The sequence below is a fragment of the Bacillus sp. GW821-FHT01G09 genome, from assembly GCF_059422205.1.
The window spans coordinates 169,016-226,686 of sequence record NZ_JBWKWL010000002.1; the positions used below are offsets into that span (position 1 = coordinate 169,016).

Below are 57,671 nucleotides of genomic sequence, written 5' to 3' on the forward strand. Positions count from 1 at the left end.
AAAAATCAGACTGCGACATCAGTTTATGCTGTTTCGCGTACGTCCAAACTGCCGGAAGAAGCCAGTAAGAAAGGATGTAGGCCAGACATCCGTAGGCGATGATATAAAAGGCTGGACCGCCTTTTCCGTAGGCCCAGCCGCTGCCGCCGAGAAACGTAAAAGTAGTATAAATTTCGCCTGCCATCAAAAGGAAGACGAAAACAGTTCCGAAGCCGCGCCCTCCGACCGTCCACTGCTCCAGGTTCATGTCTTTTCCTTTTTGGGCGCGTATACCGAGAAAAATACTCAAGAGCAGGACACCGAAAATGATGATGAGAGCTGTGTTCATTCTGCTTCCTCCTTTTTATTTTCCTTGTCGAGGACATACACAATCGCCATCAGCGCAGAGGTCAAAAGAGCCCACATCACAATATAGGCAAGAATAAACGGCATGCCGAGCACATAGGGGGTCACCTTATTTGCAAAAGGGATGCCGAGTAAGATTCCGATAAAGGGCAAAGCGGCAAGAACGTGAATCAGTTTCATAGAATCCTCCTTCTATTTAGGATTGGGGTGTACAAGCCCAAGCGTAATGAAAATGATGTCGCAGATATGGCAGAACATGTCATTTTTTGGCGTGAAAGGCTGTGGTTCGAATTATAAATAAATTTATTTTGTTTGTATAGTGTGAATTGTCTGAAATTAATGCTCTGAATCGCCCGAAGAGGGAACGGGCAGTATGATTCAAAAGGCTCAGAGTCTGTTTGGGGCAAATAGATAGTATGTTAATAATTCGCTGACCTGCTCACGGATTCGCGGATTAAAATAGCGGTGGTTTTCTTCATAACCGTCGATGACAAATGTATAGAGCGTAAAGGCTTCATCGCGTTCCGTCTCGCGGATTGCAATTTTTCTTTTCCTCAATTCTTTTCTGACCTCCATCAAATCCTTTTGTGCTATTTTTAATGATTCGCTGATAAGCTGTTTATAAGGATGCTTCAATTTTAATGTGCTTTCTTCAATTCCGGCGAGATCACGGTTAAAAATCGTAATGGCCATGGGCAAAAAGAGAGCCCGTTCAATTAAATCGTATATTTCCTCCTGCAGATTTGGCATGTTGACTCCTTCTTTCTAAGGGAACGTTTGTTCTATTTGTATTCTATATCGGCTGGTGAAATGTTTCAAGACAGAAAAAATCACCAAAACTTTTTAGTTTTCTGCTGATAATGTGTAGAATAAGGATAGACAAACCCGGTAAGGAGTATAAATGTTGGAGCATTTTTTATCCTATTTGACACAAGAACATTTAACTGAATTATTTCAAAGCTATAGGGCTTTCGGTCCTCTCATTGCTGTGCTGCTGCCTTTAATTGAAGCATTTCTCCCGTTTTTGCCGCTGATCGTGTTTGTGGTGGCGAATACGAACTCGTTTGGCTTGTGGGAAGGATTCATCCTGTCCTGGGCGGGATCAACTGCTGGTTCCATTCTCGTCTTTTTGATTGTCCGTCAATACGGACAGAGAAAATTGCTTGGATTTATCCGCAGTCATCCGTCTGTCAGAAAGCTGATGTTATGGGTGGAAAGACACGGCTTCGGTCCCATGTTTCTTCTGCTTTGTTTTCCATTTACACCGTCAGCCGCGGTGAATGTTGTTGCTGGTTTGTCAAGGATCGGAACGCGGCCGTTTATTTTGGCGGCAGCCTCGGGGAAGCTTGTCATGATTTTTATGATCAGCTTCATCGGATATGATCTGCACGCGCTGATTACACAGCCGATTCGAACGGTCATCGCCGTATTGGTGATCACTGTCTTATGGTATGTCGGCAAAAAGGTGGAGCGGTATCTGCATGTAAGAGCCAGTCAGCGTGAGCATGATGGAGGGAGACAGTAACATGAAAAAACGGTTTTGGTTTCTTGCCGGTGTAGTGTCCGTTGTTCTCGCCATTCAGGTTAAAAATGCTGTCTTTATTGATTACAAGGTAGAAGGCGTCAGTATGAACCCGACCTTCCAGGAAGGAAACGAATTGTTGGTCAATAAATTTTCGCATCGATTTAAAACCATCCATCGTTTTGACATCGTCCTTTTTAAAGGCCCTGATCATAAAGTGCTGATTAAACGGGTAATCGGCTTGCCCGGTGAAACGATCAAATATAAAGATGATCAGCTGTATGTGAACGGAAAGCAGGTTGCTGAGCCATTTTTGAAGCATTTGAAATCTGTTTCTGCCGGCAGCCATGTAACGGGTGATTTTTCTTTGAAAGATGTGACGGGAACAAGCAAGGTGCCGAAAGGAAAATATTTTGTCGTTGGAGATAATCGCATATACAGCTTCGACAGCCGGCACTTTGGTCCAATAAGAGAAAAAAATATTGTCGGTGTGATTTCTGATGCCGAATAAAAAGACGCTAACTGAAGAGGCGTCTTTTTGTATGCCGTTTGGAAAAATGTGTTGAAAAAAAATTTGTAAGGAGCTATAATCAAAATTGTTACGCACGTAACAAAAATTATATACTGTTTTGATTGAAAGTCCATTTTTATTGGGTTTTGTTCGTTTTGTATGAAACAAAAGGAGTGATGAGTGATGATGAAATACGAAGCAGTGATTATAGGAGGAGGACCGGTTGGATTTATGCTGGCTTCTGAGCTTGCGATGGCCGGAGTGGGAACATGTGTGATTGAACGGCTTGAAAAACCTGTTCCGCATTCCAAGGCGTTGACGCTGCATCCCCGAACGCTGGAGCTCCTTGAGATGAGAGGGATTTTAGAGCGGTTTGTATCCAAGGGAAGCAAGATACCTTCCGGACATTTTTCAATGCTGGATACCCGTCTGGATTTTTCAGGCTTGGATACGAGCTGTCCTTACACGCTTTTGCTCCCGCAGTCAAAAACAGAAAAGCTGCTTGAAGATCATGCACGAAGCCTGGGAACAGAGGTGTTTCGGGGTGCAGAGGCGCTGGCGGTTACGCAAAACGGGGAAGCGGTCCAAACGATTTTTAAGGATCGGGATGGCAGTGTACGGACGATCACAAGCAAGTTTGCCGTTGGGGCAGATGGCGCCGGGAGTACCGTCCGGAAACAGGCAAAAATTGAGTTTCCGGGAACAGACAGCACTGTCACCGCTGCGCTTGGGGATGTGGCGCTCCTTTCTCCGCCGCCGTCAGGCGTGCTGTCCCTTTGCACAAAAGAGGGCGGTGTTATGATTGTTCCGTTATCTCCAGACCGATACCGTGTCGTTGTGATCAGTCCTTATCGCACACAAATGCCGAAAGATGTGCCTGTGACTGAGGAAGAGCTGAAAGCTGATCTCCTGCGAATTTGCGGAACTGACTTTGGTTTAAGCGACCCTTCGTGGATGTCGCGGTTCGGGAACGCCGCGCGTCAAGCGAAACGGTATCGGGACGGCAGAATCTTTCTTGCGGGTGATGCCGCGCATATTCATTTTCCGGCGGGCGGACAAGGACTGAATGTCGGCCTTCAGGATGCAATGAACCTCGGGTGGAAACTGGCGGCGGCCATCAAAGGCTCTGCGCCTTCATGGCTTTTGGACAGCTACCATGACGAGCGGCATCCGGCAGCTGAAGGGCTCCTGAGAAACACGGAGGCACAGACAAAGCTGATCGATTTCACTCAAGCAGGCCTCCATTTGCGAAGCATGATGTCGGAGCTGCTGGCCTTCCCTGATGTGAATCGATATGTAGCAGGGCAAATTTCTGCACTCGATGTCAGATATGAAGCTGATCGTACCATGCCGCCGAATCGTTTGAACGGGGCACGGCTCCCTGACATGAAGCTGATTCTTTCCGACGGCAGTTCGGAATGGCTGTACAGCTTTCTCCAAAACGGGTCATTCGTTTTGCTGTCATTGAGGCAGGAAGCTGATGAGCATATCGAAGTGAAAGGCTTACGTACGGTAACCGCCTCGCTTGCAGAACCGAATGAAAAGTTGCGGGATGTGCATACCATATTGGTTCGTCCCGATGGACATGTAGCCTGGGCGGTGGATGCATCAGCGCCCGATTGTGCCGAGGTGATTCAAAAAGGGATCAGCCGCTGGTTTTCCGTCACCAGCCGAATATAATTCAATTCGATTGTTTCATCTGTAACAAAACGGTATGATAGAAGAAACAATCGAATGAAAAAGGATGGAAGACTCGATGAACACAGATCATACGAAACGCAATCTTTTTGAATTGTATGCGGAGCTCATACATCAGCAGGAGAAATGGGAGGGGCTTATTAAAGCCTTTTTATCTGACGAATTGAGGAAGCTGGATGTAGAGCACGGGAGTAAATCTCAATTGACGATGACAGAAATTCATGTTCTATCCTGTGTCGGGGACAATGAACCAATTAATGTCACGTCGATAGCAGAAAAAATGAATACGACAAAAGCGACTGTATCTCGCATCAGCACAAAATTGCTCGGCGCAGGCTTCCTTCACAGAACACAGCTCAGCGATAATAAAAAGGAGGTCTACTTCCGATTGTCGCCTGCTGGAAAAAAGCTGCACAGTTTGCACAAATATTATCATCAGAAGGCTGAACAGCGTTTTCTGTCATTTTTTGACCGCTATACTGAGGAAGAGATTCTTTTTGCGGAACGGCTGTTTCGGGATCTGGTGACAAAATGGTATCCGTCGTCAGAAGAAATTGAAGGGGGGCTTCCTAGCATTTTTAAATAAAAAACACGCACTGAGGTGCGTGTTTTTCACGTTTCTTCTTTCTTTTTCAAGATTGTAACGTAAATCAGATTTCCTCCGACTAAAATCATAAGCGGCAGTCCAGGGGAGCCGGATGTCACCAAATTATAAATCAGCCAGATTCCTAAACATATTCCATAATATAAGTGCATTGCCTTCTCGGGATTGTCGCGCAGCAAACTTCCTTTAATAATCTTTTTCATCATATCGCCCCTATTAATTTTAGGATTTCCCTTTAGTTTACATGCATCTTCGGTTCATCTCAAAATTTGCTCTTTGGCTTTTGATGCTCTCAAAATATTTCGAGGGAATTTTAGAATTATTTTTTTACAGATATGTTTTCTGATAGCTCTGCCCACTTCTATCATCTACTATCTCCCTTGCTAAAACACTGTTTTCTCCATATAAACAAGGAAAGACCTTCTGTTGCAAGCCACCTATTTAGTCCTTTTATTTCCTCTTGGGAGGAATGTCTCACTTTCTATTTCGGCTAATACTCCCATAGAATCAACAAATGTAATACTTGTTTCATTTTCACGCATAAGAATTTTCGTACCCCCACTTAATAGACCCTGTCATTTCTCAGCTAAGTCTGTTGTTAACTTGCCAATATTTTCTGCAGAGATGCCGTACCATCCAACAATTCGTTATGAATCAACCTATTCTGAAATTGGTCAGAGATCTCTAGAATACCCAAGTAACTTGTGATTTTACTTTCTAATAATTGGAACCACTGATCTTTTTCACTCAATGTATCTTCTATATATATAAATTTGTACATGTATTTACCTCAATTCATTCATTTGTTTTATTTTTATTTGAAAAGTAAAAAGAGGACATTAAGTCCTCTTCTTATTTACGATATGTCTATTAGTATCTTTCATTTACACGTGTTTTTGATGCTTTGTTTTCAAGTGAAATAGGGTCTTCTGTTTTAGTTCTCCTAATCTTTACAGAAATACCTACTAGAATGACCGCCATAGTTGTAAATATTCCCATGGTTAATAAGATCGTATCCTGATTTAAACTCCATCCAATTAAGAAAGAGATGATCGCTCCTCCGAAACTTGCCGAGGCAATAAATAAACTTGTAACTTCGTCAACGTATTTCTGAATAATGATTGATGCTAGTGTTAAAGCAATGGGAAATATCCCCGCTATACTTAGGCCAATCAAAAATGTACCACCCAATTGAAGTATTGGGTTACTTATATAAGAGAAAGCAATCAACAAAACAATTAAACAACTACAGCTAAAAAGGAGGTATTTGGAAAAATCAAGCCTTCTGCTTACTAAACCAATCAATATTCTTCCTATGATGATCCCTACCCAGAAAAAGGAGACACTTATAAGACTAATTTGTTCATTGTCTTGGTTTATCATGATTGAAGGTAAAAAGTTGGCAAAATTTGTTTCAATTCCAGCATATAGGAAAGCAAAAAATACAAAAAAGCCTAATTGCTTTGATTTTTTTCTATCTCCTATAAAGTATTGAAATGCTCCTCCATCTGGAAAGGTCACTTGTTGGTTAGCATTCTTAGCGTACTTTCGGTTCTTGGACAAGAAAATTAACCACCCTACGAATAGGACGAATAAAAAGGTGAATATACAGTAATACGGTAAAAACCAGTTATTGATATCTATGAAGGAATTAATTAATAATGGGAAAGATAAAGCGCCTAATCCAAAGAGAACTTCCAGCTTACTCATTTTTTCTGCATTACTTTCGAAATTAGCAATAACAAATGAACCAACTGTCGTTTCTAATGTGCCTGCTCCATATCCTAAGAGAAAAGCCATTACAATAATATAATACCAATCCTTAGTTAGAAAAAAGATGCTTAACGCTGCAAGCATTATTGTCAAAGCTAAAGTAAGTGTCCTAAAATGACTGTATTTCTTAATCATTAACGGTGCGATTAATACTCCGCTTAGAAATCCGGTAAACTGAAAGAAGATTATGACCGAAATATCATCTGTTGTCTTGTTAAAAGCCTCTAATAGAAATGGTGTCAAACTCCCTGTTGATATATGGATAATACCTACTGTAAAAAAGAAAGCATATCCAAATAAATATGTCCCTCTTAACATTCATTACACCCCTATATGAAAAAGCAGGAAAATAAATTCCTGCTTTTTTAGTAACTTCTCTCTTTGAAATACTAGTTGACTGCTGAAACAGACATTGGTTGAGAGTTGCTGTCTTTCTCAAAGAACATTTCTAATACTTCCTGAGATCTAAAACCATCACTAAAAGAAGGGATCTCAACCCAATCATTCTGAGTTGATGCAATCCAATTGATTAACTCGCTTCTAAAAGAATCAGCCCATCCATAAAACTCGTTTGGCGGATCGTTTAATAGGCTTTGCGGTACTGGGCAGTCTACCACGTTCAAGCCATCTATGAGCTTGTAAACGTGAGGATTACCTGTGTGGTATTTAAACTCTTTTTTGTGTCCAACTACCTCAATGCTAAAACCACAGTCTTCAGGTACAGAACACTTTGATGTGATGATATTTACAAATACCTTGTTCTTCAGCTGGCCATAAATTTCTGCATAGTCATCTACAAGTACCTGTTTATCCTCTTTTGTTTTTACATTTGTGTTCATTTTTGCCCTTACTGATTCTGTGATGAAATCACTCTCAAACAAATACCATACCATGTCAATAAGGTGAATACCCAGATCCCCCAATGATCCACTCGTCTTCTTACTGTTAGCGTCATCTCTCCAAGTAAACTTCTTACGCCTAAGTGCACTATTTTTCTTGAAGTGTACTTTTATGGACAGTATGTTACCTAGTTCATTATTGATAATTAAGCTTTTTAAGATATTTACGTAAGATAAATATCTATAATTAAATCCCATACTGGCTCTTACGCTCAACCTTTCAGCAGTATCTTTCATTATGCTTGCTTCTTCAAGAGAAATAGCCATAGGCTTTTCACACAAAACATGCTTATGTTTTCCTAATGCTTGCAAAGCATGTTCTTTATGGCAAAAGTTTGGTGATGCTACAATTAAACCTTCTGAGGCATCAATTAGTTCATCTACGTTTTCAAATGACTTCCCGCCGAAAGTTTTCACAAAGCTTTCTGCATTTTGTTGATTTATGTCATATACCCCTACTAACTCTGCATTTTTTATTGTAGATAAAGCAGTTGCATGCGCTCTTGCAATACCACCTGCACCTATGATGCCGATCTTCTTCATTTTTATTTCCTCCTCATGATCCAATTAATTTTTTTAAGGTATTAGTAATTCCTTTTGAGTACTCACTATCAGTTATAAGGTGGTGCAAGTTTTTGGCTTCCTGTGTTGCATTTTTGAGCAGATATCCATTCCCTACTGTCTGTAACATACGAACATCATTTCCACTATCCCCAAATGCGATAGCTCTTTCGGTATTTAGGTTGTATTTCTCTAACATAAACGTTACAATTTCATTCTTTCCTGTCCCTGTGGGGATAAAATCTACATCATAGCTGTCTTCTGGATCGCCTGCTAAGGGATTACACCGATTGATATTTACTGAAACGCCGTATTCCTCGCAGATTTTTTCAATTGCTAATAGGTTTTTCTTGTCGTTTATTTCATCTTGTTCCTGATAGTAGAAGTTATGCTTATACCGTGACTTTCCTAATTGAGTTTGAGGATTCAAAAGAATGTTATGATTTTCATGTAGCTGTTGCACAAGTTTTTCAACCTTTTCTTTACTAAACCCTTCATTTATGCGACTGTTCCACTTATTATCTTGCTGTCCGAAGTTATGCTCAGAAAAGTACGTAATTTCAGTTCCAAGATCACTAGCTATAAAATGCGGAAAATATCTAAATTTTCCTCGTCCCATTTTATCGAGAATAGATTCTATACTGCTTCCAGTAACCCATCCGATTATTAGCTCCCCATCTTTACTTTTTTGTTCTAGATAGTCTTCGAGTTCATAGATGTCTTGTTGCTTTTGTTCGTCGATTGTATGCGGAAAATACGTTTCATCAAAATCACAAAAAACAATATACTGAGGATGTTCAACCGTGGATAACGTTTTATACTCCGATTTCTTGCTTAATAACATGAAACAGTCCCTCCATTACTCTGTCTTGTTCTTCTAAAGTAAATGACGGATATAAAGGCAAATGCAGTACCTGACTATGAGCCTTTTCCGTATGAACCAATTGGAGTCCTGCATACTTGTCCTGTACTAAAGGAGTTTTTTGCATATGAGACAGTATTGGATAATATACATCTGTTTGAACACCAAAATCTTCATTTAATTTAGTCATGATATCTGCCCTATCTTCTGTTCTTACCTTAATAGGAAACAGATGCCATACATGATCTTCACTTAATTCTGGTAATTCAATATAGCCTTTATTCTGCAACTCTGCTAATTGGGTAATATATCTATCCGCCAAGAACAGTCTTTTGAAGTTGTTTAATGAAAGGTACTTCATTCTCTCTAAACCAATTGCTGCCTGTAAATTGTCCATTTTTGAATTAAATCCAAAATTGATGACTTTCTTATTTTTCACATTTACTTCAAAACCATGATAACTAAATTGAATGCATTTTTTAGCGAGTTCTTCATTATCAGTTGCTATTGCTCCAGCCTTGCCACATACACCAAAATTCTTATAGGGATTAAAACTTAATGTAGTGATGTCTGCATACTTTCCTAAGTCTGTCAGTCCAATTCCTTGGCAGGCATCTTCAATTACTTTTAATTTATGACGATTTGCGATTTGACGGATATGCTGCATGTCTGAATGTTTTCCGTATAAATGCACAGGTAGAATAAACTTTGTATAAGGAGTTATTGCTTCTTCAATTTTGTCAGGATCGATGCAGAATGTTTGCGGGTTAATATCTACATAGATAGGAACGCCTCCTAAAGCTAACACAGCATTTTCAGTAGCTGAAAAGCTATTAGCCGGCATGATAACTTCATCCCCTCGGTTTAACCCTAAAGCCAATAAACCTATCATAATAGCATCGGTTCCACTACTGGTTGCAATTACATACCTTTTATGTAAATATGTAGATAAAACTTTTTCGAATTGCTCTAAATAGGAACCACTCGTAAATTTTCCAGTTGGCAAAACTTCAGTTAATGTATTTAAGATATCTTCCACTTCATCATTGGTTATTAATCTGTCTACAGGCAAAAAAGGGACTTTACTGATTTCACGATTTTTTTGATAGTTGAAAAGATCATGTTCAATATCTATCTTTTCTTTTAATACTTGTTTCCACCGCTCGTTTACAATACTGTCTTCAATAACAAGTTCTTTTCCTTGTACGTCACCTTTTAAGTGTTTTAATAGTGACACGTTTTCTTTGCTTTTACCTGAAATCTTAACCTGTTTTTGCATGAACAGTACCTCCAATGATTTTATAATCTAAAAATTTATTACAAATTTATCCTAATTTCTGAAATCGGTAACATGTCAACAACTTTTTTAAGGAAGGGAAAATATGCCTACAATTGATGAAATAGCAAAATTATGCAATGTGTCTAAAACCACAGTGTCAAGAGTATTGAATAATCATCCTTATGTGTCGAAAGAAAAAAGAGATATGATCTTAAAGGCTATTAACGAACTTGACTACACTCCCAATTATTTAGCTCGGAATTTTAGGAGAAATAAGACACAAACGATAGCTTTATCGGTTCCGAGTATCGACCATCCATTTTTTGCTCAATTAATAAAAGGGGTCTCTCATGAAGCACTGTTTAAGAATTACAAGGTAATTGTATTTCAGACCTTTTATGACAAACAGACAGAGCTAGAATTATTAGAGTTATTGAAACATAAAGAAGTGGATGGTATTATTCTTGGAACTTTAGAAAATGAATGGGATCAGATATCCCCTTTCTTAAAGTATGGTCCTATCTTATTATGTAATGAATATCATCACTCAGCGGACATCACGATAATTGGGTATGATGAATTTGAAGCTACATACATGGGGGTAGTACATTTAATTGAAAGAGGGCATAAAAAAATTGGGTTTTGTTTTGATACTCCATATAGCGAAGCTCAATGTCAGAGGAAAGAGGGTTATTTGAAAGCTTTACAAGATTACAATTTACATCATAGAAGCGAATGGATATTCGGCGAAATGTTTAATATCGAGGATGGCTTTCGTGTTTTTCATAAGATAAAGGATCTAAAGGACAGACCCTCAGCAATATTTACAGGAAATGATCAAGTCGCCGCAGGGATTATTAAACAGGCAATGAAAAATGGCTTTAAAGTTCCAGAAGACTTAGCTGTAATTGGTTTTGACAACCAATTGATTTGCCAAGTCGTTACTCCGACCATAACAACAATTGATATTCCCGTAATAGAATTAGGCCAACAGGCTGTGTTGAAAATCATCGAGTCCATTTCGGGTAATGCCTCTTTAAACAGAAGAATTATTAAACTGCCAACAAAGCTTATTATAAGAGAATCAACGTAACGATAGATTTCCCTTTATCATTTTATATCTTTATATAAGAAAAAGAGGTTATTCATTTTAACCTCTTTTTCAATAGTAAGTCGTCAATTATTTCTTTCATTTCACCCTCTGGCAGCACTCACTTCAAATCTGATCCATTAACAACGAAATATCCACTTATATTTCCCCATCTCGATGGTTTCCGAATTAAAAGTTCTTGAACCCTTTTTTCAACTAGGCATTACTGCCGCTGATCGAGCTCTTTTTGTCTTTTTTTTCACCATGAAGATGGTGAAGCAGGCGATAAAACGGCGGCAGCAGGGCAATAACCAGAATGACGCGAATGACCTGAACCGCAACGACAAAGGTGGAATCAGCATGTAAGGTAACAGACGTCGTCGCCATCTCTGCAATCCCGCCGGGCGCAAATGCCAGAACAGAAGTGATGAGCGAAATTCCTGTCAGCTCGGAAACGATCACGGCGCTCAAAAACATTGCTGCGATTAAACCGACGGACGAGACAAACCCGACGATGATAATACGGGTGACGCCGGCAAACATGCTTTTATACATCTTAGAGCCGATCGTTGCCCCGAGAAATACTTGTGATACATGGTTAGCTTGTGACGGCCACCATGCCGTCATGTCGTGCCCTGTCACCGCAGCTCCGCCAACATGTACAATTGCTACACCGAGCATGCTGCCGAGCAGCCATGGAGCTGGAAATTTTAAAAATTTCGCAGCTTTGCAAGCTCCCCAGGCAGCGAGAATAAGAATGACGGTCCACAAAACGGGAGCGAGCCTAAAATCTGTCGTTGCAGAAGAAATCGTCTCTGCTGCGGCACTTGCGGTACGATCTTGTTTTGTATAGATCAGAATGACTAAAAACGGAATGGAAAGCACCACGAGCAGCACACGCATCATTTGAACGAGGCTGACTATAGCGGTATTGGCGCCTACTTCCTGTGCGATGCTCGGCATGGCGGAAAGCCCGCCGGGAGCGGTGCCGACAAAGCTAGTCATCATATCCGTTTTGCTGAAACGCCAAAGCACATATCCTGACAGCATGGCCAGCAGGATAGACAATATCAGCATAACGCCGACTGAAAACCAATGGTCTTTGAGAACAGAGAGAACGGATAAATTCAGCTTTTGGCCCAATTCGATGCCGAGGATCATCTGCCCGAGGGCGAGCCATCGTCGGTTAATTCCTTTTTGGTCTGGTGCCATCATCAGCCATGCCGGCCGTATCATGGCGAGGCAGCAGGCGACAATCAGTGTTCCGATCATCCATCCAATTGATATTCCGGTTAATGAAAGAATAAACCCCCCGGCTGCACTGATTGCGATAAACCATAGATCTTTAAGGAGATTTTCGTCTTTCTTCAATGTAAAACCCTTCTTCCTTTTTCACGTAACACTCCAATTGTTCACGTAGTGAATGTATTTATTACTATAGTATATTTTTGTTGATAAAGAAATTATGAATTATTTTCTATAAGCGATTCACTTTTCTTATGACCTTGTGTTCGAGCTTCTCTATTGTGTAAGTTAGAGATAAACCCGCTGTCAGCAGACATACAGCAAGAGCGTAAAAAATCACTTCTCCGCCAAATGATGTCAGGATCAGCCCGCCTGCCAGCGGTCCGATTGAGCGGGATATATCCCAATGCAGACCATAGACAGCATAAAACCGGCCCAGCAAATGAGGCGGCGCCAATTTTGATATGAAGGTCTGGATGTGGGTTAGCCCGATGCTTTCGCCAACCGTCATCACCGCTGCCGTCACTAAAAGCATTGTCAGGGAGGTTGAGCATGCGAAACCGGCAGCCGCAAGGGTGTAGCAAATATAAGTAATGAAGAGGATCGTTTTCATTGAAAGCTTTTCGGTCCCTTTGACAAGAGGTACTTGGAGAACACAGCTGAATAAAGCTTTTGCTGCTGAATAGATGGTCAGCATGGACAGATAATCAGAAAACATGTTTTTGCTGAACAGCCTGTATGTTGTTTCTGTTTGTGCATATAACATGCTGATGGGGAGAGAGAGCAGCAAAAGAAGCAGGACAGGCCTGTATATCGTAAAGCTCGCGGACATTTCCGGGGTAACAGCTGGGTGTAGCGGCTTTGTCTCAGGCAGTTTCAGTGCAGCGATCAGAAAGTAGATAAACAATGCCGCAGCATCTAATGCGAATATCCACACGGGGTTATGATTGTACAGCAGCATCCCCACTAGCGGCCCTGCCGTCAGGCCCGCCGAATAGATCGCATTGATAATCGCAAACACTTCCGAACGTCTGCTTTCCGGCGTGCTTTCGGCGATTTGGGCGCGGGAAGCAGGAATGTACAACGACCTTCCGATGCCATTCATGACATAGAGAATAGCGAAAACATACGCATGCTCAGCAAATACAAACCCTGTCATTGCCGCTGATTGAAGAAGCAATGCGGTCAAAATCGCTGTGCGCCGCCCAAGCCGGTCCGTCACCCGTCCTGCAGCGAGCGTCAGGAAAATATCAGCAAATGGCTGAAGGCTGATGATCAGCATTGGCATCATGATACTGCCGTTTAATTGTTCATGCAGATACAGCACCATAAAAGGTCCCATCATTGCACCTGTCAGGCTTGTCAGCAATTCGCCGAAAAAGCGGAGCCGAACGGGAGCGGTATATCTCGATTTTATAGAGTGAAAACTGGTCAACATGTGATCGCCGCCTTTCGCTGTTTGATATAGTAGTAGTGTATAGAAGGGGCGGCGGCCCAAAAAGTGAAGAAAAGAAGAGATAAAAGTTCCCCTTTTGTCGGGAGGTGCGGGGATTGAAGCTGATAGAGCACTACGTGGCGCTTGTAAAAACAGGCTGCGCCGAGTATGGGCAAATGAACGAAATGACGCTCACTGAGATTGCTAACTGTTTATTTTGTACAGAAAGAAATGCAAAGCTCATTTTACATAAGCTGGAGAACAACAATTGGATTATCCGGGAAAGCGGGGCGGGGCGCGGCCGTAAATCTAAAATCGCGTTTCTTCGGAGGCCTGAGGAATTGCTTCTTCAAACTGCCAAGGAATATACCATGTCAGGAAAGCTTAAAAAGGCAAAGGAGCTGCTTCAGCAGTATCAGTCCGTGTTTCCAGGGCTTCAAAACGAATATAACATGTGGCTTTCAGAGGTGTTCGGATTTGTGACGGAGACGGGCGAGAATGGGACGAAGGATGTTCTGCGGCTGTTCATCGCGCCTGAATCTGTCAGCAGTTTGGATCCATGCCAAATATTTTTGCGGTCTGAGGGCCATTTCGTCAAACAGATATTTGATACACTCTTGACGTTTGATTCGGATATACAGGAGCCGAAGCCTCATTTGGTTCATGGATGGGAAGAGGTCGGAAAAAAACAATGGAGATTTTTTCTTCGAAAAGGTGTGTCATTTCATAATGGACAGCCGCTGACATCGCGGGACGTTGCGTTTACGTTTCAGCGCTTTTTGGAACTGGGTGACAACCCGTATAAATGGCTTCTGCACGGAGTGAAACAAGTCTTAGAAAAGGGCCCTTATTGTGTGGAGCTCATACTCGATAAGCCGAATGCGCTTTTGCCGTATGCTCTTTGTGATGAACGGCTGTCCATACTTCCGGCAGAACAGGGCGGCGGGAAAAATGGAACAGGGCCTTTTCAGGTGAATCAGCAACACAGCGGGATGCTTGTGCTTGAAGCCAATGAGCGCTACTTCAAGGGACGCCCCTATTTGGATCGCGTTGAGTTTGTGTTTTCTGAGCAAGCCGGAGAGATGAACGGTTTTACCATTCAAGAAAAACAAACAAGTCCTGAGCAGCAAACTGTCTTTGATGAGCGGCATGTTCAGTATTTGTCGCTTAATCTGAAAAAGAAGGGGCCTCTTCAGCACCGAAGCTTTAGAAAAGCGCTCCGGCTGCTGATTTCCTCTGAACGGCTCGTTCGTGAAGCGGGAGGGCACCGAAGAATCCCGGTTACGTCCTTTTTGCATCCGAGTCCTTTTGAGTGGGAGGGCGTTTCGCCATCTGAATTGTTGAAGAAAAGCGGATACGAGGGCGAAACAATCGTGCTTTATACCTTTTCGGAAACGGATCATCGTGAGGACGCCGAATGGATTCAAAATATTTGCGCCCAGCACGGTATCAGGCTTACACTTCAATTCTGTGATGCTGCTGAACTGCGACGGCCGGAAATCGTGCAGATGGCGGATATCATTCATGACAGTGCGACGTTTTATCAAGACAGCGAGTTTGGTTTTCTGCATTTGCTGCTGTCGGAGAACAGTTTCTTGTATCAGCATCTATCTGAAAAGCTGACACAGATATGCTCAGGAATGACAGAGCAGATGTTTTCCATGCCTGACCGCTGTTCGAGAATCAACATCCTGCGTGACATTGACCGGCAGATGATACAGGAGCTGAATGCGATCCCGCTGTATCAAAATGTGCTCCAGGTGACATCAAGTAAAAATGTAAGAGGCCTGGTGCTTGATGAAGAGGGATGGATTGATTTGTACTCCGTATGGCTGTCCAAATAAAAAGAGGGTTCTTTTTTGAACCCTCTTTTTTACGCTGCCATGCTGCGACATTGTTCAGCACAGGCGAAGCAGGCTTTCGCACATTCTTGGCAATGATCATGATCGTGCTTTCCGCATTCAGTGCCGCATGCTTCACAAATATCTGCGCAAAGTGCACAAATTTCTTTCATAAACGGGCTGTCCGTTTGCATGGCTTTGACCGCCAGCGCGCAAATATCCGCGCATTCCCTGTCGAGCCGGATGCATCCGCTGAGATGATGCTGCATGCTTTCTTCCAAGCATTTAGTAAAACAATGATTGCAAGCCTTCATACAATCGATGCAAGCCTCAATACAAGCTTCAGAATATTGCTCCATGGTTGATTCCCCCTGTATGACAGTATATGGTTTTATGTTTCCCGGCTGCATTTGAAAAAAACAGGGGAGTGTGTTTTTAGCTGAGGTGATATGTACATATACCCTGAGCGGGTATATCTAACGTTCCATCAGATAGTATAGGAACCAGACAGCGTGATTTTGTTCATCACGTGCTGCGCGTGTAAAGACGCCTTTCGCTTTTAAGTTTGACGTTTCCTCGGCCGCACGCAAGTAAAAGTCGACGGTTTCTTGTTCATCTTTAAAAGCGGCGTCCAGTCCTCTTGTGAAATTGTCCGGGCATTCTTCCGTTTGTTTCGGCATGATGTGTTTGCCGGTAATTGAACCATACAGTGTGGAAAATTCACGGAGGTGGCGAATCTCGTCACGCCTGATTTCTTCAACCTGTTTTCTGATTTCATCGCTGTGGGCGAGTTCGGCAAGCTTGCGGTAGCATTGAATTGCACTGAATTCTCCGTTGATGGCCTTCTGCAAATTCCGAATCAAAACAGGATCTTCCCTGTATGGCACCGGATAGGGATAGTAGCTGTAATGCAAGGGGATTCAACTCCATTCTTAGGAATTGGGCTTCTGTAAAAGCATATGTTGGGCAGGGAGAGATGTGCGGAGATAATCAGCTTTTTATATGTGAAAAGGCCGTTTTTACCAATAGATCAGATTGGTCATTTTCGTCAACATTCGATAAAATATATAGAGATAAAAAGAGAGGGGTCTTCTAATTTGGGAGCAGAGTTTTTAGTAGGCAGGTCCGGGAGTGGAAAAACGAAGCTGATCATCAACAGCATTCAGGATGAATTGCGCCGGGCTCCATTCGGGAAGCCGATCATTTTTCTAGTCCCGGATCAAATGACGTTTTTAATGGAATACGAGCTTGCTAAAACGCCAGATATGGGCGGGATGATACGCGCTCAAGTGTTCAGTTTTTCACGATTGGCCTGGCGCGTCCTCCAGCATACGGGAGGAATGAGCAGGCCGTTTCTGACGAGCACCGGCGTACAAATGCTCCTGCGGAAGCTCATTGAGGAGCATAAACAGGAGTTCAAAGTCTATCAAAAAGCGAGTGACAAAAGCGGGTTTACCGCACAGGTTGAGCGGATGCTGACAGAGTTTAAGCGCTATTGTCTGGAACCGGAGGATATCCGCCGGATGGCAGAAAGCGGAACGGCTTCCGAGTATCGCGGAGAACGTGTTTTATCTGAAAAGCTCCATGACTTATCAATTCTGTATCAGCAAATGGAAAAAAGCCTCGCAGACCAATATCTTCACTCTGAGGATTATTTGACATTGCTGGCAGAGCATATCCCGCTTGCGGAAGATATAAAAGGCGCCCATATCTATGTGGATGGCTTTTATCAGTTTACACCGCAGGAATTCAGGGTGTTGGAGCAGCTTATGGTTCATGCGGAGCATATCACGTTTGCGCTCACAGCGGACAAGCCGTCATATGAGCGGGAGCCGCATGAACTGGAATTGTTCAGAATGACGGGGAAAACCTATTACCGCCTGCATCAGAAGGCGAAGGAACTGAATTTGGACATTACGTATAAAGAGCTGAGCGGGACTGAGCGGCATACAAAGACGCCGGAATTGGCGCATCTAGAGGCACAGTATGAAGCGCGTCCGGCCGTTCCATACGCAGAAAAACAAGAAGCCCTTACTGTGATGCAGGCCGCAAACAGACGAGCTGAGCTGGAAGGCATTGCCCGGGAAATTCACGCCCTAGTCAGAGAGAAGGGATATCGCTATAAGGATGTAGCAATTCTTGCGCGCCAGCCGGAAGACTACAAGGATATGGTGAAGGAAGTTTTCGCAGATTACGAGATTCCTTATTTCATTGACGGAAAAGCATCTATGCTGAACCACCCGTTAATCGAATTTATCCGGTCAAGCCTTGATGTTCTGAAAGGGAATTGGCGTTATGAAGCGGTGTTTCGCTGCGTGAAAACCGAACTGCTATTCCCGCTCAATGAACCGAAGGCCAAAGTGAGAGAACAGGTCGATCAGCTCGAAAATTACTGTATCGCCTATGGTATTAAAGGCGACTGCTGGACAAAGGGCGATCGTTTCCAATACAGGCGTTTTGTGTCATTGGATGATGATTTTGCACAGACTGATCAGGAAATCGAAATGGAAAACATGTTGAATGACACCCGCGATTGGATTGTTCCGCCGCTTTTTCAGCTTCAAAAACGCATGAAAAAAGCGAAGACGGTTCAAGAGAAGGCAGAGGCGCTCTATCGTTATTTAGAAGAGACGGATGTGCCGCTGAAGCTGGATCAGGAAAGGCAGCGTGCTGAGGATGACGGCAGAATCATTGAAGCGCAGCAGCATCAGCAGGCGTGGGACGCAGTCATTCAGCTGCTTGAGGAGTTTGTTGAAATGATGGGAGATGATGAGATTTCTCTTGATTTGTTTCAGCAAATGATAGAAGCCGGCGCGGAGTCGCTTACATTTTCTCTTATTCCGCCCGCGCTTGACCAGGTGTTTGTCGGCAATATGGATTTGTCCAGAATGTATGGCACCTCCTGCACCTTTGTGCTCGGGGCAAACGACGGCGTTCTGCCGGCACGCCCTGATGAAAACGGGGTCCTGTCGGATGATGACCGGGAATGGCTGAAAACGATTGGGGTTGAGCTATCCTCAGGCGGACGGGAGCGTTTGCTTGATGAACATTTCCTCATCTACATGGCGTTTTCAAGTCCGTCTGACCGGCTTTACGTATCGTATCCGATTGCTGATGCAGAAGGAAAAACGCTTTTGCCGTCGATGATCGTTAAGCGGCTGGAAGAACTGTTTCCGCATCATAAGGAGCGCCTGTTAACAAATGAACCTGAACAGGTCAGCGATGAGGAACAGCTGATGTATGTTGTGAATAAAAGCGTGGCACAGTCCTTTACCGCGAGCCAGCTCAGGTTATGGACTCGGGAATACGACATCAGCGACGTCTGGTGGAGCACGTACAATGTGCTGATGAGTGAGCAGGACAGGCTGCAATCGAAAAAGCTGTTCTCAAGCCTTTTTTTCCGGAATGAAGTGAAGCAGCTTGAACGCAGCGTGTCGAGACAGCTCTATGGTGAACGCATTCAGGGCAGTGTATCGAGAATGGAAACCTTTAACGCGTGTCCGTTTTCCCATTTTGCGTCACACGGGCTGCATCTGAAGGAACGGCAATTCTTCAAGCTTGAAGCACCGGATATCGGCCAGCTGTTTCATTCCAGCTTAAAGCTGATTTCAGACAGGCTGCGTGAGCAAAAGCTGGATTGGCGCGATTTAACGAAAGAGCAGTGCGAGCTGTTTTCCTATGATGCGGTAGAGCGGCTGGCACCGAAACTGCAAAAGGAAATTCTGCTCAGCTCAAACCGGCATTATTATGTGAAAGAAAAACTGCAAAAAATTGTGACACGTGTGTCCGGCATTTTAAGCGAGCATGCGAAAGCGAGCGGATTCGTACCGATCGGGCTTGAATTGGGCTTTGGAGGAAAAGGGCCGCTTCCGCCGCTGACCTTTCAACTGAAAAACGGCTGTACGATGGAACTCGTCGGGCGAATTGACCGTGTTGATAAGGCTGAAAGCTCAAAAGGCCTGCTCCTCAGGATTGTCGATTATAAATCAAGCGACAAAGGCCTTGACTTAGCGGAAGTATATTACGGATTGGCACTGCAAATGCTGACGTACCTTGATTTATCGATTACACATTCAGCTGACTGGCTCGGGATGAGGGCGACGCCTGCCGGAGTGCTGTATTTCCATATTCATGACCCGATGATTCAATCTAATCTCCCGCTTGGGCTTGACGAGATTGAACAGGAGATCTTTAAGAAATTTAAAATGAAGGGCTTGCTCCTCGGTGATCAGGAAGTGGTTCGCCTCATGGATACAACCCTTCAAGAGGGACGTTCAAATATCATAAACGCCGGCTTGAAAAAAGACGGATCTCTCAGATCAGACTCGGCAGCAGTCGGTGAAAAGGAATTTGATCTTTTGACAAAGCATGTGCGCCGCACCTTCCAGGAAGCGGGCGAACAAATCACCGACGGACGCGTATCCATTGAGCCGTACAAAATGAAGAACAAGACGCCGTGCACATACTGTGCGTTCAAATCAGTATGCCAATTTGATGAATCACTGGAAGAAAACGAGTATCGCCCATTAAAGGCTGAAAAGGACAAGACGATACTTGAGTGGATAAAAAAGGAGGCGGATGGCAATGAACATTCCTAAACCGGCCGACAGCACATGGACAGATGACCAATGGAATGCCATTGTTTCAACCGGCCAGGATATTCTTGTGGCAGCGGCTGCGGGCTCTGGTAAAACCGCTGTGCTCGTTGAACGAATGATTCGGAAAATCACCGCGGAGGAAAACCCAATAGATGTAGACCGTCTTCTCGTTGTGACATTTACAAACGCCTCAGCGGCAGAGATGAAGCACCGAATCGCAGAAGCCTTGGAAAAAGAGCTTGTACAGCGCCCCGGCTCGCTGCATATTAGACGCCAGCTTTCTCTTTTGAACCGGGCCAGCATTTCGACGCTCCATTCCTTTTGCCTGCAAGTGCTGAAGAAATATTACTACTTGATCGATCTTGATCCGGGCTTTCGGATAGCTGATCAGACGGAAGGTGAGCTACTGGGGGATGAAGTGCTTGACGAGCTGTTTGAAGACGAATACGCAAAGGGCGAAAAGGCGTTTTTTGAGCTTGTTGACCGCTATACGACAGACCGGCATGATCTGGATCTGCAATTTCTCGTTAAACAGGTGTACGAGTATTCCCGATCCCATCCCAACCCGGAGGCGTGGCTGGAAAGTTTTGTTCATTTGTATGATGTATCAGAAAAGAGCGCCATCGAGGAGCTGCCGTTTTATCAATATGTCAAAGAAGATATTGCAATGGTGCTTAACGGGGCGAAGGAAAAGCTCTTGCGCGCGCTTGAGCTGACGAAAGCGCCGGGCGGCCCGGCGCCGCGTGCTGACAATTTTCTTGATGATCTTGCGCAGATTGATGAACTGATTCAGCATCAGGACGATTTCAGTGAACTATATAAGCGGGTGCCCGCCGTCTCTTTTAAGCGTGCTAAAGCAGTAAAAGGGGATGAGTTCGATCCAGCGCTCCTTGATGAGGCGACAGATTTGAGAAACGGCGCAAAAAAACTGCTTGAAAAGCTCAAAACCGACTACTTCACGCGAAGTCCTGAACAGCACTTGAAAAGCCTAGCCGAGATGAAGCCTGTCATTGAAACGCTCGTACAGCTTGTCATCAGCTATGGAAAACGATTCGAAGCTGCGAAACAGGAAAAATCAATCATCGATTTTTCTGATTTGGAGCATTACTGTTTAGCGATTTTGACAGCTGAGAATGACAAAGGTGAATGTGAGCCGAGCGAGGCTGCAAGGTTTTATCAGGAACAGTTTCATGAGGTGCTCGTTGACGAATATCAGGATACCAACCTTGTGCAGGAATCGATTCTGCAGCTCGTCACAAGCGGGCCGGAGGAGACTGGCAACCTGTTTATGGTAGGAGATGTCAAACAGTCGATTTATCGATTCAGGCTTGCGGAGCCGCTTCTTTTCCTCTCTAAATACAAACGGTTTACAGAGAGCGGAGAAGGCACGGGGCGGAAAATCGATTTAAATAAAAATTTCCGAAGCCGGGCTGATATTTTAGACAGCACCAACTTTTTATTTAAACAGCTGATGGGCGGCAAAATCGGTGAGGTCGATTATGACGAGCAGGCTGAGCTGAAGCTTGGTGCGGCGTATCCGGACAATGAAGAGACGGAAACAGAGCTGCTGCTGATCGACAACGCAGAAGATACGGATGCAAGCGAGGAAGCAGAAGAGCTTGAAACGGTGCAGTTTGAGGCAAAAGCCATCGCTAAGGAAATTCGCAAGCTGATTTCATCGCCATTTAAGGTGTATGACGGAAAAAAGAAAACACATCGCAATATTCAATACCGAGATATCGTGATTTTGCTCCGTTCGATGCCGTGGGCTCCGCAAATCATGGAGGAGCTGAGAGCACAGGGCATACCGGTTTACGCCAATTTAACGTCAGGCTATTTTGAAGCGGTCGAAGTCGCCGTCGCGCTTTCTGTGCTGAAGGTGATTGATAATCCGTATCAGGATATACCGCTTGCCTCTGTGCTGCGCTCACCGATTGTCGGAGCGGATGAAAACGAGCTGTCTTTGATCCGGCTTGAAAATAAAAAAGCGCCGTACTATGAGGCAATGAAAGACTACCTGGCTGCTGGTGACCGGAATGATGAGCTTTATCAAAAGCTAAATACGTTTTACGGACATCTGCAAAAATGGCGCGCGTTTTCGAAAAACCACTCAGTATCTGAGCTGATTTGGGAAGTGTACCGCGACACCAAATATATGGATTATGTCGGCGGGATGCCGGGCGGAAAACAGCGCCAGGCCAATTTGCGTGTTCTTTATGATAGGGCGCGTCAATATGAATCAACGGCATTTCGCGGCTTGTTCCGTTTCCTGCGGTTTATCGAACGCATGCAGGAGCGGGGCGATGATCTTGGTACGGCGAGAGCGCTCAGCGAGCAGGAGGATGTTGTCCGCTTAATGACGATCCACAGCAGCAAAGGGCTCGAATTTCCAGTCGTGTTTGCAGCAGGTCTCGGCCGGAATTTCAACATGATGGATTTGAACAAATCGTACCTGCTGGATAAGGAGCTCGGATTTGGCACGAAGTATATTCATCCGCAATTACGCATCAGCTATCCGACACTTCCGCTCATTGCGATGAAGAAAAAAATGCGCAGGGAGCTGCTGTCAGAGGAATTGCGTGTTCTCTATGTTGCATTAACGAGAGCGAAGGAAAAGCTGTTTCTGATTGGCTCATGTAAGGATCATCAGAAACAGCTTGCAAAATGGCAGGCATCCGCGTCCCAAACTGATTGGCTTCTGCCGGAATTTGACCGCTATCAGGCGAAAACGTATCTAGATTTCATCGGGCCGGCTCTTGCCAGGCACAGAGACTTGGAGGATTTGGCTGGTGTGCCAGCACACGCTGACATCTCAGGCCACCCGGCTCGTTTTGCCGTTCAAATGATCCATTCCTATGATTTGCTTGATGATGATCTGGAAGAAAGAATGGAAGAAAAAAGCGAGCGCCTAGAAGCGATCCGCCGAGGTGAACCAGTTCCCGGCTCGTTTGCGTTTGATGAAAAAGCCCGCGAGCAGCTGAGCTGGACATACCCGCATCACGAGGTGACACAAATTCGGACAAAGCAATCGGTTTCTGAGATCAAAAGAAAAAGAGAGTACGAGGATGAATACAGCGGCAGGGCCCCTGTAAAACCGGCTGATGGAAGCATTCTGTACAGACGTCCCGCTTTTATGATGAAAAAAGGCCTGACAGCGGCAGAGAAAGGGACTGCCATGCATACGGTTATGCAGCATATCCCGCTGTCACATGTGCCGTCGATAGAAGAAGCTGAGCAGACGGTTCACAGGCTTTATGAAAAAGAGCTTCTCACTGAAGAACAAAAAGACGCTATTGATATAGAAGAAATCGTGCAATTTTTCCATACAGAAATCGGCGGACAGCTGATCGGCGCAAAGTGGAAGGACAGGGAAATACCATTCAGCTTAGCGCTTCCGGCCAAGGAGATCTATCCTGATGCACAGGAGGCAGATGAGCCGCTTTTAGTGCAGGGTATCATTGACTGTCTCTATGAAACTGAGGACGGATTATATCTATTGGATTATAAGTCGGACCGGATTGAGGGCAAATTCCAGCATGGATTTGAAGGAGCGGCCCCGATCTTGAAGAAACGATATGAAACGCAAATTCAGCTGTACACGAAGGCAGTGGAGCAAATTGCAAAAACAAAGGTAAAGGGATGTGCGCTTTATTTCTTTGACGGAGGGCACATTCTGACATTATAGCGAGATCCATAAGCTCCGGAATTTCAGGCGGAGCGGGTCTCGTTTTCTATATAAAAGAGAGGTGAAAGCATTTGCGGATTTTACATACGGCTGACTGGCATCTTGGAAAAACGCTTGAAGGAAGAAGCAGGCTGAGTGAACAGGCCGATGTGCTGGATGAAATGAATACGATTGTAAAGGATGAGCAGATCGATGCCATTGTAATGGCGGGGGATGCATTTGACACCGTAAACCCGCCGGCTTTAGCCGAGCAGCTGTTTTATGAAAGCCTGTCTGCGCTTAGCGACAGAGGAAAGCGCCCGATCGTAGTCATTGCCGGAAACCACGATAATCCTGACCGTTTGTCCGCCGCTTCACCGCTGACACATGAAAACGGCATTCATTTAATCGGTTATCCGACAACAGAGCCGATTCATATTGAAGTGCCTTCAGCAGGAGAGCTTTTGGCGGTTGGAGCGCTGGCGTACCCATCTGAAGCGCGGTTAAATGAAGTGCTATCCGATACGTTTGATGAAAAGCTGCTCCGTGATCACTATGATGTGAAAATCAGGCAGGCGTTTGAGCATATGACAAGCCGGTTCCGGAACGATGCAGTGAAGATTGCCGCCAGCCATATTTATGTGGCAGGCGGAAACCAAACCGATTCAGAGCGGCCGATTGAAGTCGGCGGTGCATACACGGTGGCTGCTGAAAGCCTGCCGGCAGATGCCGCTTACGTTGCGCTCGGCCATTTGCATCGCCCGCAAACGATCAAGCGGGCGCGGACGCTTGCGCGTTATTCAGGATCTCCGCTCGCCTACAGCTTTTCTGAAGCGGGCTACGCTAAATCAGTGACGATTGTGGACGCAAAGCCTGGGGAAGAGGCCACTTGGCAAGAGGTGTTATTATCAAGCGGCAAGCCACTTGTGAAGTGGAAAGCGGCAAATGGATTAAGTGAGGTGTACAGCTGGCTGGATGAAGGCAGAGATCAGAATGCTTGGATTGACTTGGAAATCCGTGTCGCGGACCAGCTGTCACTTGAAGAGATTCACAGGCTGCGGAAGGCGCACCCGGGCTTTATCCATATCAGGCCGGTTTTTGAAGAACAGAACAAAGACCGGGAACGGATCGAGGTTAAACATGTCTCAATCGAGGACCGCTTTAAGAAATTTTATGAAAAACAAACTGGCGGTGCGGTGCCGGATGAAGAAATGGTGAAGCTGTTTTTAGAGCTTGCATCAGGCGTTGAAGAGGAGGATGCGAAATGAAGCCGATCGCCTTAAGCATTAAGGGGCTCCACAGCTTTAGAGAGGAGCAGACGATAGATTTTGAAGGCCTTTCCGGTGCCGGTGTTTTCGGCATTTTCGGCCCGACAGGAAGCGGTAAATCCTCTATTCTCGACGCAATGACGCTTGCTTTATACGGAAAGGTGGAACGGGCGGCGAATAATACGCACGGTATCTTAAATCACGCCGAAGATACGCTGTCTGTTTCCTTTACCTTTGCGCTTCAGTCGAATCATCAAATCTCATACAAAGTCGAGCGTGTGTTTAAGAGAACGGATGAAATGAAGGTAAAAACGGCACTTTGCCGCTTCATCGAAATCAAGGATGAGCATACGGTGCTGGCTGATAAAGCCAGCGAAGTGAATAAAAGAGTTGAGGAGCTCTTGGGGCTGACGATCGACGATTTTACGAGAGCGGTGGTGCTGCCCCAAGGGAAGTTTGCTGAATTTCTGTCTTTAAAAGGGGCAGAGCGCAGGCATATGCTTCAGCGTTTATTTAATTTGGAGCAATATGGAGACAGGCTTGTGAAAAAGCTGAGACGGCAGGCGCAGGAAGCCAATGCGAGAAAAAATGAAATGCTTGCTGAACAGTCCGGTCTTGGTGAGGCGAGTTCAGAGGCAGTTGAGCAGGCTGAAAAGGCTCTCGAACAAGCGGAAGCCCGGCTGGAAGCGATGAGGAAGAACCGTGATCAGGCGAAGGAGCGGTTTACAGAGCATCAGGAGATATGGAATGTCCAAAAGGAAAAATCCGCTTATGAAGAAGAGGAAAAACGTCTCGCAGAAGAACAGCCGCATATAGACAGCATGCAAAAACGCCTGCTGGAAGCAGAAACAGCAGCAGCCCTTAAGCCCTATGCGGACCGGTACGCAGAAGCGATCCAGCATGAGGAGCAAGCTGAAAAGGAACAAACGCTAGCCCAAAAGGATTTAGCAGACCGGACAGCTTTCTTTCAGCAAAAACATGAAGAGTATGAAGCGTGGCGCCAGCATAAAAGCGAGAAAGAGCCTGAGCTTTTAACAGAGCAGGAACAGCTTTCACGCTTGCAGGAAATCGAAATCAAACTGAGTGAGGCCAAGCAAGAGGAAGAGCGCAAAAAGACTGAACTCCAGCAGAAAGAAGAGGCTCTTCAATCTGTCATGAATGAATTGGAGACGGTAACAGACCGCCTGACACGAGGACAAAACAGACAGACAGAATTGAAACAGCAGCTCAAATCCCTGCAGGTGACATCCAATGAGCGAAAAAGCTGCCATCAGGCCGCAGAAATGGCATTGCGCATCAGACAAACCGAGGAGCAAATCAAAAAAGAGAAAAAACGAAGTGACGAATTGAACCTCGTGCTTCAGAAGATGAATGAAGAGAAGAATACACTCGTTCAAAAGACGGAAGCGGAAGAAAACAACATCATTCAGGCATATGAGGCAGTGCAAACTGTGTACCATTTGGTGTGCGAAACGGAACGCTCATTAACACGTATGACGGAAGAGGCTAGAAAGAGTCAACACACGCTTCACTTACAGCGTGAAAAAGCAAGGGTGGCACTGCTGACAAAAGAGTTAGCCCAAAAGCTGACTGCCGGTAAGCCTTGCCCGGTATGCGGTTCAACCGATCATGATCCATCTGCCTCAGTACATGAAACATATGAAGCCGACAGCCATCTTGAAGAGGACATTAAACAGACAGATGTATTATTGACGGAAGCTGCAGCTCTCAGCCAGGAGATTCTTTCAGCCAAAATTACGCTTGAAGAACAGTCCGCGCGCTTTATTGAACAGTGTCCGTTTTTGCAGACAATTCAAGCGCAGAACCTTGAAGCGGCAGCTTCCTTCGAAAATCAGCCGGTGTATGAAGCATTTGAAACTGCCAAATTTGAATGGAAACGAATCAAGCAGGACATTCTTTCTGTTAAGACACGAATGGCACAAATGATCGGCGCCTATCAGGAGTCTTTAAAAAAGGCCGAGCAGCTTAATGAAAAAATCGGTTTTGAAAAAAGAGAAGCTGACCGTATTGAAAGCATCATCACCGAGCTTCAATCCTCAATGGACAGCAGTCTGAACATGTTTAAAGAAGCATTTCAGAATCAATCTGTGGACGAAGCAGAAAAATGGCAGCAAGCCATTGAAGAAAAGGACCGGGCTGCAGAAGAATGTGAAAAACGAATTGAGAAGAGTATCGCGTTTCTTGCTGAGCATGAAGCACAAAAGGAAAAACTGCGGGAATCGGGACACCGGCTTGAGCGGGAAAAGCTGGAGCTTCATTATGCGGCTGAACGCATAAAGAGCGTGATAGCTGATTATGAGCACGAACTCGGAGATTATGCAAAAGGAGATTCGATTCAAATCAAACTCCGCTCTGTCCAGCAGGATCTAAAGCTGTTAAAGGAAAAAGAACAATCTTTATATGAAGAACTGCAAAGCGCCCAAATGAAGCTCAACCAGGCGAAAAGCCGCGCTTCTGCAAGCGAGCTCACTCTTCAAGAGGCGAAGGGCAGATTGGAAAAAGCAAAAGCTGCTTGGCTTGAGCATACAAAAAACACCTCCATTACCCGGACTGAGGAGGTTGAACAAAGTCTCATCCCAGCTGATGAACTTGAAAAGATGAAAACCGGCATAGACCAGTTTATGGATAAACTGAAGCAAAATGCTGCAAACTTAAAACGAGTAGCAGAGATACTTGCCGGCAGAGCATTATCAGAGAGCGAATGGAACGAAACCGTTGCAGCATTACAAAAAGCTGAGGAAGCATTTGGCGCTGCTATAGAGGAAAAAGGCGCGGCAGCAAAAGCACTGGCTGTCATTCGCGACCATCATAAACGGTTTAATGAAATTGAAGCTGAACTGAAAAAATGGCAGACGCATATCGACAGGCTGGACAAGCTTCAAGCTGTGTTTAAAGGCAATACCTTCGTCGAATTTTTAGCTGAGGAGCAGCTTGAAAGCGTTGCGAGGGACGCCTCAGCAAGACTCAGTATGCTGACAAGACAGCGCTATGCCATCGAAGTAGATTCAGAAGGCGGCTTCGTGATGCGGGATGACGCGAATGGAGGCGTAAGACGCCCGGTTTCCAGTTTGTCTGGAGGAGAGACCTTCCTCACCTCGCTTTCACTTGCTCTTGCGCTGTCTGCGCAGATCCAGCTTCGCGGGGAATACCCGCTTCAGTTCTTTTTCTTAGATGAAGGCTTCGGCACACTGGATCAAGATCTGCTTGATACGGTTGTCACGGCCTTGGAAAAACTTCAGTCAGACAATCTGGCTGTCGGTGTCATCAGCCATGTGCAGGAGCTGCGTGCACGGCTTCCGAAAAAGCTGATCGTCCATCCGGCTGAACCGAGCGGCCGCGGTACGCGGGTATCACTTGAGTTGATGTAAGGGAGGAGCGGATATGGCAAAGCAGACTGCCGGAATATGTGAGCTGTGCGGCCGGAGCGATGTCCAGCTGACAGAGCATCATCTCACACCGAAAGAGGAAGGCGGAGCGTTTTTGCCGACAGCGATGCTCTGTATTCCTTGCCATAAACAGATTCATGCCTTATATACCAATCAAGAGCTCGCTGTACGTTTAAACGGAATGGCTGAACTCAGAAGCGATCCAGAGCTTGCCCGGTTTGTCAAATGGATCAGAAAACAGCCGCCTGAGAAGCTGATCAAAACAAAGAAATCAAATGAACGAAAAAAGAAAAAATGACTAAAAAGCAGCCCTCTCTTTGCAGAGCGGCTGCTTTTATCCGTTTCCAACCATATCCTGATCGTTGACATCGGGGTCTATATAATTTGTCGCGTTGACTGCATTATTTAATAGAAGGAAATCTCCCGTGTTTCCTGCTCCCGAACCGAGCGCAGATTTTGAAGAGCTTTTCGGAGAAAGGTAAAAGGAATCACCAAAGTTTACGACTCCGCCCGATATGGAATTGATAGCTATAGGCCCGACAATTGCTGGCATAAACGACACCCTTTATCGAAGTCTCTGTTTATTATATGTTCTTGGCGGGCGATTGTGAGCGCGGAGACTGAATCTGTCTGATATGTTTGATTCTCGCATCACCGCGGATAAGCGAAGCTGAACCAGCATGTAAAACAGAAGAGGCGGAAACCCCTTGAATTTTGATGCTGCGAACATAAATAGCCGGCACCTCGTGGCAAAATGCGCTTTGTACACCTGTTTCGCGAATCGGCTTCACTGCCTGCTGCTGAAAGATTTGGTACTCCTTTTTGTTAAATGAGCCTTCATTATTGTAAAACGTGGACCGAGAACGCTGAACAGCAAATACTTTTACACTCATATCGATTTCATTTGTGTCGCCAACTTGAAACACACTTGCGATCCCGAGGGAATTAAACTTAACTAGTCTGATGCGTGATATGCGTTTAAGCATTATTCTGGCGCAATCGGAGCAAACGGCCCGATGATAAGAGATTCAGGCGGTGTATCAAAAATAGAAGACAGGTAGATGGATTCAGTGTCTCCGATGTGGAAAACGGAGGAACTGGACACACCGTTCATCCGGATGTCCCCGACTTCCAAGCTGCGGTTGATGACTGTAAAGATCATGCTTGCTCATCTCCTTTCATTTCTGATGGAATATGCTCCAGAAAGTGTTCTACAGCGCGGATGACATCACGCTTCACATGCTCAGCGATATGTTCTGCATATTGTGCAGGCGGTGTATTTTCTTCTTTTTTGATATGGGACATATAATAGTGAATCCGGCTGTCCATTTGTTTTCTGATGTCTTCAATAACATGGTGTCTGTTTGTATCGTCAAGTCTGCTGTCATATTGGTTTTCAAGCTGTTCCAAAATATCTGGGATTTCCTCAGTTAAGTACATGTCGACATTCTGGCGGATCTGCTGCATGAGCTGAGCGCTCTCTTCCTGCTGCATCATCCCGATTTGCGGTGTCGACTGGCTGACTTCAAAGTTTTGGACGCTGTTCGGGTCAGTCGGATTTAAGCCGATATTCAAAGTCCCGTCGAGCCTTTCGATTTTCAGCTGATCAAATTTATACTCCACACGCTCAATGGTAGTGGCCGGCCGCTGTTTCATCGTATTCATTTCAGTTTGAATCTCTTTCAGCTGACGTTCGAGCTGCTGAATGTGAATCGCCTGCTGCTGAACGAAGGAATTCAAGTTTTGCAGGTAAGAGGAAACAGATTGATCATACATGTTCTTCACCTCTTTCATATGATTAACGGCCAGGAGGCTGGAGCGGGACCAATGAACCTGTGTCGGGCTCCTGCAGCTGGAGCGGTTGCCCTGAGCCAGAAACTTCTGGTGCCGGTTCTACATAACTCCCTGTATTATACAAATTTGACAGTGACTTGATTGATCCGGCGCTCCCGATTTGCAGAATGGAGGAGTTGCTGATTGATTCCAGCCGGAGATAGTTGATTTGAATGGTTTGATTAATATAGAAGTTCATGAGCCTCACTCCTTTTACGCATTGGCCACGATCGGCTGATCAACCGCATCATTGTCATACACATTCGTCGCGTTTTGATAATTCATCACCTTGAGGCTGTCGCCGGTATTAAAGCTGCCAGCACCGGCAAACGTTCTGACCTGAGCCTGAGGAGAAATCGTAATGCAGTCCCCGATGTGAACGACTCCGCTCGTACCAATCGCATTAATTTTAAACGCTCCGACAATGGCCGGCATACGAGCACATCCTTTGTTGAAAAATTAAAAAAAGACAGGTAAAGTGAAATGACAATTCTGATTTCAATTGGGCTATTCACGATAGCTTATGACAAACGCACATATGTGTGAGAGAAATTTAAAGGAGACATATCGGCTCTTTATGAAAGCGTTTTATTTTTTCGGGCCGTTATGTTTAAACATGGCAAAAGAGGATGTTGGGTATAAATTGAGCGGAAATGCGGCGAAGGATGCCGCTATCCGCCTATGGTGATTTTTGTTTATTTCTTTGGTGTTTTTGCGTGTAGAATGCTTTTTGGAGTATGTCGTGCTGCGGTATTCGATTTTTGGGCGGGCACATTCTCGCCCTGAGGTATATCCCAGAAGTGCTGAGCAAAAAGCGGAGTTACATGTGGTGTATTCTAATTGTTATAGAAAATGATTTACATACGGGAGTTTTCAAGATATCTCCCAAAAATCATTTCTTCTTTAATCCGGGTATTCAGCAGGATATCCAGCTCTTGGCTGCATTGAATCGTTTCTTTTGAATTCATGCCATATTTTTGTGCGGTTTCAATTAGTGTGATCCTCATTTCTTCAATTTTACTGTTCATTACGCTATCTCCAATTCTAGATTTTATTTTGATATAAATACAGGATATCGTTAGTATAACCTATTTTGGCTCAAAAGGTTGCCTTTCGTCAATTTGACTAAAAAAGCGACAATTTTTGCTGCGGCCTTTTTTAATGGAGAAAGGACTAAAGTCTTGCTAAGTGTGCTTGCAAAAAGTCCTGCCGTTCCTCAATTTCTCTAAGTATGTTTGTCTGCTCCTTTTCGATCTGAAAGGGGCTTTTTTTGATAAAAGGATCATCAGCAGCACTTTGACAAATGTCAAGGTGCCATTCGTTGATGAGAGGAGATAATCGTTCAATAGTAAACGACCGCTTCAGCACGTTTTTCATTAATGTGTGATATTGCGACCGGAAGGCGGGAATGGATAGAAGCCTTGACGAAAGCGTCTTTCCTTTTGTCAGAAGCGGGTCTTCGTCATACCATTCTTGTACGGCAAGCGATCTTGTCTCTATCGGGGAAACGTAAAGCCGGCCGGTTTCGTTTAAACAAAATGTGTAGTAAAAGCCTTGATTGGTGCAGGCGTTGCCGATCAGCCACAAAAAAAACAGCTTGACATCCAGATACAATTTAATCCTTTCAGCCAATTCGTCATCTCCGGCTGTGCGGATCAGTTTGAAAAATTCATGTAAGAATGCCGAGGAATCATTGTTAAAAAGGGACAACGGAACCCTTGGATCGGCCGTCTTCACTCCGTAACTCGTTTTACTGGCTGGCTGATGGTTCTTGATATTCAAATAAATGCCTTCAGGCTGGCCATTGATGGTCAGAAAGCTGTACGAGGCAGCGGGAGCAGGTACGCCGATCTGGTCAAAAAAACAATAGGCGAGTCTGCGCCGCATCAGGGACTGATCATCCTGTTCTGCATTCAAAAAAAGTGTCCTTTCACCAAGCAGAGACTTTTCCCAGCTGATTTCATAGGATGCCTTTTCCGCTCTGTCACGCTGTGTGAGAAGAATGGGAGAAACAGATCGATCTGTTACGAAAAGCCCCTTGGCAGTACCTTTACTTTTCAGCTGCTCCCGATGAAAAAATAAATGCACGCGCTCCATATTCTTTCCTCCTTCTCAAAACGACATTTGTATGATATGTAGAGCAAGCCCGTCCTGAAACGAAATGAAAACGGAATTGAGAAAAAGGGATTTCAGCATTCGACAGAGAATACATGAAGGAGCATTCTGATTTAAAAGATGATGGAGGAATAACATGAAATTTGCGACAGGGGAACTTTACAACCGAATGTTTGTCGGCCTGATCATTGATGATGAGAAAATTATGGATTTGCAAAAGGCTGAAAAAAAACTGTTTGAACTTGAGACGATTCCGGGATCGCTGATTGAATGTATCGCAGAAGGGGATAAATTCGTTGCGCATGCAAGGCAGCTGGCCGAGTGGGCAAAGAAACCGAATGATGAGCTGGGATCATTTATGTATTCATTATCTGAGGTGAAGCTCCATGCACCCATTCCGAAGCCATCAAAAAATATCATCTGCATCGGCAAAAACTACCGGGATCACGCGATTGAAATGGGAAGCGAGGCTGATATTCCGGAGCATCCGATGGTATTTACAAAATCGCCGGTAACGGTTACGGGGCATGGTGATATCGTAAAGAGCCATGAAGAGGTTACCTCTCAGCTTGATTATGAGGGAGAACTTGCTGTCGTGATCGGAAAAAGCGGGACCCGCATTTCAAAAGAAGATGCATATGACCATGTTTTCGGATATACGATTGTGAATGATATCACGGCGCGTGATCTGCAAAAAAGGCATAAGCAGTTTTTTATTGGAAAAAGCTTGGATACGACATGTCCGATGGGGCCCGTGCTTGTACATAAATCATCGATTCAGGAGCCAGAGCGCCTCAAGGTTGAAACAAGAGTCAACGGCGAGCTGCGCCAATCCGGTTCGGCAAGCGATATGATCTTTTCCATTCCGGAATTAATTGAAACCCTCTCAAAGGGGATGACGCTTGAAGCGGGCGACATCATTGCCACCGGTACGCCGTCTGGTGTCGGCAAGGGGTTTACGCCTCCAAAATTCTTGCGGTCAGGTGACAAAATTGATATTACAATTGACCCGATCGGAACGCTGTCAAACCAAATTGGCTGAATAAAACTGGAGGGCGGACCCGGACCCGCCCGTTTTTTCTGACAATCATCTTTGTGGCAGAGGACAAGTTCATGGTACTATAAGTGGGGTAATTTATCTGATAGGGGGAACATATATGACACACCTACATATTACGACATGGGTGGTAGCGCTGATTCTGCTTTTCGTCAGCTACTCGCTGTATTCGTCAGGAAGTGCAAAGGGCGCAAAAATCACTCATATGATTCTGCGGTTATTCTATATCCTTATTATTTTGACAGGAGCTGAGCTGTTTGTCCGTTTCGCCAACTGGAACGGAGAATACGCCGGCAAAATGATTCTGGGCATTATCACCATCGGCCTGATGGAAATGCTCCTCATCCGCAAGAAAAAAGAAAAGTCAACAGGAGGCCTGTGGATCGGCTTCGTCATTGTCCTTTTGCTGACAGTGCTGCTCGGTCTGCATTTGCCAATTGGTTTTCAATTGTTTTAATAGAAAAACCTATGAACCCGGCTCATTGATAGAGTTGGGTTTTTTTATATTTATCCCCTTATATTCCAAATCATTTAAAATAACCTTAAAATTCCCTGTAAGCGGTATCTCGTCCTATGAAATTATGATACCTTCAAGGAGATTCATTATTTTGCAGGAGGGATAACATGAAACGCAGAAAATTCAGCTCGTTTGTGGCGGCAGTGCTTATTTTTGCACTGATTTTCAGCCTTTTTTCTCCGGGAACCAAAGCTGCAGCGGCCGGCGCGATCGATCAGGCGGCTGCTCTGGAAAACGGCAAAGAGCAGACAGGCGCCATGAAGGAGCCGGAACAGGTGAAATGGTACAAAGTGACCCCGGGAGCAACGGATATTCAGAAACACTCACATATGGCACTGACCGTAAAGAGTGATTCAGTATTGAATGTATCTGTATATTCAAGTAAGGAAAAAGCGCTTAAAGATGAAACGTTTGAGATGTACCGTTCTTTCACAGCGGACGATGGAAAAAGCGAAGTCATTTTTCCATACGCGTGGAGCGGCCCTTACTATGTAAAAGTTGAATACCTCGGAGAAGAAGAACCAGAGGACGGCGGAACGGCAGAAGCAGCTGCAGAAGCCAAGTATACGATTGGGTATAAAGGCACCAAAAAACAGCCGTCAGATTTAGAAGAGGAAGAAGCTTGTCCGGTTGAAATGAGTGTCGATCAGAAGAAATCAGGAAAAAGCATCCTGGATAAGTTGAGAGCGATTCGTGATGAGCAGCTGAGCCAAACAGCAGAAGGCAAAGAACTGACAAGCCTTTATTACAAAGCAGCACCGTTTATCGTTGCAAAGCTCGCACTCAATAAAACAGCAAGAAATGAAATCTATCAGGATCTTGTGACATTAAAGCCGTTATTTGACGATGTGTCAGAAAACGGAGCATCATCTTCGTATAAGATCACTGAAAAGGATCAAAAAGCGATCAACCGGCTATATGATAAAGCTTTACAATCAGTCCCGTCATTCCTTAAAGAGGAGATAAAGAAACAAGCGGACCGACTAAATATGAAGCAGCTGCAAGGCAAAACAGCCGGAGCCATTTTAACAGAAAACAATATTGCAGCAAAAAGTGAAGTTCAGACAACAAAGGTTATTTTCAAGGTGAAGGACAATAAAAGCCTCTCATCCGTACATAATGAAATGAAGGGCTTTTCTGCAAGCGCGCAATCGAAAAAAGACATATCTAATGTGAAAAAGGCAAAGAAATTGTTTGACAATCTGTATTCATTTGAACTTCCGAAAGATGAGAAACAGAACGGCGCATATACGGCAAGCGCCAAAAGGGTCAAAAGCGCTGCTGCGACACTATCCAAGATGTCCAATGTAGAGTTTGCGGAACCCGTGCAGGAATACAAAAGCCTGGCAAACGATATTCAGTACCCTTATCAATGGCCGCTTAAAAACAACGGTGAAAACGGCGGTGTCAAAAACGCGGATGTGAAATATGAGCCTGCCAACACATTGCTGTCCAAACGCAAGCTTAACGATACACTCATTGCAGTAGTAGACACAGGCGTAGACAGCACGCTTGCTGATTTAAAAGGAAAAGTAAGAACAGATCTCGGACACAATTTTGTCGGACGAAATAACAATGCAATGGATGATCAGGGGCATGGGACGCATGTCGCAGGCATTATTGCGGCCCAAAGCGATAACGGCTATTCAATGACCGGATTGAATGCCAAAGCAAAAATCATCCCTGTAAAAGTGCTTGATTCCGCAGGTTCCGGAGATACTGAACAAATTGCTCTCGGCATCAAATATGCTGCTGACAAAGGAGCAAAGGTGATTAATTTAAGTTTAGGCGGTGGCTACAGCCGCGTGCTTGAATTTGCTTTGAAGTACGCAGCTGACAAAAATGTGTTGATTGCCGCAGCCAGCGGGAATGATGGAGAAAATGCCTTATCTTATCCTGCATCTTCTAAATATGTGATGTCAGTCGGCGCAACGAACCGCATGGATATGACCGCTGATTTCTCTAACTATGGAAAAGGTCTGGACATATCTGCTCCAGGGTCTGATATCCCGAGCTTAGTGCCGAACGGAAATGTCACGTACATGAGCGGAACGTCTATGGCGACGCCGTATGCTGCCGCTGCTGCAGGATTGCTGTTTGCTCAAAATCCTAAGCTGAAAAGAACAGAAGTTGAGGATATGTTGAAAAAGACGGCAGATGATATTTCCTTTGAAAGTGTCGATGGCGGAGAAGAAGAGTTGTATGACGATTATGGCGATCCGATTGAAATTCCGAAGACACCTGGTGTAGACTGGCATTCAGGCTACGGGCGGCTGAATGTCATGAAGGCTGTCAGCGCAGCTGATTTACAGCTTAAGGTCAACAAGCTGGAAAGCACTCAAACAGCTGTCAGAGGGAACGCGAAGGAAGGCACACTTATCGAGGTGATGAACGGCAAAAAGAAACTCGGCAGCGCCAAAGCCGGAAAAGACAATGCGTTCAAGGTTAATATCGCGACTCAAAAACAGGATCAAGTACTGTATGTGAAAGCAACAAAAGGCGATGCGAAAACATCGTATAAAGTTGCTGTCGTCAAAGGAAAACCTTCCGGCACACCGAAAGTAAACGCGGTGAAAACGAAGGATACGGCAGTAAAAGGGAAGGCAAACAGCAAAGCGATGATCAGAGTGAAAAACAAATCAAAGAAGGTCATTGCTTCTGCCAAAGCTGACGCAAAAGGAACGTTTTCGGTGAAAATCAAAAAACAAAAAGCCGGAACGGTGCTGTACGTCACGGCTGCGGATACAGATAAAAAAGAAAGCAAGGAAGCAAAAGTTGTTGTTGAAAAGTAACCAAAAAGCGGTGCTCGATGCACCGCTTTTTTATTTGCGCCCCCGTTGGACTGCTGAATACATAATGGATCGCTTTCCGTTTGAAGCCGTCCATTCAAAACGGTCTCCTGTCCCTTCGCTGCTGTAGTGATGCTGCATCGCGCATTGGGCGGTGTCATTTGAAAAGTGATAAAAGGACACACCCTGCTCCGCCGAAGAATTCGAAAAGACTCCTTTATTATAAGAAAAGACGCAATCGAATACCGATAAGCCGAAGCTGTGCAAGTGCTGCAGAAACGCGATAAAGGTTTCGTCGTCAAGAGAATCCAAAAGCGCCATGAGCGGCCGCTTGACTGATTTCTCATAGCGGATGCGTTCTCCGCCGGAAAGGGAGATGTTTTCTGCACCGCATGCCAAAACCAACTTGTCCTGAAAGCCGGCTTGCTCCCACTTTCCTTTATGATGGATCCAGATTGGGCTGTGTTGGAGACTGTCCGCCAGCAGTATATCACCTTCTCCGTTTTCGATTAAACAGATGCCGTCTTCGATGAGGATGGTGCCGTATTCCCATTTTCGTTCCCCTGTATATATCAATTGTTTCCGTTTCATCCATGCTGTCTCCTTTTTCTTCATTCCTCTCTTTTCTTTCCAATTCAAGCCTGTCCCATACAACTCTTTTATGGACAAATCAACTATCTGCCTATAGATGCATAAACTTACTAAGGTGCTGAAAGAAACGAAATTGTTACGAAAGAAACGGGATTGGAGCTGATGTCACATGTGTGGAATTACGGGTTGGGTCGATTTTAAAAAGCAGCTCGTCCAGGAAAAACAAACGATGGACAGAATGACAGACACTCTTTCCAAACGAGGGCCTGATGATTCAAACGTTTGGGGGGAGCACCATGTTTTATTCGGACATAAAAGACTTGCGGTTGTTGATATTGAAGGCGGACGCCAGCCGATGGCGTGTACCTATAAAGGGGATACGTACACCATTATTTACAATGGCGAGCTTTATAACACGGAAGATTTGCGCAAAGAATTGCGGGCGCGGGGCCATCAATTCGAGCGTACGTCAGATACCGAGGTGCTTCTGCACAGCTACATCGAATGGCAGGAAGACTGTGTCGACCATCTCAATGGCATATTCGCTTTCGCTGTGTGGGATGAAAAGCGAAATTTGCTGTTTGCCGCGAGAGACCGTCTCGGCGTAAAGCCGTTTTTTTACACGAAGGAAGGCTCTTCATTTCTCTTCGGGTCGGAAATCAAAGCAATCCTCGCGCACCCTGATATAAAAGCGCGAGTGGACAGAACGGGACTTTCTGAAATTTTCGGTCTTGGACCGTCCAGAACCCCGGGCACTGGCATATTTAAAGGCATAAAAGAAATCCGCCCGGCTCACGCGCTGACATTTTCCAAAGACGGACTTAATATTTGGCGTTATTGGAATGTTGAAAGCGAAAAACATACGGACAGTTTTGATGACACGGTTGCCAATGTCAGATCGTTATTTCAGGACGCGGTGACGCGGCAGCTTGTGTCGGATGTGCCGGTTTGCACATTCCTATCAGGCGGTCTGGACTCAAGCGCAATTACAGCGATTGCGGCGGGCCATTTTGAAAAGGAAGGAAAAGCACCGCTTCATACTTATTCGATTGATTACGAAGAGAACGATAAATTTTTTCAAGCAAGCGCTTTTCAGCCGAATGATGACGGACCATGGATTGAAAAAATGACAGAGGCTTTCGGCACAACGCACCACAAATGCGTCATCAGCCAAAAGGATCTCGTTGATCACTTGGAGGAAGCTGTACTGGTCAAAGACTTGCCGGGAATGGCGGATGTCGACTCATCCCTGCTGTGGTTTTGCCGGGAAATCAAAAAGGACTTTGTCGTCAGCCTATCTGGAGAGTGCGCGGATGAGATTTTCGGCGGGTACCCGTGGTTCCATACGGCAGATGTTGAGTCTGGCTTTCCATGGATGAGATCAACGGAGGAGCGGATCAAGCTGCTTTCTGACTCATGGCAGAAAAAATTGAATCTGAAAGAATACGTAAATGCCAAATATGAAGAAACCTTGGCAGAAACGCCATTATTAGATGGTGAAACGGGTGTGGATAAAGCAAGAAGACAGCTGTTCTATTTAAATATGCTTTGGTTTATGACGAACCTTTTGGATCGGAAGGATCGCATGAGCATGGGGGCGAGCCTGGAAGTGCGGGTGCCGTTCGCCGATCACCGGCTTGTGGAATATGTTTGGAATATTCCGTGGGAAATGAAAATGCATGATAACCGGGAAAAAGGCATTTTGCGCAAAGCGCTTGAGGGCATTTTGCCTGATGACATTTTGTATCGCAAAAAAAGCCCGTATCCGAAAACGCACCATCCGGAATATACAAAAGGCGTCAGCGAATGGCTGAAAACGATCAGAAGCCAAAAGGACTCCGTGCTCCATACCTTGCTGGACAGAAAACAATTAGATCAGCTTTTAGAAACGGAAGGCTCCTCCTTCAAGGTGCCGTGGTTCGGACAGCTCATGAAGGGGCCTCAGCTGATCGCCCATCTTGCTCAAATTCATACATGGTTTGAAGCGTATCGCATTGATATTGATGAAGGATAAAGAAAAAGCCGATTCTGCTCAAAGGAATCGGCTTTTTCTTCATATACAATTGCGAGAAAACATAATAGACTTGAAGAAGCAGTGATACATAGGAGTGAAAAGAAATGAAAGAGATAAAAGAAGCCTATCAGCAATGCGGCCAGATCGTCAGCGCCCGCGAACCAGCCTGTTACAAAGCATTTTCGTTTCTTCCGCTGAAGCAAAGGCAGGCAGCTTGGGCGGTTATGGCGTTTTGCCATACGGTAGCCAATGCGGATGAGAAGGCGTTATCTGCCATTGAAGCTGAGGCGGAAGATGTTTTTTCCGGTACGTATAACGGGAATCATTTTTTGTGGAAGGCTTTCGACCATGCGTACCAGACATTTACACTGGACAGCGAGCCATTCCGTGAGTTCATTGCCGCACAGAAAGCGGAAGTTAAACCGTTTGGAAACCTTGATGAATTGCTCATGCACGCATACCAGATAGGCGGGGCAGCCGGATTGATGTTGCTCCCGATTATGGCGCGCCGGCATCGGAAACAGCTGACACATGCAGCCGGTTCTCTCGGTTTAGCGATTCAGCTGATTCGGATTCTGAAAGATATCGGAACTGGCCAACAGCAAAAAAGCCGTATCCCTCGGGAAGTGATGCAGCAATTTGGATATACAGAGGACGACCTTCAAAAGGGCGTCGTGAATAAGGCGTTCACAATGACGTGGGAGTATATCGCTTTTGAAGCAGAAGCCTACCTTGAAGAGTGTCAGGATGCCTTGCCGCTATTTCCGCAGTATTCTCAAAAACCGGTGAAAGCCGCTCTTCTTTTGCACCGGGCTGTTTTAGAAAAAATCCGGGCGAAGCAGCACGATGTATTTCAACATCACTTCGTTCTCACAGAGACCGAAGTGAAGCAGATTCTCTCTGATATCTAAAAAAACACCCGGTCTTGATTGAGCCGGGTGTTACGCCATACCTTTTTGAATCCAGATACGTGAGCGCCATCTTCTGTACATTAAGATTCCCCGGACCCATTCATCCGCGATAAAAGAAATCCAAATGCCGGCAAGACCGAAACCGAGGTGGATGCCGAAAAGATAAGCAAGCGGGAGGCCGATGCCCCACATTGAAATCATTGCCATGTAAACCGGGAATTTCGCATCCCCTGCGGCCCGCAGAGAGTTAATGATAATGACATTAAACGAGCGGCCTGGTTCAAGGATAATGGTCATGGCAATCAATAGGCTTGCAGTTGCTATAATGTCAGGGCTTTGTGTGAAGAGTCCGATCAGGTCTTTTGAAAAGATCGTCATCAAAACAGAGGTAGCCGCAGCAATTCCGAGTGCCCAATATAAGCTCTTCATGCAGCGCTCATAAGCGGCATCAAATTGTTTGCCGCCGATATAACGGCCGATTAAGATTTGTGTACCCTGGCTGATCGCAGTGCCAAACAGCAAAATAAACATCGTAATATTTTGCGTATACACTTTTGTTGTCAACGCCTGTGCGCCCATGATGGCGATAAAATACGTGACAATCATTTGCGAAAGGTTGTATGAAAGCTGCTCTCCCGCAGAAGGAATGCCGATTTTCAGCAGCTTGCGCAAATGTTCTTTATGCATATGAAAGACTTTTTTCAGCGACATCTTCAGCTGAATGCGTTTGTTGACAATCACAATCATCGCGATTAATCCGATGACGCGGGCGATAGATGTGGACATGGCCACACCGGCAACGCCGAGAACAGGAAAGCCGAACAAACCAAAAATCACAACAAAGTTTCCGGCAATGTTTAAAATGTTCATGCCGATAGTGACAAACATTGTATCTTTTGTGTAGCCGTAGCTTTTTAAGATCGCGCTGAATGTCATGATTAAAGCCTGAATAAAGGACAGACCTCCGACAACTTGTAAAAAGACTTTCGCATCAGGCATCAGTGCGTTTGATAATCCCATCATATGAAGCAGAGGGACAGCCGCGAAAAAGACGACGGCGCTGATGGCCAGGCTGATGAAGAAGTTGGCGCCGATTGACACATAAGCGACTTCCATGGCTTCTTTCTTTTGCCGTGAGCCTAGAAATTGCGAAATGATAACGGTCGTTCCTGTTGCGATAAAGCTGAACATCACGATAATTAAATTTAAAATCTGGTTGCTGACGCCGACTGCTGCCACGCTGTTATCCGAGTATTGGCTGAGCATCAGTGTATCGGCATTACCCATAAACATATATAATGAGACCTCAATGAAGATCGGCCAAGTAAGCGAAAATAATGAGAACGTTTTGTCAGCGGGTTTTTTCAAAGCAGTTGATTTGAAGACAGCTTGTTTCATAGTGTCTAACCCCTTTCGTAAATAAAATCAACGTTTTAAAGTGTACCTCCATTTCCTTATAATAAAAAGGGATAGAAACGATACTTCTTGTAAAAATCCGACTTAAAAAGGAGGATGATTCAAATGCCTCGCATCCTGTTTACAGTCCCGCCTTTTCCGGTATTTATCGCAGCTGGGGAAGGGGTTTTTAAAAAAGGAGAAACCCATGTGAAACGTGTATTCTCCGTGTTTGATCTGATATATGTCAAACAGGGAACGTTATATATAACGGAAAATGAAACATCGTTTTCTGTTGAAGGCGGCGAGTACATCTTGCTTTCTCCCGGTCTTGAACACTACGGGACGAAGGGCAGTGATGAAGCAACCTCCTACTATTGGCTTCACTTCGATGAACATCGTTATGAATTTACGGCAAAGGGAGGCAGCAACTGGTCTGAGCTTCAGCAGGAAAAAGGGAGCTTCGAAGAGCCGGCCCGCTACGGATTGGCCTTGCCGAGAAAAGGCAAGGTGCAGCGCCCGCAGTTTATGGCGCAGCAGTTTGAAAAGCTGATCGATTACTCTGCGGAAAACTCTGATTTGCCGCTCAGAAAGCAAATCTTATTTGAGGAGCTGATGCTGCATCTTCAAAAAGAAGCGTTCCAAATACCGTCTGCGAAAGAGCGGGTAGCCTGGGAGGCGGCCCGGTACTTACAGGAGCACTATAAGGAAAAGACGACAATCAAGGATCTGTCGCTCGCCCTTCACTATCATCAGGATTATGTGAGCCGCTGCATGCAGCAGGTGCTCGGCGTAACTCCGGCACAATACACGAACCGGGTGAGAATGACGGAAGCGAAGCGTCTTTTATCTTCTACAAATGATAAAATGGGCGTTATTGCGGAAACGGTCGGAATGGAAGATCCGACATACTTTTCAAAGCTCTTTAAGCAGATAGAAGGCATTTCACCAATTGAATACCGGAAAATTGTCAGCCGGAAAGTTCAATAACCAGACGAGGGATGAACATGAAAACAACAATTTACGATGTGGCAAAGGCGGCGGGTGTCTCGATCACAACTGTGTCGCGTGTGATAAACAATACGGGGAGAATCAGCGGCAAAACACGGCAGAAGGTCATGAATGTCATGAATGAAATGGCATACACGCCCAATGTCCACGCCGCGGCGTTAACGGGAAAACGAACGAATATGATCGCTCTTGTGGCGCCTGATATTTCAAATCCGTTTTACGGCGAACTGGCTAAAAGCATTGAGGAAAGAGGGGATGAACTTGGTTTTCAAATCTTGATTTGCAGCACCGATTACGATCCGAAAAAAGAAACAAAGTATTTTTCTGTGCTGAAGCAGAAAAAGGTGGATGGCATTATTTTTGCAACAGGGATTGAAAGCCATGACAGTATGTCTGCTTTGGAGGAAATCGCCAGTGAACAAATTCCGATTGCCATGATTTCTCAGGATAAGCCGCTTCTTCCGATGGATATTGTTGTGATAGATGACGTTCGTGGCGGATATGTGGCTGCCAAGCATCTTCTGTCACTCGGCCACACGAACATCGCCTGCATTATCGGAGACGGGTCAACGACAGGCGAAAAAAATAGAATCAAAGGCTTCCGTCAGGCGATGGAGGAAGCGGGCGTGCCCATTGATGAATCACTTATCATCCAGACGCGGTTTTCCTTGGAAAGCGGCAAGGAAGAAGCGGGAAAATTGCTCGACAGGAACGCTCCGACTGCTATTTTTGCCTTCAACGACGTATTGGCCTGTGCCGCCATACAAGCTGCGAGAATAAGAGGCATAAAAGTGCCGGATGATCTTTCTATCATTGGTTTTGATAATACGATACTCGCAGAAATGGCGGCTCCGCCCCTGACAACCGTAGCCCAGCCGATAAAAGAGATGGGGAGGAGCGTCATCGAACTGCTGGCAGAAGCAATAGAGGGAAAACGAAAGGCGAAACAAAAAATAGTGCTCCCGCCTGAACTTGTAGTCAGACATTCTACATCACCGCTCAACACATGAGCCCGCTAATGAGCGGGTTTTTTCATTATGACAGTTGAAGCCAAAAAACATATTGAATGTAAACCAAAGGCAGTGTAAAATGAAACCATCTTTTGAGAAAGCGCTTGCGCAAAATGGTAAAGCGGATAGAACCGCTGTTTTTTTAGCTGTTAAGAGAAAGCGCTTTCTCGAAGCGAGCCTGAAATGAGATAAAGGAGAGGATGGGACGTGGAACATCAAGTAAGATGTGCAGTATTGGGATTAGGAAGGCTCGGTTATTATCATGCGAAAAATCTCGTCACCAGTGTGCCGGGGGCAAAGCTGGTTAGTGTCGGTGATCCGTTAAAAGGGAGAGCAGAGCAGGTTGCCAGAGAATTCGGTATCGAAAAATGGTCAGAGGACCCGTATGAAGTGTTAGAAGATCCCGGCATTGATGCTGTCATTATCGTAACGCCGACAAGCACACATGGTGATATGATCATCAAAGCAGCCGAGAACGGCAAACAGATCTTCGTTGAAAAACCGCTGACATTAAGCCTTGAGGAATCAAGAGCAGTTTCTGAAAAAGTGAAAGAGACAGGTGTCATCTGCCAAGTCGGCTTTATGAGACGATTCGATCCCGCATACGCAGATGCCAAACGGCGGATCGACGCTGGAGAAATCGGCAAACCTATCTATTATAAAGGCTTTACGCGCGACCAAGGCGCGCCTCCCGCAGAATTTATCAAACACAGCGGTGGAATTTTTATCGACTGTTCCATCCATGATTATGATATTGCCCGTTATTTGCTAGGGGCGGAAATCACTTCTGTTTCAGGACACGGCAGGATTCTGAACAATCCGTTTATGGAGCAGTATGGCGATGTGGATCAGGCGCTGACGTATATTGAATTTGACTCCGGCGCAGCGGGGGACGTCGAGGCAAGCAGAACCTCTCCATACGGACATGACATCCGGGCGGAGGTTATCGGGACAGAGGGCAGTATTTTCATAGGGACATTGAGACATCAACATGTGACCATCCTATCGGCTAAAGGGAGCAGTTTTGATATCATTCCAGACTTTCAAACTCGTTTTCATGAAGCCTACTGCTTGGAGCTTCAGCATTTCGCCGAGTGTGTCCGGAATGGAAAAACACCGATTGTGACTGATATTGATGCAACGATCAATTTAGAAGTGGGCATCGCAGCAACCAATTCTTTTCGAAGCGGCAGGCCGGTACAGCTAGATGTGAAGCGCGCTTATACAGGTATGTAAAAGCTAATATGTTGCATTTGAGGCTTTCCGCAAAAAAAAGCAAGGACATTTTAGCCCTTGCTTTCTCTTTTCTCATATAAATAGTACATATAATCAGTAGGTATGCCTGAATGGCCCAGCTGTCTCAGCATGGCGGTTACGTTCCCTCTATGGTAAGTCCCGTGATTGACGACATGCAGGATGGTGTCTGCATAGGTTGATTCCAGTGTACCTAGTTTCGGATGCTGCATTGTGAAGGTCTGTTCTAAGTCCGTCTGGCGGCTGAAGAAATCATGATACTGTAACTCCAGCTCGGCAGCGTGCTGTTTAATCGCTGCCATATTACCTTGCGCGGACTCTAATTTGCCTGCGCTGTCTATAATCTCTTGGTAGGCCACTCCAGAAAGAACATTCAGCCAAATGTAGTCAGCCCTGCACATATGAAGCAGCACGTCGCTGACAGAAGGAAATACGCTCTTTACTTCTTGATAGGCAGTTTCCTCCGGCAGGTTTTCGATATGGGTAAATATTTTCTTGTTTGCCCAAGAATGATAGTCATAAAACTGTTTTGCATCAGTCATCAGCATGCCTCCTTTTCTAAGAAATTCGTTTTTTTCATTTGTTTCTCCTTCAATTGCAAAAGAGTGATACCCCAAAATATCCTGCCGCTGCCCACATTACCGCTGCAGAGCATTTGTTTACGATCAGCATAAGCCTGCCGCTCGTATCTATCGTCTGAAACAACCGGCCCGCTATTGCAAGGCTGATAAACCAAATCCAAGACACAGCGATGCAGGCGGCCATAAAGAGCCATTTCTCAAGCCCCGAATATTGAAGAGAGCTCGTGCCGATGACGCCGATCGTGTCCAGAATGGCATGCGGGTTTAAAAGAGAAACAGCGGCCGCAAACGCAGCTTGCTTTTTTGGTGTGAACGTATGTTTCTCATTTTGGCTTGTGTTCGGACGGCTGTTCCAAGTCACCCAGCCCATATAGAGCAAAAATAAAAATCCGCCGGCCATCATGACTGTCTCAAACACAGGCAGCTCCTGCACAATGACAGATACGCCCGCAACGGCTAATACGATTAACAGGGTATCGCAGACTGAAGCACTGATGACAGCTGGGAGAGCCCGCCAAATATGCTTTTGCCACGCGCCTTGCTGAAAAATAAACACATTCTGCACTCCCAGCGGCAAAATTAAGCCAAACGCGAGCACAATTCCGTGAATGATTGCATTCATGCTGAAAAAGCTCCCTTCACATTTTTTTTAATCATAAGAGAGATTGTCACTAAAGTCTCCAGCCATTTGGTTGGGTTAGAAACCAGCCAAATGTATAATGTGTAAAAAAGGGGGGCATGACCTTGTCTCAATGGCAGCCAAGCCGAAAGTCGGATGTTCCGCTGCATCGGCAGATCGAACAATATATGAAAGACAAGATTCTTCACGGAGAGTGGGCTGTAGGAACGAAAATCCCCTCACAGAGAACGCTGGCCGACATGTTTCAAGTCAACCGCAGCACAGTCACAGCAGCCATAGATGAACTCACGTCTCAAGGCTTGTTAGAGGGAAGAAGAGGCGGCGGTACGAAGGTTGTAAACAGTACTTGGAGCGTGCTGGCGGCTGAGTCTCCGCTTGATTGGAGCGATTACGTCCGTTCGGGCATTCATCGCCCCAATTCTTCCATCATCCAAGCTATTAATCAGAACGAACCAAGAGCGGATATCATCAGATTAGGAACAGGAGAACTATCACCGGATCTGCTGCCTGCTGACACAATGAGCCGGATGTTTCAGCAAATCAATCCGGGCGCCCTGTCTTTAGGATATGAGCAGCCGAAAGGAAACCGTCTGCTGCGGGAGGCAGTGGCCGACCATTTAAAAGGAAATAATATCCATGTGTCACCGTCTGCAATTTTAATTGTGTCCGGTGCACTTCAGGCACTTCAGCTCATCTCAATTGGACTTTTAAAACGAGATTCTGTCATTTTGACGGAGAAGCCGTCCTACCTTCAATCCTTGCATGTATTTCAATCAGCGGGGATGCGGCTTCGCGGCTTGCCGATGGATGGTGAAGGGGTCAAAGCGGGGCTTGTTTCTTCTTATCGAAAACAATATGGCGGACAGCTGCTTTACACGATTCCGTCGTTTCATAATCCGACAGGCACAGTCATGTCAGAGCAGCGAAGGAAAGAGATCATCAGCCTGTCAAAAAAAGAGCAGCTGCCCATCATTGAGGATGATGCGTACGGTGATTTATGGTTTGAAGAAAAACCGCCGCAGCCGTTGAAAGCAATGGATCATGAGGGCAATATTCTGTATCTGGGCACGTTTTCAAAAACGGTTAGCCCCGGTCTGCGAATCGGCTGGCTTGCCGGTCCGGAGCCGGTTATTGAAAGGCTGGCGGACATTAAAATGCAGACAGACTACGGATCAAGCGGCCTGTCCCAGTGGGCGGCTGCCGAGTGGCTGTCACAGGGATATTATGAAGAGCATCTGACTTGGGTACGCAGGAAGCTTAAAGAAAGGAGAGACGCCGCCGTTCATTTTCTCGAGCGGTATGCCGGGGACATTGCCACGTGGCGGATTCCCGCAGGCGGCTTTTATATTTGGGTGACATTTCACAAAAACCTGCCTGTCAGCCGTTTCTTTTATGGATTGCTGAAACGGCAGGTGCTTGTGAATCCCGGCTACATTTATGACGGTGAAGACCGAAACAGCATCAGGCTGTCATATTCCTATGCATCTCTTGGAGATTTGGAAACTGGCATTAAAGCGGCAGCTGAAACAGCACGCCGCCTGATGATGTCCTAGGCTTTGGTTATACGATGACAGCTCCCAGTGCCCTGGCGAAGGCAATCGCGTGCTCAGGTGCGATTTTGCAGCCTTTCAATTTGTCGAGGGAGACATGAAGCTGTTCAAAACGGCACGTGCTGATGTCCATGTTTTGAAGGGACGTGCCGGTAAAGCTGGCGCCTTCCAATTCGCACCTGTCAAAGTGTGTCTGATGGAGCACCGTATTGCTGCATTCACTTTGCATAAGAGCACAGTGATCAAATCGAACTTGTTTCATATTTGAGTACGAAAATGAGCTGAAATGTCCGTGGCATTCCTCGAATGAAACATTCCGCAGCGTTGCTTCCGCCACATTCATTCCAACCATTTTTGACTGCTTAACTGAAGTTCTGTGAATGACAGCCCCGCTGAAATCGGCGTTTGATAAATCACATTTTTCAAAGATCACATCGGTCAGTTCAATATGCCGAAAAGACACATCGATAAAGACGACATTTCTGAATACCGTTTTTTCTACACAGAGTCTTTCGATATCTTCGCCGCAGATGGTACAATCTTCAAACAAATGCATGCTGATTACATCATCCTGCGTCACGGCATCATGAAAATCTGCGGTTTGCAGGTTTTCCGGTATGTTCGGTTTTTGAATTGCGATTTTATTCATGTGATGACATCCTTTGCTGCCCGGAAAACAGAGGCTTCCGGGTTCAATTTAATAGATCGTTAAGGAAATTGATACATATAGTAAATCGTGAAGAGCCTTTTCTTGGTACAGCAGCCCGCTTGTTTTGTAAGCATAAATGGAAAGCTTCCTATACGTCAAGGCGTTTACAGGCCGAAAAAGCCAAAGGGAACAGGAGGAATGCGTAATGGGGCATTACGTCAAAACCGAGGAGCATGTGACACTGTTTGTAGAGGATATCGGACATGGAAGGCCGATCATCTTTTTGCACGGGTGGCCGTTGAATCATAAGATGTTTGAATATCAAATGAATGAGCTTCCGAAAAGGGGATTTCGTTTTATCGGCGTTGATTTGCGGGGATATGGGCAATCTGACCGCCCTTGGGAAGGCTACGATTATGACACGATGGCCGATGATGTGAAAGCAGTCATTTATACGCTGCAGCTTGAGAATGCGATTCTTGCCGGTTTTTCAATGGGCGGCGCCATTGCAATCCGTTATATGGCAAGGCATGAAGGAGCCGATGTTGATAAGCTGATTTTACTGTCTGCAGCGGCCCCCGCGTTTACAAAACGCCCGGGTTATCCGTATGGGATGAGGAAGCAGGATATTGACGATATGATTGAATTGTTCAAAGCTGATCGGCCCAAAACACTGGCTGATTTAGGGGAACAGTTTTTTGAGAAAAAAGTGTCTCCAGAGCTTAGGCAGTGGTTTCTCAATCTGATGCTGGAGGCTTCCTCCTACGGGACGATCCACTCAGGCATCGCATTAAGAGACGAAGATCTCAGAAAGGAACTTGCTGCAATCAAGGTGCCGACGCTGATCCTGCACGGGAGAAAGGATAGAATTGCGCCGTTTGATTTTGCGAAAGAATTGAAGCGCGGCATCAAACAGTCGGAATTGGTTCCGTTTGCAAACAGCGGGCACGGAGCATTTTATGAGGAAAAAGAGAAGATCAACAGTTTGATTGCGCAGTTCTCCAACTCATAAGAAAAAACCCGACATTGATCGGGTTTTTTATATAATTCCTCTGTTTTGCAGTGCGTTAATGATGAGATCAGCTCCATCGGAAATAGAGGTCTGGTCTGACTCAATGATGAAATCGGGTGAAAGCGGCGCTTCATACGGAGAATCGATCCCGGTGAAATGTTTGATCTCTCCGTTTCGCGCTTTTTTATAAAGCCCTTTTGGATCGCGCTGTTCACAAACATGCAGCGGGCACTTCACATAAATTTCGAAGAACTCACCTTTAGGAAAGAGTGCTCTAACCATGTCCCGATCCTCTCTGAATGGAGAAATAAAAGCCGTTAAAATCATTTGCCCGCTGTCGACAAACAGCTTCGCCACTTCTCCGATCCGGCGGATGTTTTCAATCCTGTCACCAGTCTGAAATCCAAGGTCTTTGTTTAAGCCGTGGCGGATATTATCACCGTCAAGCACATAGCTCTGAATGCCCTTGCGGTAAAGCTTTTCATCAACTGCATTGGCCAGCACCGATTTTCCGGAGCCGGACAAACCTGTAAACCAAAGGACGCAGCTTTTGTGTCCGTTTAAGGACTGTCTGTCAGACTTCGAGATGGCAGCGGGATGCCAAATGATGTTCGGATTGTGTGTCATTGCAATTCCCCGCTGTTTTGCTTGATGGCAACAGGCTGTTGGTGAAGTCCCTTGATCAGCACGGCTGCGACCTCAGGCCGGCTGAATTCTTTAGGCGGCTTTTTGCCTTGGCGGAGAAGCTCTCTCACTTTTGTGCCTGATAAGTGGATGTGGTCTCTCGGGCTGTGCGGACATGTTTTGGAGGTGCCCATGTTTCCGCATTTTCGGCAATAAAAGCTGTGCTCAAAAAACAGCGGCTTTATGCCCAGCTCTTCCTCTGTGAATGATTGAAAAATATTTTGGGCGTCGTATGTTCCATAGTAGCTGCCGACACCCGCGTGATCACGGCCTACAATAAAATGGGTGCAGCCGTAATTTTTTCGGACGAGCGCATGGAAAATCGCTTCCCGCGGACCTGCATAACGCATGGCGGCAGGGAAAACCGATAACATGACACGATCCTTTGGATAATAGTGATTAAGCAAAGCCTGGTAGCTCTCCATTCTGATATCGCTTGGGATATCGTCTGACTTTGTTTCTCCGACAAGCGGGTGAAGCAGCAGACCGTCGACCGTTTCTAACGCTGTTTTTTGAATGTATTCATGCGCTCTGTGAACAGGGTTCCTGGTTTGAAAGCCGACAATCGTTTTCCAGCCGAGCTTTTGAAAGGCCGCTCTTGTTTCTGCGGGCGTTGCATAAAACTGTTCGAAAGATTTGTCAGGCAGGCGGCTGACCGTGATAGGCCCTCCGATATAGTAATCCGGGCGCGCCAGCAATTTTTTTACGCCTGGGTGGGCAGGATCGTTTGTTTTAAAAACAGACAGTGCTTCTTGTGTTTTATCAGGCTGGTATATATCGGTGACTGTGATCATGCCGTAGGTAACACCGTCTTTCACAAGCTTGACGTGATCTCCGGCAGACAGCTGTTTTGCTGTTTTTTCTCCGACAGGCAGCGTAATCGGCAGGCTCCACGGCAAGCCGTTTGCCAGCCTCATTTCCTTCACAACACGATGATAATCTTTTTCTCCCAAAAAACCTGTTAACGGGCTGTAGCCGCCGATCGCAATAAGCTCCAGGTCGCTCAGTGCAAGCTGATCCAGCTCAGCTTGGCACGCGCACCCTTCAAAATGGCATGCGTGATCACAGCGGTTGATTAATACCCCTCCGTGGGGTTCGTTTCCATTCAACGTGTTCAACCTCCATTTATACGTTTCCTTGTTTTCTTTGCTGCAGTTAATGAAGTTTGACATCAGCGCCTCAACATCATTTCGACTCTCATAGCCAGAACCTGCCGTCCGCTATTCTTGATGCAGGCCGCATTCTGTTTTCTCCCGTCCGGCCCATCTTCCAGCCCTCTCATCGTTCGGGTCCGGGGAAGGCAATGTACACATTTCACAGCCTATGCTCGGGTAATGTTGATCGTGCAGTTTGTTATAAGGCAAATTGTGCAGGCGGATGTACGTCCAAACGTCATCCCATGTCCAGTGGATGAGCGGGCAAATTTTGATGAGCTCAAACTTCTGGTCCAGGTTTACGTATTGAATATGCTTTCTCGTTGGTGACTGATCCCGGCGCAGTCCTGAAATCCAAGCTGTCATGCCGGACAGGTGCTTTTTGAGCGGTTCGATTTTCCGCAATTGGCAGCAGAGGTTCGGGTTATGCTTCCACAGCTCTCCGCCGTACTTCGTCCCCTGTTCTGTTAAGCTCAGCTCGGGTTCGAGCATCTGGATTGCAAATCCCGGATATCGTTCTTTGACGGTCTCGATCAGCTCATATGTTTCCTGAAAATAAAGCCCGGTATCCAAAAAGATGATGTGTGCATTTTTGTTGATTTTTGATATTAAGTCGAGAAGCACCATTCCTTCTGCGCCAAAGCTGCAGGCGTACACAATCTTTTCTCCGTACGTTCGGTAAGCCCATTTCAACACATCGAGCTCATCGATCAATTGATCCGTTATCCGTTTGGACAGCATGTCGTTCCATGTGTCATATGTGATGGTTTCGTTCAATGTTTTCCCCCCGTTTGCATCTGCTTTTTTTATCTATTGATCGAGTTATAGGCAGACTATTCATTTTTTGCATAAAGGTTCAGGGTTTTTAGGGGCTGCGCCCGCCTAAAATGAGGTGCGGAACCATTAAGAGCCCGGCTGAATATGCTTTTTAGCAAAATGGTTTTATGCCCAAGGAGAGGTAGTATGCCGATTGCCATTTATCAGGGGCATCATCATTCGCTTGCCCCGGCTGATATTAACATCGTCATTGATGTCATCAGAGCATTTACGGTCGCCCATTATGCGTTTATCGGCGGGGCGAAAGAGATTTTGTTGGTCCGGACAGCTGATGAAGCCTTTGCGCTGAAAGACACCTATCCGGATTATGTATTGACGGGAGAGGAAAAGGGGGTCGGTATCAGCGGATTTGATTTAGATAATTCTCCAAAACGCATGGCGGGACAGGATATGGCGGATAAGCGCCTGATCCAGAAAACAACAAACGGCGTCACAGCAGCATTGGGGGCGCTGAACGCAAAGCATCTGTTCGTAACTGGATTTTCCAATGCCAAAACAACGGCACAGCATGTGAAAAAGCTCGCCGCAAACGATTGTGTCATAAACATTGTGGCTTCCCATCCATCCGGTGATGACGATATGGCATGTGCGGAGTATATCAAAGGCATCATTGAAGGGACAAATGCGATAATGGCTGCGGAGGCGATTGAAAGAATAAAACGCTCTTCTGTTGCGGAGAAGTTTTTTGACAGCCGCCAGCCATTATTTGATTCGGAAGACATCGTTTACTGTACAAAAGAACTGACGGGCGATTTTGTGATGAAAGTGAAACAAGATGGAGAAGTTCCAACGATAGAGAGGGTCATAATATGAATGATTTTTCACTAGAATTGCCAGTGAGAACAAACAAGCCGAGAGAAACCGGGCAGTCCATTTTAATTGATAACGGCTATCCCTTGCAATTTTTCAAAGATGTCATAGCTGGAGCGTCCGACTATATTGATTTTGTGAAATTCGGCTGGGGCACATCATTACTTACGAAAGATCTTGAAGAAAAAATCAGCACACTGAAAGAACATGACATTACATTTTTCTTTGGCGGCACACTGTTTGAGAAGTACGTAAGCCAGAAAAAAGTGAATGAATTTCATCGGTACTGCACCTATTTCGGCTGTGAATATATTGAGATTTCAAACGGTACGCTCCCGATGACAAATAAAGAGAAAGCGGCTTACATTGCTGATTTTTCTGATGAATTTCTTGTCCTCAGTGAGGTGGGCAGCAAGGATGCGGAATTAGCAAGCCGGCAAAGCTCTGAGGAATGGCTTGAATATATCGTTGAGGATATGGAAGCGGGCGCGGAAAAAGTGATTACAGAAGCCAGAGAAAGCGGAACGGGAGGGATCTGTTCCAGCAGCGGCGATGTCAGGTTTCAAATTGTTGACGACATCATTTCCTCGGATATTGATATCAACAGGCTGATTTTTGAAGCGCCTAACAAAACGCTTCAGCAAGGTTTTATTCAAAAAATCGGGCCGAATGTGAATCTGGCCAATATTCCATTTCATGATGCCATCGCTTTGGAGACGCTGCGTTTAGGGCTAAGATCCGATACCTTTTTTCTGTAAAACAGCGGCTGCGGGGCTCTCGTCGTGAAGAGAGCCTCTGCCTATTATTTTTTATGGCGGTACATAGGCGTGAGATAGGGAAGTGAGGTCAGACGGATGTTGTAGATGAAGTCGATGACTCTTGTCGATATCACTTGGCATATCAGGGCTTGAATGACAATGCCCCAGTCAATAATAGACGCGGTGACCATAAAAATGATGCAATTCATGATGAGCAGGATCGTACCAGGATTCCCGCCGCGGTAGATAGAAATCATCAGAGCAAGGGCTCCGAATCCTCCGTTCGAAATTTTATATTTGTATAAAAGTCCGATGCCGAGTCCCAATAACACTGCGCCGCTTGCCAGATCAAGCCACAGATTAGATGTGATATCCGGAAAAACCGCATCAAAGATCAATACCGAGACAGAGGTGACGGTGATAGAAGCGAGGGTGCCGGTGAATGTTCTCATCTCCAGCCATTTTAAAGCGGTAAAAAGCATTGATACATTCACAGCCCACACTGAAAATCCGTGGGGGATTTGAAACAGATAATGCAATAGCACCGCAATACCTGCTGCACCGCCTGTCGGAATATCATGCGGAAATAAAAACAAGGACATGCCGAGTCCTTGTAGTACGCCGCCTACGACAATCATAAACGTAAGTTTTGCTTTCATCAGCAGTTCAGCCATTAAGTCATTTGCTCCTTTATGAAAAGACTTGTCCGCTGTTTTCATTTTATGAGGCTGTCCATGATTTATGTCTCAAAATAAAGAAATGGCCCAGCTTAATATGCTGAGCCATCCCACTTGTAGCGATTGACGATCTCCTTATTGATCTCTGTTCCAATGCCTTTTCCTTTCGGGATATGGACCATTCCTTTTGAAGGCTGCAGGCTGACGAGATCTGTAAAAGGATTCTCCATGACGTCCCACTCGATCGGTTCAATGTGATCGTTCTTCATTTTAGACCATGGGGGCAGACAGGCTTGTGCAAATAAAGCATAGAGCCGTGAGAGCGATCCGTCATATGCATGGGCGGATGCTCTGACGCCAAAATAACGCGCGAGCTGGAGGCAGTCCCGAAACTCATCAATTCCGTTGACATGCATGACATCGGGCTGAATGATATCCAAACAGCGCTGTGAAAGAAGAGGCACATATTGCGCCGGGCCTTTCATATTTTCTCCGCCGGCAACAGGAACAGACAAACGGCTTCGAAGCATAGCGTAATCCTGCGGCTGATCAAAGGGCAAAGGCTCCTCAAGCCAGCCAATGTTCGTCCATTCGGAGAAATAGCGCTCCCATTTAAAAGCCGCAGCGGCATCGTAGCTTTGGTTTGCGTCCAGAATCATCGTAATGGAGCTGCCTGCTGTATGCTGCAGCGCATTGATGTGCCGGACATCCTCCTTGAATGAAGTCCCGCCAATTTTGACTTTGATTTGCTCAAAACCTTTTTTCAACTGGGCTTCAACATTGGAGACTGAGCGGCTGATCCATTGCGGGGAGTCTGAGTACGATTGAAAAGACGCGTACACAGGAATCTCCTCTCTGTATCGCCCGCCCCATAATTCGCAAACCGAACAATCCGCAGCTTTGGCTGCAATCTCTGTCAGCGCCATGCTTACAGCGGAGGCCGCCCGCTGGTGCCATTTTTGAATCGTGCGCACTAATGACAGGCGGCTGCCAGCCTGTTTTCCTAATAGAAACGGGATGATCCGCTTCGTAAAACCGACATGGAGAGCAGGGAGCCAATCAACGCATTCTCCCCAGCCGTCTATCCCGCTTTCGGTGATAATCCTGATGAGATAACAAGTCCGATATCGTTTAAACCCATTGGCATCTCCATATGGCTTTTCTAATCGGTGAAATAGCGGAAAGGTTTCAATCCGTACAATTTTCACACTGGGTGCTACCTTTCCTCAGCGGGCTGTAGCCGATTTCCAGCCATTTTAGTGTCTTCTTTTTCTTTTGTTTCTTCATTGTTTTGCTTCACATGAATGAGCATCATCACAAGAATCCCGACAACGAGAGTCAATCCCGCGATGCTTAAAAACATGCCGGGTCTGGACCATTGCATCAGGCGGCCGAAAATCGGAGGACCGATCGCTACCCCTAAGAAACGTACAGAGCCGTACAGCGAGGTGACAAATCCCCGTCTTTCCTTGCCGACAGCCCCGGTAATAAAACTGTTCACACAAGGAAGGACAAGACCTGAGCCTATGCTGCTCAGTACAAGAACACTGATAAAAAGGCCAAGATTTTCAATGAATGACAGTGCCGCGTAGGATACGGTCATGAACGCCAATCCAAGTACGATCAGCTTTTTCATTAACGATTGCTTTTGCCCGATTTTGCTTCCTGTTGTATAGGACGTCACACACATAACCAAAAGCGGGATCGCTAAAATCAAGCCTTTTTTCACGCCGTCGGTGTCGTATGTTTTTTCAAGAACATCTGAGAGATAAAACAGGATGCCGAATAAAGTAAACAAACAGGTCGCACCGGCTAAATAAGCGGTAAACAGCCATCTGCCTTCATGTTTAAAGACACTTAACAGCCCTTTTGCATATTTTCCGATTGGTGGCGGTTCTTTTTCCTTTTTCTTTTCTTTAATAAAAATCCAAGTCAGTACGATCGAAATGATACAAAACACAGGAAAGGCAAAAAACGCGCCATACCAGACAAGCAGGGCGATCAGCGAGCCAATGATCGGCGATAGCACTTTCCCCATGCCGTTTGAAGCTTCAACAAGGCCGAGCACCTTGCTCTCCTGGGCGCCTTTAAACAGATCTCCCGTCAGTGCCATGGCAATTGGGCCGGTTCCGGCTGCCCCGATTCCCTGTAACGCTCGTCCTGCCATGACCCAAGGGTAGGCATTGTCAAAAAAACCTGCCGCAAACCCGGCTAACAAACCGCCGGCACCATACAAAATTAAGCAGGGAATAATGATGACTTTCCTTGAGAATCGGTCTGCGAGATAACCGACAATCGGAATCGCAAATGCTGCAATCAAGGAAAATACTGTGATCACGAGACTGACTTGAAATTGTGATAAATGAAGTTCAGATTTCATTTTTGGCAAAATCGGAATAAGCATCGAGTTTCCTAGGGTTAATATTAAAGGGATTGAACCGATTGCTACAATCGTCATTCCATTATTTTGTTTTGATGATTCCATCTCAGAGCACACTCCTTTTCTTCTGCTTAGAATGTCCCTGATGGCTTCGTTTATTCAGCGATCAGACAGCAAAAAACCGAACAGAAGATACCTGTTCGGGAAAAAAGAGGGTTAACCGAGAGCCTGTGAAATCAAAGCATATATGTGTCCATTTTGAATAGGCGCTTTTTTCTGATAGAACAAAAGCGGAGGTTCATCATCTTTATGAAATCCCATTTCTATCAGGCTGTCATGCAGAGACGTGTGTTCACTCGGTATATCAATTCGCATCGGCCCTTGTTTGCCGGCCGCCAGCCTGTTAATTATTTGTGCTGCAACATCTGATGATGGAGCGATGATAGGGCCGAATTTCAAATTGGCCGGTGTCTGTACAGAAAGTCCGTAGCCAATTAGCTGTCCGTCCTGATTTCGGGCGATGATACATTCGCATGAAGCAGAAATAAGCTGCTGCAAAAGGTTTGATCGATCTCCGCCAAAGGCAGCCAGATCCGCCGCGGTTAAGTCGTGAAAGTCTTGTTCTCTAAAGGATGTCAGTTCAGCATCAAGCTTTTTTGTATAAGGTTGAAAACTGTGACAGCTGTACTTTCGCACTGAACCAGCCGTATGAAAACCTGCTTTTTCATAAAGCGGCAAACCTTCTTTTGTGGCGCAAAGCCTGATGGCGGTGTTTTCATCTGTTTGGGTGATACAGGCGTTTACCATACGCCGGCCGAGACCGAGCCGTTGATATTCTTT

53 protein-coding genes and 2 pseudogenes (2 of these 55 running past the window's edge) are annotated in these 57,671 nt (G+C 45.5%); 23 read left to right on the plus strand and 32 right to left on the minus strand.

The genetic code is table 11. The features are described 5' to 3' along the window. From AC07VD_RS06255 to AC07VD_RS06265, 3 genes are all read right to left on the minus strand, one after another. On the minus strand, positions 1 to 328 hold the 5' portion of the coding sequence (locus AC07VD_RS06255; RefSeq protein ID WP_494721644.1) for a sodium:solute symporter family protein. Its footprint begins 1,142 nt before the window's first position; the window shows 328 of its 1,470 coding nt (coding positions 1-328); its start codon is at positions 326 to 328; the stop codon falls past the left edge of the window. After that, the gene (locus tag AC07VD_RS06260) at positions 325 to 525 is read right to left on the minus strand and encodes a DUF3311 domain-containing protein (protein ID WP_024571728.1); all 201 of its coding nucleotides are present in this window, start codon (positions 523 to 525) and stop codon (positions 325 to 327) included. Before AC07VD_RS06260 ends, AC07VD_RS06255 begins: the two co-directional genes overlap by 4 nt. Positions 526 to 732: 207 nt before the next feature. Next, positions 733 to 1,095 (minus strand): YhjD family protein, encoded by a 363-nt coding sequence (locus AC07VD_RS06265; protein ID WP_024571727.1) that lies wholly within the window; start codon positions 1,093 to 1,095, stop codon positions 733 to 735. 151 nt (positions 1,096 to 1,246) lie between these two features. Here AC07VD_RS06265 and AC07VD_RS06270 point away from each other — a divergent pair, with 151 nt between their 5' ends. From AC07VD_RS06270 to AC07VD_RS06285, 4 genes are all read left to right on the plus strand, one after another. After that, positions 1,247 to 1,870: a TVP38/TMEM64 family protein gene (locus AC07VD_RS06270; RefSeq protein WP_010886465.1), complete on the plus strand. Its 624-nt coding sequence runs from the start codon at positions 1,247 to 1,249 to the stop codon at positions 1,868 to 1,870. A gap of 1 nt (position 1,871) precedes the next feature. Next, complete coding sequence (gene lepB / locus AC07VD_RS06275) at positions 1,872 to 2,378, plus strand: signal peptidase I (protein ID WP_003233128.1); 507 nt, start codon at positions 1,872 to 1,874, stop codon at positions 2,376 to 2,378. 180 nt (positions 2,379 to 2,558) lie between these two features. Then, positions 2,559 to 4,058: a monooxygenase gene (locus AC07VD_RS06280; RefSeq protein ID WP_080263029.1), complete on the plus strand. Its 1,500-nt coding sequence runs from the start codon at positions 2,559 to 2,561 to the stop codon at positions 4,056 to 4,058. A gap of 76 nt (positions 4,059 to 4,134) precedes the next feature. Next, positions 4,135 to 4,662 (plus strand): MarR family transcriptional regulator, encoded by a 528-nt coding sequence (locus AC07VD_RS06285; RefSeq protein WP_461728373.1) that lies wholly within the window; start codon positions 4,135 to 4,137, stop codon positions 4,660 to 4,662. Between the two features lie 26 nt (positions 4,663 to 4,688). Here AC07VD_RS06285 and AC07VD_RS06290 read toward each other — a convergent pair whose 3' ends face one another. The 5 genes from AC07VD_RS06290 to ntdA all read right to left on the minus strand — a co-directional run bounded on the left by AC07VD_RS06290 (position 4,689) and on the right by ntdA (position 10,054). Then, the gene (locus AC07VD_RS06290; RefSeq protein ID WP_014479377.1) at positions 4,689 to 4,886 is read right to left on the minus strand and encodes a hypothetical protein; all 198 of its coding nucleotides are present in this window, start codon (positions 4,884 to 4,886) and stop codon (positions 4,689 to 4,691) included. A 664-nt stretch (positions 4,887 to 5,550) separates the two neighbouring features. After that, a complete protein-coding gene (gene glcP, locus AC07VD_RS06295; RefSeq protein WP_153255875.1) occupies positions 5,551 to 6,771 on the minus strand; it encodes a glucose/mannose transporter GlcP in 1,221 nt (406 codons plus the stop codon). Positions 6,772 to 6,842: 71 nt separating this feature from the next. Next, on the minus strand, positions 6,843 to 7,895 hold the full coding sequence (ntdC, locus tag AC07VD_RS06300; RefSeq protein ID WP_003244701.1) for a glucose-6-phosphate 3-dehydrogenase NdtC: 1,053 nt from the start codon (positions 7,893 to 7,895) through the stop codon (positions 6,843 to 6,845). A gap of 13 nt (positions 7,896 to 7,908) precedes the next feature. Next, positions 7,909 to 8,757 (minus strand): kanosamine-6-phosphate phosphatase, encoded by an 849-nt coding sequence (ntdB, locus tag AC07VD_RS06305; RefSeq protein WP_024572383.1) that lies wholly within the window; start codon positions 8,755 to 8,757, stop codon positions 7,909 to 7,911. After that, entirely contained in the window at positions 8,729 to 10,054 is a 1,326-nt protein-coding gene (gene ntdA, locus AC07VD_RS06310) for a 3-dehydro-glucose-6-phosphate--glutamate transaminase (RefSeq protein ID WP_494721645.1), read from the minus strand. The genes ntdB and ntdA overlap by 29 nt, the downstream gene beginning before the upstream one ends. Positions 10,055 to 10,157: 103 nt before the next feature. On the opposite strand from ntdA, the gene ntdR reads away from it, so the two are divergent. After that, positions 10,158 to 11,147 (plus strand): NTD biosynthesis operon transcriptional regulator NtdR, encoded by a 990-nt coding sequence (gene ntdR, locus AC07VD_RS06315; RefSeq protein ID WP_086343669.1) that lies wholly within the window; start codon positions 10,158 to 10,160, stop codon positions 11,145 to 11,147. Between the two features lie 213 nt (positions 11,148 to 11,360). Here ntdR and AC07VD_RS06320 read toward each other — a convergent pair whose 3' ends face one another. Both AC07VD_RS06320 and AC07VD_RS06325 read right to left on the minus strand, forming a co-directional pair. Beyond that, positions 11,361 to 12,515, minus strand: a complete 1,155-nt coding sequence (locus AC07VD_RS06320) for an AbrB family transcriptional regulator (RefSeq protein ID WP_015383286.1) — start codon at positions 12,513 to 12,515, stop codon at positions 11,361 to 11,363. A gap of 106 nt (positions 12,516 to 12,621) precedes the next feature. Next, complete coding sequence (locus AC07VD_RS06325) at positions 12,622 to 13,827, minus strand: MDR family MFS transporter (protein WP_494721646.1); 1,206 nt, start codon at positions 13,825 to 13,827, stop codon at positions 12,622 to 12,624. 113 nt (positions 13,828 to 13,940) lie between these two features. Between AC07VD_RS06325 and AC07VD_RS06330 the strand changes: the two genes are divergently transcribed. Beyond that, the gene (locus AC07VD_RS06330; RefSeq protein ID WP_494721647.1) at positions 13,941 to 15,668 is read left to right on the plus strand and encodes an SgrR family transcriptional regulator; all 1,728 of its coding nucleotides are present in this window, start codon (positions 13,941 to 13,943) and stop codon (positions 15,666 to 15,668) included. A gap of 29 nt (positions 15,669 to 15,697) precedes the next feature. Here the strand turns inward: AC07VD_RS06330 and AC07VD_RS06335 are convergent, their stop codons facing one another. Continuing rightward, positions 15,698 to 16,024 (minus strand): four-helix bundle copper-binding protein, encoded by a 327-nt coding sequence (locus AC07VD_RS06335; protein WP_134155093.1) that lies wholly within the window; start codon positions 16,022 to 16,024, stop codon positions 15,698 to 15,700. 117 nt (positions 16,025 to 16,141) lie between these two features. After that, the gene (locus tag AC07VD_RS06340) at positions 16,142 to 16,579 is read right to left on the minus strand and encodes a ferritin family protein (protein WP_130572195.1); all 438 of its coding nucleotides are present in this window, start codon (positions 16,577 to 16,579) and stop codon (positions 16,142 to 16,144) included. Positions 16,580 to 16,762: 183 nt separating this feature from the next. Here AC07VD_RS06340 and addB point away from each other — a divergent pair, with 183 nt between their 5' ends. The 5 genes from addB to hlpB all read left to right on the plus strand — a co-directional run bounded on the left by addB (position 16,763) and on the right by hlpB (position 28,900). Continuing rightward, positions 16,763 to 20,263: a helicase-exonuclease AddAB subunit AddB gene (addB, locus tag AC07VD_RS06345; RefSeq protein WP_494721648.1), complete on the plus strand. Its 3,501-nt coding sequence runs from the start codon at positions 16,763 to 16,765 to the stop codon at positions 20,261 to 20,263. Continuing rightward, complete coding sequence (gene addA, locus AC07VD_RS06350) at positions 20,250 to 23,948, plus strand: helicase-exonuclease AddAB subunit AddA (RefSeq protein WP_217017459.1); 3,699 nt, start codon at positions 20,250 to 20,252, stop codon at positions 23,946 to 23,948. Before addB ends, addA begins: the two co-directional genes overlap by 14 nt. 71 nt (positions 23,949 to 24,019) lie before the next feature. Next, entirely contained in the window at positions 24,020 to 25,195 is a 1,176-nt protein-coding gene (gene sbcD, locus AC07VD_RS06355; RefSeq protein ID WP_032725360.1) for an exonuclease subunit SbcD, read from the plus strand. Then, positions 25,192 to 28,584, plus strand: a complete 3,393-nt coding sequence (gene sbcC / locus AC07VD_RS06360) for an exonuclease subunit SbcC (RefSeq protein WP_217017461.1) — start codon at positions 25,192 to 25,194, stop codon at positions 28,582 to 28,584. The genes sbcD and sbcC overlap by 4 nt, the downstream gene beginning before the upstream one ends. Positions 28,585 to 28,597: 13 nt before the next feature. Next, the gene (hlpB, locus tag AC07VD_RS06365; protein ID WP_129092378.1) at positions 28,598 to 28,900 is read left to right on the plus strand and encodes an HNH nuclease-like protein HlpB; all 303 of its coding nucleotides are present in this window, start codon (positions 28,598 to 28,600) and stop codon (positions 28,898 to 28,900) included. Positions 28,901 to 28,936: 36 nt separating this feature from the next. On the opposite strand, the gene AC07VD_RS06370 is transcribed toward hlpB, so the two are convergent. The 8 genes from AC07VD_RS06370 to AC07VD_RS06405 form a co-directional block, all read right to left on the minus strand. Continuing rightward, positions 28,937 to 29,155, minus strand: a complete 219-nt coding sequence (locus tag AC07VD_RS06370) for a spore germination protein (protein WP_003233096.1) — start codon at positions 29,153 to 29,155, stop codon at positions 28,937 to 28,939. Between the two features lie 31 nt (positions 29,156 to 29,186). Continuing rightward, positions 29,187 to 29,588, minus strand: coding sequence for a spore germination protein GerPE (locus AC07VD_RS06375; protein WP_032679918.1), 402 nt, complete (start codon positions 29,586 to 29,588; stop codon positions 29,187 to 29,189). After that, the gene (gerPD, locus tag AC07VD_RS06380) at positions 29,588 to 29,764 is read right to left on the minus strand and encodes a spore germination protein GerPD (protein ID WP_014476380.1); all 177 of its coding nucleotides are present in this window, start codon (positions 29,762 to 29,764) and stop codon (positions 29,588 to 29,590) included. The genes AC07VD_RS06375 and gerPD overlap by 1 nt, the downstream gene beginning before the upstream one ends. Then, positions 29,761 to 30,378 carry a spore germination protein GerPC gene (locus AC07VD_RS06385; protein ID WP_014476381.1) on the minus strand — a complete coding sequence of 206 codons (618 nt, stop codon included), beginning with the start codon at positions 30,376 to 30,378 and terminating at the stop codon, positions 29,761 to 29,763. The genes gerPD and AC07VD_RS06385 overlap by 4 nt, the downstream gene beginning before the upstream one ends. Before the next feature lie 22 nt (positions 30,379 to 30,400). Beyond that, on the minus strand, positions 30,401 to 30,634 hold the full coding sequence (gerPB, locus tag AC07VD_RS06390; protein WP_003233090.1) for a spore germination protein GerPB: 234 nt from the start codon (positions 30,632 to 30,634) through the stop codon (positions 30,401 to 30,403). 14 nt (positions 30,635 to 30,648) lie between these two features. After that, positions 30,649 to 30,870, minus strand: coding sequence for a spore germination protein (locus AC07VD_RS06395; protein ID WP_003233088.1), 222 nt, complete (start codon positions 30,868 to 30,870; stop codon positions 30,649 to 30,651). 422 nt (positions 30,871 to 31,292) lie between these two features. Continuing rightward, the gene (gene yisI, locus AC07VD_RS06400) at positions 31,293 to 31,463 is read right to left on the minus strand and encodes an aspartyl-phosphate phosphatase YisI (protein ID WP_003233086.1); all 171 of its coding nucleotides are present in this window, start codon (positions 31,461 to 31,463) and stop codon (positions 31,293 to 31,295) included. 145 nt (positions 31,464 to 31,608) lie between these two features. Then, a complete protein-coding gene (locus tag AC07VD_RS06405) occupies positions 31,609 to 32,532 on the minus strand; it encodes a CotH kinase family protein (RefSeq protein WP_494721649.1) in 924 nt (307 codons plus the stop codon). A gap of 154 nt (positions 32,533 to 32,686) precedes the next feature. On the opposite strand from AC07VD_RS06405, the gene AC07VD_RS06410 reads away from it, so the two are divergent. From AC07VD_RS06410 to wprA, 3 genes are all read left to right on the plus strand, one after another. Further along, positions 32,687 to 33,592 carry a fumarylacetoacetate hydrolase family protein gene (locus AC07VD_RS06410; RefSeq protein ID WP_003245441.1) on the plus strand — a complete coding sequence of 302 codons (906 nt, stop codon included), beginning with the start codon at positions 32,687 to 32,689 and terminating at the stop codon, positions 33,590 to 33,592. A 115-nt stretch (positions 33,593 to 33,707) separates the two neighbouring features. Continuing rightward, positions 33,708 to 34,064 carry a YisL family protein gene (locus tag AC07VD_RS06415; protein ID WP_014479397.1) on the plus strand — a complete coding sequence of 119 codons (357 nt, stop codon included), beginning with the start codon at positions 33,708 to 33,710 and terminating at the stop codon, positions 34,062 to 34,064. A gap of 167 nt (positions 34,065 to 34,231) precedes the next feature. Then, positions 34,232 to 36,916, plus strand: coding sequence for a cell wall-associated protease WprA (wprA, locus tag AC07VD_RS06420; protein WP_494721650.1), 2,685 nt, complete (start codon positions 34,232 to 34,234; stop codon positions 36,914 to 36,916). Positions 36,917 to 36,946: 30 nt separating this feature from the next. On the opposite strand, the gene AC07VD_RS06425 is transcribed toward wprA, so the two are convergent. Next, positions 36,947 to 37,528, minus strand: coding sequence for a DUF2777 domain-containing protein (locus AC07VD_RS06425; protein WP_285299947.1), 582 nt, complete (start codon positions 37,526 to 37,528; stop codon positions 36,947 to 36,949). A 145-nt stretch (positions 37,529 to 37,673) separates the two neighbouring features. On the opposite strand from AC07VD_RS06425, the gene asnB reads away from it, so the two are divergent. Further along, complete coding sequence (gene asnB / locus AC07VD_RS06430; RefSeq protein WP_014476388.1) at positions 37,674 to 39,518, plus strand: asparagine synthase (glutamine-hydrolyzing); 1,845 nt, start codon at positions 37,674 to 37,676, stop codon at positions 39,516 to 39,518. Between the two features lie 81 nt (positions 39,519 to 39,599). Next, a pseudogene (locus AC07VD_RS06435) lies at positions 39,600 to 40,429 on the plus strand (phytoene/squalene synthase family protein). A gap of 30 nt (positions 40,430 to 40,459) precedes the next feature. On the opposite strand, the gene AC07VD_RS06440 reads toward AC07VD_RS06435, so the two are convergent. Then, a complete protein-coding gene (locus tag AC07VD_RS06440; protein WP_014476390.1) occupies positions 40,460 to 41,827 on the minus strand; it encodes an MATE family efflux transporter in 1,368 nt (455 codons plus the stop codon). Between the two features lie 123 nt (positions 41,828 to 41,950). Between AC07VD_RS06440 and AC07VD_RS06445 the strand changes: the two genes are divergently transcribed. From AC07VD_RS06445 to iolX, 3 genes are all read left to right on the plus strand, one after another. Beyond that, a complete protein-coding gene (locus AC07VD_RS06445) occupies positions 41,951 to 42,814 on the plus strand; it encodes an AraC family transcriptional regulator (protein WP_003245539.1) in 864 nt (287 codons plus the stop codon). 17 nt (positions 42,815 to 42,831) lie between these two features. Further along, positions 42,832 to 43,845, plus strand: a complete 1,014-nt coding sequence (degA, locus tag AC07VD_RS06450; RefSeq protein ID WP_494721651.1) for a transcriptional regulator DegA — start codon at positions 42,832 to 42,834, stop codon at positions 43,843 to 43,845. 207 nt (positions 43,846 to 44,052) lie between these two features. Then, positions 44,053 to 45,081 carry a scyllo-inositol 2-dehydrogenase gene (gene iolX / locus AC07VD_RS06455; RefSeq protein WP_086343681.1) on the plus strand — a complete coding sequence of 343 codons (1,029 nt, stop codon included), beginning with the start codon at positions 44,053 to 44,055 and terminating at the stop codon, positions 45,079 to 45,081. A gap of 50 nt (positions 45,082 to 45,131) precedes the next feature. Here iolX and AC07VD_RS06460 read toward each other — a convergent pair whose 3' ends face one another. Further along, the gene (locus tag AC07VD_RS06460; RefSeq protein ID WP_101169453.1) at positions 45,132 to 45,641 is read right to left on the minus strand and encodes a DinB family protein; all 510 of its coding nucleotides are present in this window, start codon (positions 45,639 to 45,641) and stop codon (positions 45,132 to 45,134) included. A 49-nt stretch (positions 45,642 to 45,690) separates the two neighbouring features. Continuing rightward, a pseudogene (locus AC07VD_RS06465) lies at positions 45,691 to 46,352 on the minus strand (LysE family transporter). Between the two features lie 66 nt (positions 46,353 to 46,418). Here AC07VD_RS06465 and AC07VD_RS06470 point away from each other — a divergent pair. Further along, complete coding sequence (locus AC07VD_RS06470) at positions 46,419 to 47,873, plus strand: aminotransferase-like domain-containing protein (protein WP_217019741.1); 1,455 nt, start codon at positions 46,419 to 46,421, stop codon at positions 47,871 to 47,873. Between the two features lie 7 nt (positions 47,874 to 47,880). Here the strand turns inward: AC07VD_RS06470 and AC07VD_RS06475 are convergent, their stop codons facing one another. Beyond that, complete coding sequence (locus AC07VD_RS06475) at positions 47,881 to 48,519, minus strand: pentapeptide repeat-containing protein (RefSeq protein ID WP_024573336.1); 639 nt, start codon at positions 48,517 to 48,519, stop codon at positions 47,881 to 47,883. Between the two features lie 205 nt (positions 48,520 to 48,724). Between AC07VD_RS06475 and AC07VD_RS06480 the strand changes: the two genes are divergently transcribed. Continuing rightward, complete coding sequence (locus tag AC07VD_RS06480) at positions 48,725 to 49,531, plus strand: alpha/beta fold hydrolase (RefSeq protein ID WP_087614496.1); 807 nt, start codon at positions 48,725 to 48,727, stop codon at positions 49,529 to 49,531. Positions 49,532 to 49,558: 27 nt separating this feature from the next. Here the strand turns inward: AC07VD_RS06480 and cysC are convergent, their stop codons facing one another. The 3 genes from cysC to AC07VD_RS06495 all read right to left on the minus strand — a co-directional run bounded on the left by cysC (position 49,559) and on the right by AC07VD_RS06495 (position 52,146). Then, positions 49,559 to 50,158 (minus strand): adenylyl-sulfate kinase, encoded by a 600-nt coding sequence (cysC, locus tag AC07VD_RS06485; protein ID WP_003245829.1) that lies wholly within the window; start codon positions 50,156 to 50,158, stop codon positions 49,559 to 49,561. Next, complete coding sequence (sat, locus tag AC07VD_RS06490; protein ID WP_029946679.1) at positions 50,155 to 51,324, minus strand: sulfate adenylyltransferase; 1,170 nt, start codon at positions 51,322 to 51,324, stop codon at positions 50,155 to 50,157. Before sat ends, cysC begins: the two co-directional genes overlap by 4 nt. A gap of 111 nt (positions 51,325 to 51,435) precedes the next feature. Continuing rightward, complete coding sequence (locus tag AC07VD_RS06495) at positions 51,436 to 52,146, minus strand: phosphoadenylyl-sulfate reductase (RefSeq protein WP_494721652.1); 711 nt, start codon at positions 52,144 to 52,146, stop codon at positions 51,436 to 51,438. Positions 52,147 to 52,332: 186 nt separating this feature from the next. Between AC07VD_RS06495 and AC07VD_RS06500 the strand changes: the two genes are divergently transcribed. Both AC07VD_RS06500 and AC07VD_RS06505 read left to right on the plus strand, forming a co-directional pair. Continuing rightward, a complete protein-coding gene (locus AC07VD_RS06500; protein ID WP_212129634.1) occupies positions 52,333 to 53,019 on the plus strand; it encodes a 2-phosphosulfolactate phosphatase in 687 nt (228 codons plus the stop codon). Beyond that, a complete protein-coding gene (locus tag AC07VD_RS06505) occupies positions 53,016 to 53,774 on the plus strand; it encodes a phosphosulfolactate synthase (RefSeq protein ID WP_015252388.1) in 759 nt (252 codons plus the stop codon). Before AC07VD_RS06500 ends, AC07VD_RS06505 begins: the two co-directional genes overlap by 4 nt. A 44-nt stretch (positions 53,775 to 53,818) precedes the next feature. Here the strand turns inward: AC07VD_RS06505 and AC07VD_RS06510 are convergent, their stop codons facing one another. The 4 genes from AC07VD_RS06510 to AC07VD_RS06525 all read right to left on the minus strand — a co-directional run. Beyond that, positions 53,819 to 54,448, minus strand: a complete 630-nt coding sequence (locus AC07VD_RS06510; RefSeq protein ID WP_009966972.1) for a YitT family protein — start codon at positions 54,446 to 54,448, stop codon at positions 53,819 to 53,821. Between the two features lie 95 nt (positions 54,449 to 54,543). Continuing rightward, the gene (locus tag AC07VD_RS06515; protein ID WP_069964096.1) at positions 54,544 to 55,659 is read right to left on the minus strand and encodes a mandelate racemase/muconate lactonizing enzyme family protein; all 1,116 of its coding nucleotides are present in this window, start codon (positions 55,657 to 55,659) and stop codon (positions 54,544 to 54,546) included. An 8-nt stretch (positions 55,660 to 55,667) separates the two neighbouring features. Then, entirely contained in the window at positions 55,668 to 56,936 is a 1,269-nt protein-coding gene (locus AC07VD_RS06520; RefSeq protein WP_494721653.1) for an MFS transporter, read from the minus strand. Positions 56,937 to 57,047: 111 nt separating this feature from the next. Further along, positions 57,048 to 57,671 carry the 3' portion of a GNAT family N-acetyltransferase gene (locus AC07VD_RS06525; RefSeq protein ID WP_494721654.1) on the minus strand. Its footprint extends 225 nt past the window's final position, so only the last 624 of its 849 coding nucleotides appear in the window; its start codon lies off the right edge, out of view; the stop codon is at positions 57,048 to 57,050.

Bases quoted from the DNA above. Each gene is read 5' to 3' on its own strand.
- asnB (WP_014476388.1), top strand. From the start codon at position 37,674: ATGTGTGGAATTACGGGTTGGGTCGATTTTAAAAAGCAGCTCGTCCAG.
- AC07VD_RS06470 (WP_217019741.1), top strand. From the start codon at position 46,419: ATGACCTTGTCTCAATGGCAGCCAAGCCGAAAGTCGGATGTTCCGCTG.
- AC07VD_RS06440 (WP_014476390.1), bottom strand. From the start codon at position 41,827: ATGAAACAAGCTGTCTTCAAATCAACTGCTTTGAAAAAACCCGCTGAC.
- gerPB (WP_003233090.1), bottom strand. From the start codon at position 30,634: ATGAACTTCTATATTAATCAAACCATTCAAATCAACTATCTCCGGCTG.
- AC07VD_RS06375 (WP_032679918.1), bottom strand. From the start codon at position 29,588: ATGCTTAAACGCATATCACGCATCAGACTAGTTAAGTTTAATTCCCTC.
- degA (WP_494721651.1), top strand. From the start codon at position 42,832: ATGAAAACAACAATTTACGATGTGGCAAAGGCGGCGGGTGTCTCGATC.
- glcP (WP_153255875.1), bottom strand. From the start codon at position 6,771: ATGTTAAGAGGGACATATTTATTTGGATATGCTTTCTTTTTTACAGTA.
- ntdA (WP_494721645.1), bottom strand. From the start codon at position 10,054: ATGCAAAAACAGGTTAAGATTTCAGGTAAAAGCAAAGAAAACGTGTCA.
- AC07VD_RS06370 (WP_003233096.1), bottom strand. From the start codon at position 29,155: ATGCCAGCAATTGTCGGGCCTATAGCTATCAATTCCATATCGGGCGGA.
- ntdB (WP_024572383.1), bottom strand. From the start codon at position 8,757: ATGTTATTAAGCAAGAAATCGGAGTATAAAACGTTATCCACGGTTGAA.
- AC07VD_RS06505 (WP_015252388.1), top strand. From the start codon at position 53,016: ATGAATGATTTTTCACTAGAATTGCCAGTGAGAACAAACAAGCCGAGA.
- AC07VD_RS06510 (WP_009966972.1), bottom strand. From the start codon at position 54,448: ATGGCTGAACTGCTGATGAAAGCAAAACTTACGTTTATGATTGTCGTA.
- AC07VD_RS06475 (WP_024573336.1), bottom strand. From the start codon at position 48,519: ATGAATAAAATCGCAATTCAAAAACCGAACATACCGGAAAACCTGCAA.
- sbcC (WP_217017461.1), top strand. From the start codon at position 25,192: ATGAAGCCGATCGCCTTAAGCATTAAGGGGCTCCACAGCTTTAGAGAG.
- AC07VD_RS06385 (WP_014476381.1), bottom strand. From the start codon at position 30,378: ATGTATGATCAATCTGTTTCCTCTTACCTGCAAAACTTGAATTCCTTC.
- AC07VD_RS06480 (WP_087614496.1), top strand. From the start codon at position 48,725: ATGGGGCATTACGTCAAAACCGAGGAGCATGTGACACTGTTTGTAGAG.
- AC07VD_RS06335 (WP_134155093.1), bottom strand. From the start codon at position 16,024: ATGGAGCAATATTCTGAAGCTTGTATTGAGGCTTGCATCGATTGTATG.
- AC07VD_RS06270 (WP_010886465.1), top strand. From the start codon at position 1,247: ATGTTGGAGCATTTTTTATCCTATTTGACACAAGAACATTTAACTGAA.
- AC07VD_RS06425 (WP_285299947.1), bottom strand. From the start codon at position 37,528: ATGAAGAAAAAGGAGACAGCATGGATGAAACGGAAACAATTGATATAT.
- gerPD (WP_014476380.1), bottom strand. From the start codon at position 29,764: ATGATCTTTACAGTCATCAACCGCAGCTTGGAAGTCGGGGACATCCGG.
- yisI (WP_003233086.1), bottom strand. From the start codon at position 31,463: ATGAACAGTAAAATTGAAGAAATGAGGATCACACTAATTGAAACCGCA.
- AC07VD_RS06395 (WP_003233088.1), bottom strand. From the start codon at position 30,870: ATGCCGGCCATTGTCGGAGCGTTTAAAATTAATGCGATTGGTACGAGC.
- addA (WP_217017459.1), top strand. From the start codon at position 20,250: ATGAACATTCCTAAACCGGCCGACAGCACATGGACAGATGACCAATGG.
- AC07VD_RS06325 (WP_494721646.1), bottom strand. From the start codon at position 13,827: ATGTTGACCAGTTTTCACTCTATAAAATCGAGATATACCGCTCCCGTT.
- AC07VD_RS06285 (WP_461728373.1), top strand. From the start codon at position 4,135: ATGAACACAGATCATACGAAACGCAATCTTTTTGAATTGTATGCGGAG.
- AC07VD_RS06265 (WP_024571727.1), bottom strand. From the start codon at position 1,095: ATGCCAAATCTGCAGGAGGAAATATACGATTTAATTGAACGGGCTCTC.
- AC07VD_RS06460 (WP_101169453.1), bottom strand. From the start codon at position 45,641: ATGACTGATGCAAAACAGTTTTATGACTATCATTCTTGGGCAAACAAG.
- AC07VD_RS06405 (WP_494721649.1), bottom strand. From the start codon at position 32,532: ATGGAGCGCGTGCATTTATTTTTTCATCGGGAGCAGCTGAAAAGTAAA.
- hlpB (WP_129092378.1), top strand. From the start codon at position 28,598: ATGGCAAAGCAGACTGCCGGAATATGTGAGCTGTGCGGCCGGAGCGAT.
- AC07VD_RS06520 (WP_494721653.1), bottom strand. From the start codon at position 56,936: ATGGAATCATCAAAACAAAATAATGGAATGACGATTGTAGCAATCGGT.
- AC07VD_RS06445 (WP_003245539.1), top strand. From the start codon at position 41,951: ATGCCTCGCATCCTGTTTACAGTCCCGCCTTTTCCGGTATTTATCGCA.
- lepB (WP_003233128.1), top strand. From the start codon at position 1,872: ATGAAAAAACGGTTTTGGTTTCTTGCCGGTGTAGTGTCCGTTGTTCTC.
- ntdC (WP_003244701.1), bottom strand. From the start codon at position 7,895: ATGAAGAAGATCGGCATCATAGGTGCAGGTGGTATTGCAAGAGCGCAT.
- AC07VD_RS06290 (WP_014479377.1), bottom strand. From the start codon at position 4,886: ATGATGAAAAAGATTATTAAAGGAAGTTTGCTGCGCGACAATCCCGAG.
- ntdR (WP_086343669.1), top strand. From the start codon at position 10,158: ATGCCTACAATTGATGAAATAGCAAAATTATGCAATGTGTCTAAAACC.
- AC07VD_RS06500 (WP_212129634.1), top strand. From the start codon at position 52,333: ATGCCGATTGCCATTTATCAGGGGCATCATCATTCGCTTGCCCCGGCT.
- cysC (WP_003245829.1), bottom strand. From the start codon at position 50,158: ATGACACACAATCCGAACATCATTTGGCATCCCGCTGCCATCTCGAAG.
- wprA (WP_494721650.1), top strand. From the start codon at position 34,232: ATGAAACGCAGAAAATTCAGCTCGTTTGTGGCGGCAGTGCTTATTTTT.
- AC07VD_RS06410 (WP_003245441.1), top strand. From the start codon at position 32,687: ATGAAATTTGCGACAGGGGAACTTTACAACCGAATGTTTGTCGGCCTG.
- AC07VD_RS06415 (WP_014479397.1), top strand. From the start codon at position 33,708: ATGACACACCTACATATTACGACATGGGTGGTAGCGCTGATTCTGCTT.
- AC07VD_RS06260 (WP_024571728.1), bottom strand. From the start codon at position 525: ATGAAACTGATTCACGTTCTTGCCGCTTTGCCCTTTATCGGAATCTTA.